Origin of the sequence: Microcoleus sp. F10-B2 (assembly GCF_036704965.1) — a bacterium.
In the GTDB taxonomy this organism is placed as follows: Bacteria; Cyanobacteriota; Cyanobacteriia; order Cyanobacteriales; family Microcoleaceae; genus Microcoleus.
Map to the genome: position 1 here is coordinate 1 of NZ_JAUBTB010000031.1, position 57,671 is coordinate 57,671.

Consider the following 57,671-nt stretch of genomic DNA (forward strand, 5'->3'; position numbering starts at 1 on the left):
TACTCACTATTATCTCGGATGATTCACTTTTACCCTCTCAATCCGCGTATGTGCCAGTTGGGGGTGCGGAATGTGGGTTACGGGCTTGTGGCATGGGATTCTGGAAGGGTTGGGGAAAAGTGCACGTGAGCAAAGCTACCCAAAGGAAATTGATTGAAAAGTACGATCGCACCCTGCATCCGCGTTAATCTGCGTTAATCAGCCCGCATCAGCGGTTCATAAAAAAATAAAAGAATAAAAGAGCGATCGCCCTTTAACCCTCCCTCAAACTCGATCGTCCTGTATGCTAAACATCAGCCACCGGTAAAGGAATCTCATCGCCGCACTCACAAGCAGTCTCTACCCACAATTCCTAGCTTCCTGAATATTATCCATCGCTTCCGACAAAGTTTCCCCCACAGACATACAACCCGGAAGGTCTTTTATTATGGCTGTATAACCTTCAGATTCTGGGTAAAAACTGATAGGATATTTCAGGCTCAAGTAATAATCCAGAGATTTAAAATTGACTTTCATCCGCGTTCATCCGCGTTCATCCGTGTTCATCGGCCCTCATCAGCGGTTCATAAAAAAAATAGGGTGAGCAACGCCCACCCTACTATCTTAGTACAAACGATTAAACCTTAGCTTCTTTCTTCACCAAATCACCCCAACCCAAATCCTTCAGCGAATTATTCCGGCGCAGCGGACGAGTCACCAACTCCAAAATATCCCGCGCATTACCAAAGCCGTGAATCTGAGCAAAAGTAAACTCAACAGACCACTTAGTATTAATTCCGCGCGCTTCCAAAGGATTAGCGTGAGCCATACCAGTAATCACCAAATCAATATTCTGCTCGTAAATCCGCTGCAACTGATTGTAATTGTCTGGTTTCTCCACAATCCGAGGAGTAGGAACTCCCATCTCGTGACAAGTCTTTTCTAACAACGCCAACTCGGCCGCCTGATAGCGTTTGTCCATGTAAGGAATGCCAATTTCCGGGCAAGTCATGCCGCAGCGAATCAAGAAACGTGCTAAAGAAATCTCCAGCAAATTGTCTCCCATAAAGAAGACAGATTTGCCGCGAATTATTTGCAGGTAATCTTCCAAACCAGCCCAAATTTGCGCTTCCCGTTCGTCCAAACCTTTTGGTTCAATTCCCAACACAGAGCAAATTTTCTCAATCCAAGCGCGAGTTCCGTCAGGGCCGATCGGGAATGGCGCACCAATTAGCTTACACTTGCGGCGGCGCATCAAGGTAGAAGCTGTGCGCGACAAGAACGGATTCATACCCGATACATAATAACCTTCTTCCAAGACTGGCAATTCTGTGTAGCGCTTGGAAGGAAGCCAACCGGAAACTTTGATTCCTTGCTTCTTCAATTCTAAGGTTAGCTGAGTGACAACCGGATCGGGCAAAGAACCAAAAAGTACCAGCGGTGTGTGCTTGACATATTCCGATTCATCTGCTGCAACTTCCTCTTTTTTCTTGCCGAAATTCAGCAGTTGAGAGATAGCATTGCGTTCTTGTTTCTGAGATTCCATCACGGGCGCTTTCTCAGGACATTTAGCAGCCATCGCTGCTAAAACGGTATCTTCCCCTTGAGTAAAGGCGTAATCCAAGCCGTTAGCGCGAGCCGTGACGATGGGAATGCCAATTTCGGCTTCGAGTTTCGGCGCTAACCCTTCCAAGTCCATTTTAATGATTTCGGTGGTGCAAGTGCCGATCCAAACAATTACACTGGGGTTACGATCGCGCTTAATTTGCAAGCACAGCCGCTTCAACTCCTCATAATCGTTTAACTGAGCGGAAATATCGCCCTCTTCCAACTCAGCCATCGCATACCGAGGCTCAGCAAAAATCATCACGCCCATGGCATTTTGCAAGAAATAGCCGCAAGTTTTAGTACCGATGACTAAGAAAAAGCTATCTTCAATTTTTTGATAAAGCCAAGCTACGCAGCTAATCGGACAAAAAGTGTGATAATTGCCAGTTTCGCATTCAAAGTTTAAAGCTTCGGGTTCAGTAGTAGTAATAGCAGTCATATCTCAAATCTTCTCCCTTTAAATTGTTTTTCGTCTCGAACGGGACAGGCTCGCTAAGCTAGGAAATACCTGTATTTTGTGATCGCCTCGCTGCTCTCGCGCACGAGAGAAGTAGGTTGTTTTTCCTCTCAAACGCGAACAGGCACAGGAGCGAAAAAAAATTTGTTTTTTGCAATCGCGCTTTCGCAGCCAACAATAATAGAAATACCTGATTTTGGGCTAATTCCTCTGAAAAATAGATGCAACAAACTCAATATTTCCGCAGCCGCAGCATCCAAAATTTGAGCTAAAAAATTCTGCGCGAGGGCGGATAATCCCTCACAGCAGGGATTTAGTTTTCTTCTACTCCGCGAGGGCAAAAAGCCTTTTGGCAGTTGTGAGTTTGAGCTAATTAAAAATTAACAACTCGCAACTCACAACTAACAAATAGAGCGGGAAACTTCATCACTAGGAGAGACTCGGGCGATCGCAACAACCTCACTTAAAATCAGATAAAAAGCCGGAAATTTCTTCATCCTCATCGTCGGAATCCAAATCGCCGAGACCTAGAGCATCTAAATCATCTTCGTCAGGATCTCCGGTAGTTGCTTCCCCCAGATCGTCAAGTCCGAGCTCGTCGAGGTCATCCTCATCCGATACAGAGAAATCGTCAATACCGTCTTCGTCCAAGTCGCCCAGATCCATATCTAGGTCATCTGAGGTCGGGGTCCCAAACGGATCGGGTATTTCTTCGGCGACAAACTCTGCATCTTCTTCCCCAAACGGATCGGATATTCCCGATGCGAGATCCCCAGAGGTCAAAGTCCCAAATTGTGAGGCTTCTTCTTCGTCATCGTCGAGGTCGAGACCCTCCAAAGCCGAGGCTTCTTCTTCCTCGTCATCGTCGAGGTCGAGACCGCCCAAAGCCGAGGCTTCTTCTTCGTCATCGTCGAGGTCGAGACCGCCCAAAGCCAAGGCTTCTTCTTCCTCGTCATCGCCCATATCAAAGTCAGATACGGCGTCTTCCTCGTCGTCGCCCATATCGAAGTCAGATACGGCGTCTTCCTCATCGTCTTCGAGACCGAGACCGTCCAAAGCCGAGGCTTCTTCTTCTTCGTCATCGTCCATGTCGAAGTCGGAGACAACTTCTTCCTCGTCATCGCCCAGGTCGAAGTCGGAGACAACTTCTTCCTCGTCATCGCCCAGGTCGAAGTCGGAGACAACTTCTTCCCCATCATCGCCCAGGTCTAAGTCGGAGTCAGATTCTTCCTCAAACTCATCAAAGGATTCCTCCTCGGAGCTAAGTGCTGAGGCTGCTGCTGCCAGACCTGCGACTCCGGCGACTCCGGCGACTACTCCGGCTGCTGCTAAGGCCGCACCGCCTAATTTATTAGAATTGGCATCAGCGGGTGCAGCTTGCTCGATACCTGCTGCGGGTGCAGCTTGCTCGATACCTGCTGCGGGTGCAGCTTGCTCGATACCTGCTGCGGGTGCAGCAGTTGCGGTTTGAGCTGCTGCAGGTGCAGCAGTTGCGGTTTGAGCCGCTGCGGGTGCAGCAGTTGCGGTTTGAGCTGCTGCGGGTGCAGCAGTTGCGGCCGCTGGCGGTGCTGCGGTTGTGGGAGATTGGCCCGCCGTCTGTGGCGCGATATTTGAGGGCATACCCAGCGCCAGGTCGGGGTCAAAATTTAGCCCCAACACTTCGATCAGGCTGTCTGCATCCGGCTTGAGTTTTGAGAAGGGCAGCATTAATTGCTGGAGTTCCGGCTCCAGGGCAGCCGCAATTCCCAGGATGAGGTAAGAAACAGGCCTTTTCCCGCCGTCGGGTGTGGCGACCGTGTTGTCAGCCGTCATGTGCAGGAGCAGCCAAGCCCGATTTACCTGGTAGTAGTCCAACCACTTCTGTTTGAGAGCAACTGAAAAAGTATCAAAAAAAGCCATAACCTCTTTATCCTCATCCTGATCGCTAGACCTATTAAACCATCATCAGGTCTAGCTCATCTTCCTCCTTCTTGACCACAGGTTGAACTGGATTTAGATAAAAATCTGAAAGCAACGAGAATAATTCGCGATCCGGCAAGTCGTTGGGCACTACTCCTTCGGGTCTTGCCAAAATCTGGTCGGCGATGTTGAGGTAGTAATCGCAGACGTAGTTTAGGGAAGAATCGGTCTCGGCCATTTCAAACAAAGTTTTGCCTTTGACACGAGAAACGCGGATGTCTTCAATCAGGGGCAGCACTTCCAGCACTGGCATGGGTACGGAGTCTACGTACTTGTCGATCAAGTCGTGCTTTGAGGTGCGGTTGCCAATTAAACCGGCGAGCCGCAACGGGTGAGTGCGGGCTTTTTCGCGGACTGAGGCGGCGATGCGGTTGGCAGCAAATAAAGCGTCGAAGCCGTTGTCGGTAACAATCATGCAGTAGTCGGCGTAGTTCAATGGGGCTGCAAAACCGCCACACACTACGTCGCCGAGCACGTCGAACAGGATGATGTCGTATTCCTCGAAGGCATTGAGTTCTTTGAGCAGTTTGACGGTTTCGCCTACTACGTAGCCGCCGCAGCCAGCTCCTGCTGGAGGACCTCCTGCTTCTACGCAGTCAACGCCGCCGTAGCCTTTGTAGATGACATCTTCGGGCCAAACGTCTTCGTAGTGATAGTCCTTTTGCTGAAGGGTGTCAATAATTGTGGGGATTAAGAAGCCAGTGAGGGTAAATGTGCTGTCGTGCTTTGGATCGCAACCGATTTGCAAAACTTTCTTGCCGCGCTTGGCTAGGGCAACGGAGATGTTGCAGCTTGTTGTCGATTTGCCAATTCCACCTTTTCCGTAAACTGCGAGTTTCACTCTTTGTTCTCCTATAGGTTTCTATCAAAACTATCGGGGCTGGGGTTTCACGCTTTTTTTCGATCGCCCAACTGCACCCAACTGCAATAGCCCAATTGCAGTCCCCGACTGCAATGCCATTCCTGTGAATTTGGGAGTCGGCGCAACTTAGCTTGTTGAAAGCATTATTAGCTAACTTGCGAGGAAAAGAAAGGGGGCGATCAAATTAAAATGCTAGTAAATTTGTGTATTTTCCATCTTTGGGGATATTAGCTTTTTTTTTGACTTACCAATCAATTTTTAGAATGTTTTTAGATTTTAAATTTCTTTTATAATACTTTCTTAATATAAAGAGGTACAAAAATAAAACAAAAATTAACTTCTCAAACAATCTCGGCTTTTGGCTTTGGGGCTAGGATGCAGGCAGTTGATGGCTTGTGCGGGTAACTTGAAAGGGTACAAAGGGCCTGCAAACTCCAAGTGAGTTGGGCTGATTTGGGTCTGGGGAGGGCAAAGTTATAGGATTTGAGATTTGAGATTTGAGATTTAAGATGGGGAAAGATTGATTTTGCTGGGGTTTCTGGTGTTTTGTAAAAAATTGTGAATTTTTAGGAATTGGTGGGGAGATGGGGAGATGGGGAGATGGGGAGATGGGGAGATGGGGAGATTATGATTTCTGCCACATGACTAATGACTGCTGACTGCTGACTCATGACAACTGACTATCGGAATCTCGATCGCAAACTCAGTGCCCCGTCCAGTTTCCGAAACGCAGTCGAGCCGCCCCCCGTGCTGTTCCACAACTAAGTGGTAGGAAATAGAGAGTCCCAACCCCGTACCCTTGCCGACGGGTTTGGTAGTAAAAAACGGATCGAATAATTGGCGGCGAATCTCCTCCGGTATGCCCCGCCCGTTGTCGGAAATGCGGATCGCCACAAAATCACCGCCTACAACTTCAGTGCGAATTGTAATAGTGGGAAGAGTCAATGGAGAAGTAGAATTTAACGGCGGTGAATTTTTCGCATTTCTCCTAGCCCATTGCCCGTTCTGGATTTCTTCATCCAAAGCATCAATAGCATTGCCAAGAATATTCATAAACACCTGATTGATCTGACCGCCACAGCACTGGATCTGAGGCAAATTGCCGTATTCTTTAATAATGTTAATAGATGGATGTCCGCCGTGAGCTTTGAGCCGGTGCTGCAAAATCAACAAAGTGCTTTCAAGTCCCTCGTGAATGTCAACGAGCTTGATGTTAGATTGATCCGATCGCGAAAAATTGCGCATCGACAAAACTATTTGGCGTATGCGCTCGGTTCCGACTTGCATAGAAGACAGGATCTTAGATAAGTCTTCCACCAAAAAATCGATTTCCATCTCTGTTGCAGCTTCCCGAATTTCCGAGACTGGTTCGGGATAGTGCTGCTGGTAAAGTTTCACGAGTTGGAGTAATTCTTTGATGTAGTGGCTGGCGTGGGAAAGGTTGCCGTAGATAAAATTAACAGGATTGTTAATTTCGTGAGCGATACCGGCAATCATTTGTCCCAAAGAAGACATTTTTTCAGTTTGCACAAGTTGAGTTTGAGTTTGCTGCAACTTTCGCACAGTTTCCTCTAATTGCTGCGCTTGATTTTTCAAGCAAGTTTGCTTTCGCCGCAGCACTTCTTCGACTCGCTGGCGCTTGATAATATCCCGTCTCAACAATTCATTTGATTCTAAAAGTTGAGCGGTGCGTTCTTCAACTTGTTTTTTTAAGTCGTCATGAGCTTGGCGCAGGGCTTCTTGAGCCCGCTGCCGCTCTAAAATTTCTTGCTGCAAAAGTTCGTTGGCTTTCTGCAATTGGGAGGCTCGATCGTCAACTGCTTGCTGCAAAAGCTCGATCGTCCCGTACATTTCTGATTGGTTAAAAACTTGTGGCAAACTTGTTACAGAGACAACGCCCAAAAGTTCTCCGTGACTGCCAACTACTACCAAACGGCGGACACAGTGCCGCTGCATCGACTGATGGGCGCTCCAGAGGGAATCGGCGGGAGATATGCAAAATAAAGGCGCACTCATGACCATTGCCGCCGGGATTTCCGAGAGGTTTAATTCGAGGGCGTGAAACTGCACAATATCCCGCTCGGTGACAATGCCGATCGGCAGAAGGTAATTTTCTATTGGTGCGATCGCCCGCTGTGGATGCTGAGTTTGCTCTTCGACAATGACGACGCAACTAACTCGATACTTGACCATGAGTTCGGCTAAATCGAGGGCTGAGGCAGTTTTTGGGGCCGAAATGACATCTTTAGCCATGACATCTGCTGCACAGCGCAAATTGGTTAGCAAGTTAACCGGTTGCAGGGCTTCGTGAATGGCTTCGCGGGTGATGAGGCCCAGAAGTCGCGAGTCTTCGTCCACCACGGGCAAATGCCGAATCTGATGCTGGCGCAACGTGAATATAGCTGTGAAAATATCTTGAGACTCGGATTGTTTGAGGGTAATGGGCGATCGAGTCATTACGTCAGCAATTGTCAGTCCTACCGCACAAGCTGCTACGGTAGTTAGCTTGACGATATCTCGTTCTGTAAAAATGCCGATCGGCCGATTATCTTCCACAACTAACACGCAACTGCGCTTGGCCGGACTCGGAAGAGCGTGTGGTTTTTCGCCATAAAGCAGACAGGAGACACGCATCGGGTTCATCAAAGCCAACACTTGGGCGATCGGGGTTTCTGGAGCCACGGTGAGGGGGTGGCGGTCGATCGCCCGATCTAAAGGTGACGAGTAGAGCGGCGGACTGTTGGGCCGCCCGGCGGGTTCTGAGGTTTTAATTGCTGGCGGCTGGGGGGCTGAATCTAGGAACTGCTGTAATTTTTCTTCTTGTAGCATGGTTGATTATTAATTTTACTTAATGAATTGTTACAATTTTGCAGACTGGGGTTGGCAGACTTAGCATTAATTAAGCGGATTACAGATGCTCGATCGCCTGAAATTTCATTGCTAGAAAACCCCTGATTGAATTTTTATTTTTTAAATCCTATGTCGTGGACGCCATTAAGTCATCGAATTCATCATTTGCCGCTCATCCTTGCGGGCCCGATTTTGCGCCGGACTGAAAGTCGGGCCGTGACAGTTTGGCTGGCTCTGAAAGCACCCCGCCAAGTCGAACTCAAGGTTTATTCCACAGAGGGCGGAACCGGCGAAATTGTCGGGGTGCCGTTACTCCAAGGTGCGAACTCTACCGTGCAGCTCGGCAAATACCTGCACGTAGTGGCGGTGACTGCTAAACAGATCGACAGCAATGTCTTGACATCCGGGCAAATTTATGCTTATGACATTGAGTTTACTGGGAGTCGGGAATCGCCGTCGGTTGCAGTCCCAGAAAATGAGAAAGAAAATCTCATTTCTTGTCTGTGGCCGGCATCCCCTGATTCGTCGGCTTTGGGCCCGGAGACCATCGGTTATTTCGCTCACCAGTTGCCGACTTTTGCCCTGCCGCCGAAAGATTTAAACTATTTGCGTATCGTTCACGGTTCTTGTCGCAAGCCCCACGGAGACGGCAGAGATGCCCTGCCAATTTTGGATAATTCGATCGAACAATTTGCAGGAACGGCAAATAGCAGGCCCCACCAACTGTTTTTAACGGGCGACCAAATTTACGGCGACGACGTTGCCGATGCGATGCTGTGGGCCCTGACTGATGCTGGCGATACCCTGTTGGGCTGGGAAGAGAGTCTACCCCTGATGGATGATGCCCAAATTAAAAAGAATTTGTGTATCAGTATACCTAAAAATGCGGAAAACGAAAATGCAGTTGGTCATGAGAGGGAAATTTTTAGAGAGTCACCTATTCAGAAACCCTCTGATGCTAAGTATGAGTCCAAAAAACCAATTGAGTTACAGCCGGGGACTCGCAGCGATATTGCCAGAGATTTTGGCGGCTTTACGGCGATGTTGGTGAATAAACCCAAAAATGCTAAAAGTCACTTGTTTAGCTTGGGCGAATATTGCGCGATGTATTTGTTAGTTTGGTCGCCGGTACTTTGGTGCGATCGTTTTCCGAAGGGTAAGGATATTTGTCCAAATTCTAAGCAGGCAAAAGTCTGGGATAGAGAAGTTGTTGAACTTGACGGTTTTGCTCGCAATTTGTGGAGGGTGAGGAGGGCGCTAGCGAATATTCCTACTTATATGATTTGCGATGACCACGATGTTAGCGACGATTTGTATTTGAATCGAGAGTGGTGTTACCGGGTGCTGGGGAAGCCGCTGGGCCGCCGCGTGGTGCAGAATGCTTTGGTGGCTTACGCTGTGTTTCAGGCTTGGGGGAATACGCCCGCACAGTTCGATCGCGAAAAACCGGGTGATAAATTATTAAAAGCTGCTGAAAAATGGTCGGATTCGGCGGGGAATGATGTTTCTGCTTGGGAGGAGGCGGCTTCGTATTTGGGAATTCCAGGACTCGATCCGAAAACTAACTTACCTAAGTTGAAATTAGACGAAGATGTTTTTATTTTGGATCGGGATGGCGAGGGTGTAAGTGAGGTTTTGAATTGGCATTTTACTGTAAGAAGTTTTAAGCACGAGGTGATTGTGCTGGATACGCGGAATTGGCGGGGTTATCCGGTGAAAAGTGCGATCGATCCGCCGATGCTTTTGACTCACAAAGGTTTTGAAGAGCAAATTCAGAAACCTTTGAAGGAGACTGATTTGCTGAATAAAACTGGGGAGTTTGAGATTGAGGCCACGCTGGTAGTGGTGCCGACTAATTTGGTGGGTTTGTGGATTATTGATGCGGTGCAAAAGCGGGATGTGGAACAGGGGAAGGTTTTTAATAGCGATGCGGGAGATGCTTGGAATTTTCACGAGTTGGCTTTTGTGAAGCTGTTGTCGGAGTTTTTTAAGCAGCGCAATCGGGTGATTGTGTTGACGGGGGATATTCACTATGCTGCTGCTGTGCGGCTGAGTTATTGGTCTGATTGTCATTTTGGCGATTCTAGGCCGAATATTGAGCCTTTGACGAGGGATAATTATCGGTCAAATTGTCAATATTCTGTGCTGGCGCAGTTGACTGCTAGTGCTTTTATCAATGAGGAGTGGAAAACGCATTTAATTCATACTAAGATTAAGTCGCTGCTTCCTGAGCGATCGCACGAATGTTTGGGATGGAATGAGCCGCTGGAATTAATGAAAATTTCGAGGAGTGGCAAAAAGAAAGCTCTGGCGGCTGCTGTCAGGAACAGACAATCTCTGCCTGATTGGGGGTATCGGATTGACTGGATTAAACGGCAAAGAGCTCGGGTGTTTTTGGTGCTAGAAAAGGGAACTGCGTCAGATAGATCGCATAAAAATAAACAATTGTCATTCCTGCGTAGGTTGTGGAATTTTATATCGCTGTTGTGGCGCAATCGCTGGCTGCAAGAGGGTGATGAGATTGTGGGATATGGCAATATTGCGATCGTCAGTTTTCAGTGGCCGGAGGATAGTGATGGGGATAAGGCGGTGATGCAGAATGTTTATTGGCGGCCGCTTTGGGAGCCGGATAGTGTGGTTTACAGTCAGTATTTTGTTCCGCTGGGATTGGATGAGCCAAGGGTTGATTGATCGGGTGTTCTGCATTTAAATTTAACTTTTTGGGCGTTGCTCAAAGCCCACCCGACGGGTTGAAGAGTGGATCGCCGATTTTCCAAAAAGTCGATCGCGCGGAGAAGATACGGCGAAGATACGGCGGTTGAAACCGCGTCTACACGAGATTTTACCCGGATGATGCGCGGGTTGAAGGCCTAATCCTCTAATAATCGATCGATCGAAACTGCAACATCGGGAAATGCTAGCGGATTGATATTACCCTGAGTTAGAGTTTCTCTGAATTGATAGCCGTCATTTGTAGGCGAGCGAAATACTATCAATTCCATTGTTCGCAAATTGATGACCCAATACTCAGAAATGCCCGCTTGGGCGTAAATTTTGGTTTTAATTTCCAAGTCTTTACTGAGAGTAGAGTTTGAGTATTCAATCAGCCAAAAAATGTTTTCTGGATAGGGGTGATGTTCTCGGTAATCTCGTCCCAGACGTTGAACGACAGCGATATCGGGTTGTGGCTCAGAGTTGCTTGACGATAAGGTAATTGGCTTACCTTGGCGGACTTTTGCCCGATCGCCCAGCAAGTAAATTAGGTACTCTCCACCCTCATCGCTGGAGTAAGCATGGGATTCTCCTTCGGGGGCCATTTCGATGATTTCTCCACCTATTAATTCAACGTTTCGCCGTTCCAGAATACCGGCGGCAATCATATGGTGGTAGTCTTCAACTGTCCATTTTACAGTCGTGACGCTCACGGTGATTATTCCTATTATTTTATTCTCATTTTAGACTGCTTTTGCCGTTTGCGATCGCCCGTTTCCCAAAAAGTCGATCGCCCGTTTCCCAAAAAGCCGAGATCCCTTCCCCTTCTCCCGCAGTTGGGTAAAATTGACAAAATTTGATATTTTTGCTATAATTCCCTGAAATTAATCACAATTAAAGCTCAACTATAAATATATGGAAGCTGTAATTGAAAGCATTGTAAGTAAGCTGCGTTATTTAGGTAAACCGCAGCTAGAATTTGTTCTTAATTTTGTAAATTTCCTAACTTGGCAGTCAGCGCCGGGCCTGTTATCAAGAGTAAGTGATTCTGATGCAGAAATCAGCGATCGCGAGTTTGAAATACTTTTAGATGAATTGGCTGATGAGTCCATTAAAAACATGGGAGTAAATGTCCCTATGCTATCGGATTTTGCGGTGAGTCGTGCTGGTATCTATGAGGATCATCCCTAGCGCCGAATGAATCATTTAACTAACAGCGTATTCGGTAAACTTTCTAGTAAAATCAGACTTAAAAGCAAGTACGATATCAGTTTTTGGGACTCCGAATTCGACCAATTCTTCAGCTATTCCTGTATCTGTCCTATCCTGTTGAATCCAGATTTTATCATCTTTAAGCTCAATGTGAACTGAAACGCCGTAGACTCTTAATTGGTCGTTCCAGCCTGCGAGAATAACCAGGTAATTACCGCTTTCGCGATCGCGAATAATTTTAACTTCTGTTCCTTCTCGTACAACCATGTCTGAGAAGTTGTTCAGAATTTTGTCGATCGCTTCAGTATAGTTTAATTTCTCCACAATACAATTTCCTCCGAATCTGGCCGAAAAATAATTAGCTTGATATCGTATTCTTCCACACGTCCTTGAATGAATTTCAATCTAAATAATTCATCGTAGGTTTCTAAAGGAACTGCTAAATACAGAATCAAATCTGGCATAATATCTCTCAATGCCGATCGACAGTTGAGAAATTGACCGAGGGCTGCATGAAACTGGTAGAAATCCGATTGCTCTCGAAAGCTCTTGACTTCCACAGCTATTTTTCGACCTGCTTTTTCTGCACTGATTAACTTTTCTGCGGTCAAATCGATAAACATTGCTAAACCTTCGTCATCGACTTGCACCCGAAAGTTTTCACGAATAACTATCCATCCGTCTTTTTGTAAGGCAGTTTTGACAGTATCGTGAAAAATATCTTTAGCAGGCATTTAGAAACTCCGTTGCTCTCACTCTCTATTTTATACCAATCATTAAAACCCGATCGCCCCAATCAACCCAAAAACCCGATCGCACATTTCTCTCAAATTCGCTCGCCCATCCACAAAAAACCCGATCGCCCATCAACCAAAAACCCGATCGCGGGGCCCCAGAAACCGGGTTTTTTCCGAAATACTTCGGTACAACCCACAGATTCGGGCAAAAACCCGGTTTCTTGGATTATCGCCCGCCGCTAACTCCCTCCAATCTCAGGAAATGCACCCGGCCCGATCGATCGCCCGCTACAACTGTCACTCCATCAGGGGCGATCGCACAGCAAGCAAACCCACCATCTCCGCTGAAACTAGCAACCTCATTGCCACTCAGCAGATCCCAGATTTTCACAGTTTTATCGTCTGAAGCCGAAACCGCTATGAGGCCGTCCGGGGCGATCGCGACGGCATATACCCCCTGAGTATGACCGATGAGAGTTCTCAATTCGCTGCCACTGTCGATGTCCCAGATTTTGAGGGTGTGATCCCTTGAAGCCGAAATTGCTTGCTTGCCGTCGGGTGCGGTCGCTACTGCTGTTACACTGTGAGTATGACCGGTGAGAGTTATCAGTTCCCTACCGCTGTTTATGTCCCAGATTTTGAGGGTGTTATCCCCTGAAGCCAAAAGGTTGTAATCCCCTGAAGCCGAAATCGCTATGAGGCCGTCTGGTGCGATCGCGACTGCAAATACCTCCTGAGTATGACCGGTAAGAGTTCTCAATTTCCTGCCACTGTCAATGTCCCAGACTTTTAGGGTTTTATCCCCTGAAGCGGAAATTGCTGTTTTGCCATCTGGTGCGATCGCTACTCCCCATACCTGTTGCGTATGACTGGTGAGAGTTCTCAATTTCCTGCCACTGTCGATGTCCCAAATTTTCAGGGTTCTATCCCAGGAACCGGAAATTGCTCGCTTGCCGTCTGGTGCGATCGCGACTGCTGATACCATATCAGTGTGACCGGTCAGAGTTCTCAGTTCCCTCCCGCTGTCTGTGTCCCAGATTTTGAGAGTGCGATCCCTTGAAGCCGAAATCGCTGTCTTGCCGTCTGGTGCGATCGCGACTGCATATACCTCCCGAATATTACCAGCAATAGTTCTCAATTCTCTGTCGCTGTCTATGTCCCAGATTTTGAGGTTGCTATCGTTTGAAGCGGAAATTGTCGTCTTGCCGTCGTATGCGATCGCGACTGCTGTTACCGCATAAGTATGACCGGTGAGAGTTCTCAATTCTCTGCCACTGTCGATGTCCCAGATTTTGAGAGTGCGATCCCTTGAAGCGGAAATCACTCGTTTGCCGTCGGGTGCGATCGCGACGGCAAGTACCACACCAGTATGACCGATGAGAGTTCTCAATTCCCTACCGTTGTCGATGTCCCAGATTTTCAGAGTTTTATCGCCTGAAGCTGCCGAAATTGCTCGTTTCCCGTCTGGTGCGATCGCAACTGATAATAGCGACCTAAAATGACCGAGGATAGTTCTCAATTCCCTGCCACTGTCGATGTCCCAGATTTTCAGGGTTTTATCCCCGTACCAGATTTTGTTATCGCCTGAAGCCGAAATCGCTCGTTTGCCGTCTGGTGCGATCGCGACTGCTGTTACCGCATAAGTATGACCGATGAGAGTTCTGAGTTCCGTGCCACTGTCGATGTCCCAGATTTTCAGGGTTTTATCCTCTGAAGCTGAAATTGCTCGTTTGCCGTCTGGTGCGATCGCGACTGCTAATACATAACCAGTATGACCGGTAAGAGTTCTGAGTTCCGTGCCGCTGTCGATGTCCCAGATTTTCAAAGTTTTATCCTCTGAAGCCGAAATTGCTCGTTTGCCGTCTGGTGCGATCGCTACTCCCCATACCTCGCCAGTATGACCGATGAGAGTTCTGAGTTCCGTGCCACTGTCGATGTCCCAGATTTTCAGGGTTTTATCCCCTGAAGCCGAAATCACTCGTTTGCCGTCCGGTGCGATCGCGACTGCTTTTACCCCGTCAGTATGACCGGCAAGCGTCCGCAGCGCACCCTCATTTGCCCTTTCCAGATTAGCCTTCAAAGGCCGCAGCCAAGGAGTATTTTTCGACTGCTTTGCTTGTTCTAGCATGGCTTGAATGTCATCAGGAGACGAGATTTTTTCCGTCACTTTTTTGACAGGTTTACGGGGGGGAAACCTAGAAATTAATGGTAAATACTCCCAAAAATACTTAGATTCATCTATAATCATAGTTATTTCATCAGGTAGCAACCTCCCCAATAAATGCCCTGCCAATTGCGTTTTATCCATTTCCAAAACGTGAGCAGACTTGCGAATTGCTCCTTGAATCAAATTCAGAGTTTCACTTGGCTCCTTCGACAACAAAACATCAGAAACTCTCGCCAAATCGTAATCCTCAATTAACGCTTGTACCCCCAACGCATCCAACTTCGCCTCAAGAAAATCGAAATCCGTCAACAACTGATACAGCCTTTCCCCTTGAACAGTATCCGCCAAATGCCCCGGCAAAGTTTCCAAAGCATAAAGCCGCTTTTTCGGCGACATTTTCCCCAACCGTTCTTTAAACTTACTCATCGCCGTACAAATCCTCCCACAAATTATCAGAAATCGCCGTTTCGATATCCCGCAGCGAAACCCCTGCTCTCTGCACGACATCTTTGCGGTGGATAAATCTTTGGAAACTTGCGTGATAGATACTGTAATCCGGCGGAGTGTCGCTGCTGCGCCGTAAAAACTGTTCCCAATCATCGAGAACTTCCTGCAAATCTAAGGCATCTTCCTCAGCAAAATCCGCCAAAATATCGCAGGAAACAGGCTTGCGAGTTTTGGTCAACAAATAAATCACCTTCAACTTCCGGCGGCGCAATTCTTTATCTTTAACCGCCATTTCCATGCGCGCCCAGTGCTTCTCATAATAACCTTCCAACTCCCTCGGCAAATCTTGCAAATTCACATCGCTGTACTTGCCGCTATCGATATCATTCAGCACATAGCGCAGGTACATAAAATTATTCTGGCTTTTTTCCGCCACCGCCGCCACAAACTGTTCCCGCTGCAAATTTTGACGGCTAATCCAATTCTGAATTGACGCGCTGTTGCTGGTGCGTTTGTCAATATAAACCTTGACATCAGCTAAACTTTCTGCACTGTACTGCATCAAATCAAAAACCTGATGATTTGGCAAACGCAGAGTTTCCGGCCGCTTCGACACAATAAAATAAACATTATCCGGCAAAGCATCAGGCAAATAGAGGACATTGCTGCCACGCCCATGATCGCTCAGATCGACTTCATCGAGGGCATCCACAACACAAACTAACTTTTTTACGCCCAGTTTAGCACTCACTTCCCCCAACAATCGACTGAGAAAATTGCCATCTGTAGTCGCATTTTCTGGCAATTTTGGGTAATCCAGTTTAAAGGCTTGAATTAACTGAGTGCAGGCATTTTCAAGAAATTGCTTTGCCTTAACCGTGCCTTGAGATTGCGAGTTAAAATGGACAACACAGCGCCGCTTCATCAGCAGCACTAACTTCGCCATAATTGAAGTTTTCCCGACACCCGGATCGGCTTCTAAAACAAAATATCCTTTAGGCTTTTTCTGCAGAAATTCGATAATTGCTTCAAACACAAATCGGCGGCCAGTAAAGTCTTGAGTGCGGTCTTGAATAATCGTTTCGCACTCGTAGGGAAGCGGCAATTGAGGCGCGGAAGTATCAACAAATCGTTCCAGTGATGTTTTAATTTGCGCCAAATCGTCCCGAATGCCAATTTCGAGCGCTGACAATTTCACCATCACTTGACAAATCTGCTGCCCAGTTGCCACCGCCTCCAACTTGTGCAGAATTTCCCCATTTTGCAGCCCTAAATCTTTGAGTTCCGCCAAAGCAATTTGGTGCAGATTCAACAGCATCGCCGCAAACTTTTCTCCTCCCTTCGCCGCATCTTGTTTCAGCACTTCGCGGTACGCTTTCGGGAAAGTTGCGTACAGCTTGTCCGCCACAAATTCCACAATTTCCGCATCGAAGGATTTCCCCTGGCTGGCCGCGAATTCGTTGACGAAAGTTGCCCAATCTGCCGTTGTCAATCCGGTAACTCGATCGAACTCCTCGGCATCGGCAGAAAAAATCTTGGTTAACTGGTCTTCGGAAATATTTAAACCCCTTGACAAATCGGCTGTATTCGTGTTAATCTCCAGCCAGTATTCAGGAGTTTTCTCGGCTAATTGACTGAGTGCTGTTTCTGGATAAGGCAAATTTTTGGTTTCGGCGATCGCAATTAATTGATCCGCCTTCGCAAGCTCTCTCAAAATATAGCCGATTGCCTCACCCGCCGCCTTAATCAAATCGTGATTATCGAGAATATTCCGATTTTTTCCCAACCGTTCAGACATCCGATTTCCGAGGTCATTAGCCGCGATATTCCCGGCGATACCGCCAGCAATCGCTGCTAAGATAGAAACTCCCCCAATTGCGATCGTACTGCCCGTTAAACCCGTTGCTAGCACTCCCGGATTGGCGATCGCATTTGAAATAAGTTGCCCGACAGCCATCACAGCACTGCATCCAATAACCCTAGTTTTAAAATTAGCTAAGTTTATTAGCGGCATAAAATAAATATTCCTCTTTTAAATAGTTGGTAGTAATTATATCTTGTCGGCTGCCGTTTAGTCCGTCACTGCGAAATTTTCAAGTGGATTTAGAGATTGTCGATCGCGACTAACCCTAGGATATAAAGTAAAATATAATTAATTATCTCGAAGTTCTTTTTCTTGCAAAATTTGGGTAGCCCAAACCCGCTGTTCTTCCGATAGAGACGGTACGGGTTCTCGATTATAGTCGATCCGATAATCATAGCCAGCGCGATCGTAAACACCTCCAAATATTTCGGGTAAATTAACAATAGGTTCTACATCTTCCTCGCGCAAGGGAAGCGGAAATATAGGTAGAGAATCGCAGAGATTAAAAGCATAAAGTTCGGCAAACGGACGGCGATTACTGGGACTGACTAAAATCCGATAATCGCTTTGAATAGAATTATTAAGAATGGGCATAGATTCCCATTTTCGTAGTAAATCGATTTCGACTAAATTGGTTAAGCTACCTAAAATACTCTGGCGTTTTTTGAGATAAGTAATTCTTCCTTCTCCACTACGTTTGTTGACAGGAGAAAGAATTTCAATTGCGGTGACAACTTGTTTCGTTGCCATTTCTCGCACTTCCAAGTAAGTCTGTTTAATTTTTTCAGGAGCAGGCACTTTAACCGTAGTCGGAAGTGTTATACTTACAGTGGCAACTGAACCTGTAGGAATATTCGGGTTATTAGATTGACGCTTAATCGCGACATCGGGGATACCTACTAAAAGGGACTCGTCGTTACTTTCATTTAAATCGGTAATTTCATAGATGCGTTTGTCAATTGCCACCTCATATTTAGGGCGAATTTGAGGCATGATGGTATCAGCGATCGCGATAATCAATCGATTGTGAGTTTCCTGCCAGAAATCGGGGTTTTCTAAGTAGGGGTCCATTCCAGGAAAGGGTGAAGGCATAGGACTGTTTTCCGATGTATTGACTTTCAACTCATTTTAGCATTTTTAATTTTGTAGGTGCGTCGCTGCGAGAGTTTCGAGTGTCCCTGAAAAGTAGGGACACGGCATTGCCGTTTCCCTACAATAGCGACGCACCCTACGGTATCTACAACAAATATCGCAAATATTGCAACTACAAAACAGCAGCAACAGTAGCCATCAACAACCCTTGAAACAATTTCACCCCATCAGTTTCGCCCAACATCGGATCGGATGCCCGTTCTGGATGCGGCATCATTCCTAATACATTGCCCGCCCGATTACAAATGCCGGCAATATTATTTAACGAACCGTTGGGATTGCCAGCATCGCTAATTTTGCCCGCCTCTGTGCAGTAGCGAAACAGCACTTGCTCGTGGTCTTCTAACTCTGCTAATGTATCCGCATCAGCATAATAGTTGCCTTCACCGTGGGCGATCGGCAAATCGATGATTTCACCCGTAGTATAAGCCGCAGTCCAACGAGTATTACCCCGTACAACTTTCAAAGAAGCGCGATCGCAAATAAAATTCAATCCCGCATTCCGCACCAGAGCACCGGGCAACAAACCAGCTTCAGTCAACACCTGAAAACCGTTGCAGATGCCTAATACAAGCTTTCCTTGTTTCGCGTGTTCCGCAGTAGCCCGCATCGCCGGAGAAAAACGGGCGATCGCGCCGCACCGCAAATAATCTCCGTAACTGAAACCGCCGGGAATTACAATGACATCAATATCCGAAATATCGGTATCTTCGTGCCAAATCATCCGCGTCGGTTGGTGGAGTAACCCTTGAGTCACCCACACCACATCGCGATCGCAATTTGAACCAGGAAAAACAATAACTCCAAATTTCATAAGCTGAAGGAAGAGGGAAGAAGGAAGAGGGAAGAAGGAAGAGGGAAGAAGGAAGAGGGAAGAAGGAAGAGGGAAGAAGGAAGAGGTGTCAACATAAGACTAAAATCTTATGTTTTTCTCGCTTGTCTCTAAGTCTCGATCCCCCTAAATCCCCCTTAAGAAGGGAGACTTTGAGTCGTTCTAGTTCTTGTGTTTTTAACGAAGACTTTGAACGCTCTTGTTCTCGCTTTTTAACAAAGACTTTCAAAACCCTCTTGTCCCCCCCTTATTAAGGGGGGTTAGGGGGGGATCTCCGGGTTTAAAAACACCCTAGGGACGATCGCATTTAGGCCGCCGCTGTCTCCACAGCAACAGGAATTTCAGTCAAATCAAAGCGATAATTTTCAATCACTGGATTGGCCAAAAGTTGGTCGCAAACGCGATCGAGTTGTTCGCGGGCCTCCGACTCACCAGCAGCAGTCAGCGTCAATTCAACGTATTTCCCGATACGCACGCGCTCAACATTGTCGTATCCCATGTGTTGCAAACCAGACTGTACGGCAGTGCCGGCGGGGTCTAAAACCGAAGGGCGGAGGGTAACATAGATTTGGGCAAGATATTTCTGAGTCACGGGAATGTTGCGGTAGGTGATGTGAAAGTTAGCGCCATTTTATTCTACAACCGAGCTGCGCGCCGATCGCCATTTAACTCCCCCAAGTGAGATAGCCTAGAAATAGGGACAAATTTGATTCCAGCAGATTCGAGAAAAAAATTATGAGAACCAACCACACCCGCAGTCAGGAGCGTATTTTAAACTTGCTCAAAGTCCTGAATCGATCGCTCTCAGCGCAAGATATCTACTTAGAACTGCGTAACAGCGACCAAAGCATGGGCTTAGCAACCGTTTACCGCTCCCTCGACGGTTTAAAGCGAGAGGGGTTCGTTCACGTCAGAACCCTCGCTAGTGGCGAGTCTCTCTACGGTGCCGCCCACCAAGACCAACATCACTTAACTTGTCTCGAATGCGGCGCATCAATTACGATCGACGAATGCCCCGTCCACCACTTAGAAAGCCAACTACAACAATCTCATTCTTTCAAAATTTATTATCACACTTTGGAGTTTTTCGGATTGTGCGATCGGTGTACTTTGGCTCAAGAATCTTAAATTTGGTAATAGGTAATAGGTAATGAAAATAGTCAGCAGTTAACAGTTAACTGTCAACTGCCAACTGGCTAATCAGCCTGATTACCTTCCCCAACAATCGATCGCAATCCCTCCATCGTAGCGGGAATGCTGCGCGGGTCCATAAACATCACCTTGCTGCTGTCGCTGCTGCCAATTTTCAAGCCCATATCCAGATAGTTTTGAGCTAACAAAAATTGTAAAGCTTCCCGGGCTGTGGGGTCATTTTGCAGAGTTTTGGCGATTATTTGCAACGCCTCAGAAGTAGCTTGAGCTTTCAAAACCTGACTTTGGCGTTCTGCTTGAGCTTTCAGGACGATCGCCTTTTGTTGAGCTTCCGCCTCCAAAATAGTCGCTTTTTGGCGCGCTTCTGCATCCAAAACTTGCGCTTCTGCTTTACCTTTGGCGCTGTTAACTGCTGACTCGCGTTCGCCCTCGGATGTCAGAATTGCCGCCCGCTTGCGTCGATCGGCTGCCATCTGCAATTCCATCGATTCCTGTACAGTTTTAGAAGGGATAATATCGCGCAGTTCTACCCGCGTTACTTTCACTCCCCAAGGATCGGTAACAATATCTAAATCTCTGAGCAAGATTTCATTAATTTGAGAACGAGCAGTAAAGGTTTGTTCGAGGTCGAGTTGACCCATTTCGGCGCGAATTTGAGTCAGCACCATATTTACCATTGCTGACTGGAGATTTTCTACTTTGTAACAAGCTTTTTCCAAGTCTACAATCCGCCAGTAAACCACAGCATCAACGGTAAAGGAAACGTTGTCCCGGGTAATACAAGCTTGCGGGGGAATATCTAAGACTTTTTCCCGAATTGTTTGCTCGTAAACGACGCGATCGAGAAACGGCTTGACAAAATTCAAACCGGGTTCCAGTTTTTTGCCGCTGTATTTACCTAAAGTTTCCACCAGCGCTTCATTTCCCTGATTGATAATCTTGACGGAACCTGCGAGGGCTGACCCGCCTAGTGCTAAAAATACGAGTAAAAAAAATTGTTCCACGGTGGCCTCCTATAAATGTTGACTGTTGACTGTTAAATGTTGACTGTTGACTGTTAAATGTTGACTGTTGACTGTTGACTGTTTGTGGACTAATGACTAATGACTAATGACTAATAACTACTGACTACTGACTACTGACTAACTACTAATTGTCTCTGATTAATTACGCATTTTGTTTAAGAATGCAATAAATGTTCTGGCAAAACTATCAGAGTAGTGCCTTTCCGTCCGACGACAATTACGTTTTGGTTGGGGGGGATGGTGGCGTTTGTGTCTTCGCAGCGAGCTTGCCAAGAATTCCCCTCATAAATGACTCGGCCGGCTTCTCCGGGGGGAATTTCTGTTAAAGTTTTTGCTTCCTGAGAATCTGCGATCGCCCTTGCCTTGCCTTTTGGTATCAACCGCCGGGACAGCAGCACAAAAACTGTCGAAAATACCATCCACAGAAATATTTGTAAATTAACGTAAGGTAGAACTAGAGAGCATCCAGCTACGGCGAAGGCGCTCAGTCCCATCATAAAAGCGACAAAAGCAGTCGGGAGAAATAGCTCGGCCAAACAGAGCAAAGACCCAGCTAGCAGCCAAAGGAGCGTGGGAGTCCAGATCATAAAAAGAATAGGTGATACTATTTAGATCTTAGATGGGAAATTTAAAATTTAAGAATTGCAAACAACTGACTCTGCAAGGGTTTGCCACTTGCGGGCCGAAGAAGCGATTTTTCGCCCCACGGTATCAGCTTGAGGCTTCCATCGTACTCCAAGTCAGATTTTAGTAACTTAGATTACAATTTTAGCCGGTGCAGACTGGCAGAAACTACAATTTCTAGGGGCCCAAAGGCAGTTAAGAAATTGACAGGGGCTAAAATCAGTTTATTCTCAAGCTCATGAATTTGGGCTTGCGAATCATATATCTTCAGAATGTTTTTACACAAACTATTTCGATATGATCAGCAGTTTCTCCGAACCCATTTATTGCCCGAATCTTAGCTGCGGCGAGCCACGCAATACCTTTGGCCGCCAGCACTGTGCAGCTTGCGAAACCGATTTAATTTATCGATATTTGTGGGTGGTGGGGCAAGCAGCCGAGGAAGTGCCGGCGGGTAAGGTAATAGCCGATCGATATTTTGTCATTGCACCCCAAATCTGGCTCGACAGCCGTCCAGCTTTGCCTCCAAGCGTCCCAGAACAACTGCCGGATAGGATTGTGCCTTACCTGCATTTGTATCCCCAACGGCTTCATACGCCTGAAGTATACGGTTTTTGTTCGCTGGGGGAAGCACCGGAAGCGGCAGAGGTGGTGTTGTTAGAAAATGTGCCCATCAATAATTTCGGTCGCCTGTATCCCTCTATTTTAGAAGCTTGGTCTGGGACAACAGCCGCGCGCCAAGTTTACTGGCTGTGGCAAATGCTCCAACTGTGGACGCCGCTGTCGGAACAGGGAGTCGCTTCGAGTTTGCTGGTACCGGAAAATTTGCGGGTGGAAGGTTGGCGGGTACGCCTGCTGGAACTGCATCGGGGCAATTTTGTACCGACGCTGCGGGATTTGGGAGATGTGTGGTCTGGTTTGGTCGAATCCGCGCAACCCGAGGTGCAGTCGAGACTCGGAGAGATTTGTCAGTTTATGCGCCGCAGCAGCATGAATTTGGAGGCGCTGACCCTGGAACTCAACGATTTACTGTTAGAACAAGCCGCTAAATTGCCCCTGCACTTAGAAGTAGTGGGCATGACTGATACCGGCCCGCAGCGCTCCCAAAATGAAGACAGTTGCTATCCAACTGCTGCGGATTTTCTATCGAGCAAAACTTCAGGAAATGACAAATTAATTCCTTACTTGACAATGGTTTGCGACGGGGTTGGAGGTCACGAAGGAGGAGAAGTTGCCAGTCAATTAGCCGTCCAGTCCATGAAAGCTTTAATCCAAAATTTGCTCGCAGAAATCGCTCAACAAGAAGAGTTGATGACGCCACTAATGGTAATTAAGCAACTAGAAGAAATAGCGAGAGTTGTGAATAATGTGATTTCCGCTCAAAATAACGAGCAGGGAAAAGAGTTGCGGCAGCGGATGGGGACGACTTTGGTGATGGCCCTCCAGTTGCCTCAAAAAGTGAAAATTTCCGAGGAATTGCCGTCGAATAACAGTCACGAACTTTATTTAGTCAATGTTGGAGACAGCCGCGCTTATTGGATTGGCAAAAATTACTGTCACCGCCTGACTGTGGACGACGACGTAGCCTCAAGGGAAGTCCAGCTAGGACACAGTTTATACTGGGAGACTCAACTGCGATCGGATGCAGGAGCCTTAACTCAAGCTTTGGGAACGCGGGACGGTGATTTCCTGCGCCCGACGATTCAGCGATTTATTGTCGAAGAGGAAGGCTTACTGCTGCTGTGCTCCGACGGTTTGAGCGACAACGACTTAGTAGAGCGCTATTGGGAGAATTACGGCCCAGAGGTGCTTGAGGGCAAAATGTCTTTGGAAGCCGCAGTTCAGTCTTGGATTCGCCTCGCCAACGAGAAAAACGGTTATGACAACACCTCTGTGGTGGCGACTCACTGTCGGATGTCGCCGGAGAGATTGGTACTGTTCCATCCAACCGTGGCGTCAGCGCCGGCCGTGGCGCCGGTGTCAGCCTCGGTGTCGCTGCCGCCGTCCCTGCCGCGGTCCCTCCAGAAGTCCGGGAGGATTCCAGAATCTCAGCTTTCTGAATCGTCCAAACAGTTGTTGTACCCCGAAACTCCCCTCGCCCCGGAACCAATTCAAAAACCGAAGTTAAAGCCCGGGCTGACCCTACTGGGGCTGTTGGGGCTGATGTTGGCCTGTGGCGCTTTAGGTTTGTGGGTGCAAAGCCTCCAAAGCCCCCAGCCAGAGCCCGCACAACTTCCGCCACCGCCGGAAACTCCCGCCCCGAGTCCTTCGGAGAGTCCCTCGCCGTCCCCCGAATCGAGTCCTTCGGAGATTCCGTCCCCTGGGGCTGAGAGTCTCTCGCCGTCCCCCGAATCGAGTCCTGCGGAAATTCCCTCGCCCGAAGCGGAAACTTCTTCGCCGTCGCCCGAATCGAGTCCTGCGGAAATTCCCTTGCCCGAGGCGGAAACTCCTCCGCCATCACCGGAGTAAGCGAGATTGAATTAAGCAGAATTTTTTATAAAATGCAGATACTTTCCGGCGGCACGGCAACTCGAACGCTGTCGCCGACTTGGTATCGCTGCAAGTCATCTCTGTGCAAGTTTTGTCGGCGAAGGGCGATCGAACTTTTAGCAGTCAACCGCACCGTATAGCGCGTGTCAGTGCCAATATAAATAGCCTCTTCTACTATTCCCGGCCAGCTATTTTCAGCATCATAATTAGCCGGGAAAATAGCAGCTTTTTCGGGCCGCAGCACCAGGGTGACAACTTTCCCAGCGGGCATATCTTCTGCTGTGGCAACTAACACGGGCAACTGCTGGTCAACCAACACGATTATTTGACCGTTTTCCTTTTCTACTACTCGCCCGGTTAAAAAATTGCTGTCGCCAATAAAATCAGCAACAAACCGCGTTTTAGGATATTCATAAATATCAACAGGCGTCCCGACTTGTTGCAGTTTTCCTCCCTCCATTACTGCAATTCTGTCCGACATTGTTAGCGCTTCTTCTTGGTCGTGAGTCACATAAATAAACGTAATTCCCAATTTTCGCTGCATTTTTTTTAATTCTAATTGCATCTCTTTACGCAATTTTAAATCCAGCGCTCCTAGGGGTTCATCCAACAGCAAAACAGACGGCTGTTTGACTAATGCTCTTGCTAACGCTACTCGCTGCTGCTGTCCCCCTGACAGTTGGCGGGGATAGCGTTTTTCTACCTCGGTTAACTGTACTAATGCTAAGGCTTCAGCAACGCGATCGCGAATTGTTTTCTGAGGCAAATTCTCCATTTCCAACCCAAAAGCGGCATTTTGTGCTACTGTCATGTGCGGAAATAAAGCATAGTTTTGAAATACCGTATTCACTGGGCGGTGAAATGGCGGGCGATTTTGCATCGGTTGGCCGTGAATGTAAATTTCGCCCGCTGTGGGCATTTCAAAACCGGCGATCATTCGCAAAGTTGTAGTTTTGCCGCAGCCGGAAGGGCCGAGTAAAGAAAAGAATTCGCGATCGTAAATTTGCAGGTTGATGTTGTCTACAGCTAAGAAATCTTTACTGCGGGCACTTTTAAATACTTTAGAAACTTCTAAAACCTCGACAGAGTGCATTGTGTTAGTATGTGTGAGTAATAAAAATCTGAGTTTGAGTCCGGTTAAACTGATATCTTGCACCATTCTCAATTACTTGTTTAGGAACGGGCTCTCCGGCCCGTTCCACAAAACTTAATTTTATTGTGGAACGGGCCGGAGAACCCGTTCTTGACGATGGTGCAACTCCAATACAAACCACTCAAAATTTAAGTAAACCAGCCCCGGCAGAAACCTGTTTTATATCTACTTTCCGGCTCCAGCTTTAACTTCCGTCCAAGCTCGATCGTACAATGCGGTTGCTTTCCCGACATCCTCCAATAATTTCATTTTGCCAAACACCTCAGCCGGCGGGTAAATTTGAGGATTATTCAAATCTTTCGGGTCGATTAAACCTCGATCGATTGCTGCTTTGTTGGGCGATCCGAAATGGATAAAATTGGAAATTTGGGCGCCTACTTCTGGCTGCAAAATAAAGTTAATAAATTTCTCTGCTAACTCTTTTTGGGGCGCACCTTTGGGAATTGCCATGTTGTCAGAAAAGATAATTGTTCCTTCTTTGGGAATAGCGTAACGGATATTAGGATTTTCTGTCATCACTTGGAAAATATCACCGCTCCATTCCATTGTCAGATTTACTTCTCCTTGATCGAGCAGATTTTGACCGGTGTCGGGGACAAAAGCGGCAATGATATTTTTACTTTTAATCAGCAAATCGCGCGCTTTGTTAATCTCTTCGGGATTGGTTGTATTTGGGTCAAAGCCTAAATACATTAAAACTCCTGCAAATGTGTATCTGGCATCATCTTGCCACGCCACTTTTCCGGTATATTTAGGGTCGAACATTGCCGCCCAACTGTTGATATCGCCCTGGATTGTTTTCACGTTGTAGCCAATTCCCATCGTTCCCCACTGGTAGGGCAGGGAATATTTATTCCCCGGGTCAAAAGCTTGATTGATAAACTTAGGTTCTAGGTTCTTTTGGTTGGGAATATTGTTTAAGTTCAGCGGCTCAATTATATTTTCTGCGATCATGATTTTCACCATGTAATCTGCGGGAAATATTAAGTCGTAACCGGGGTTTCCCTGTTTGAGTTTGGCATAGAGTGCGTCGCTGTTCTCGAAAGTGTCGTATTGAATTTTAACATTGTTCTCTTTCTCGAATTGGGCGATCGCTTCTGGGGCGATATAACTTGCATAATTGTAAATGCTGAGCACTTGCTGCTGGTTGCCACCTGTGGGGCTACAGCCGAAAGCCACGGTTGCACCGATCGCAAACAAAATTAGAAAAGTCAGCAGGCGTTTCATAAGTTGTGTTAGTTGCAGATGACAATAATTATGACACAGAAAGCAAAGTTTTTAACTTTTCTGAGCTTTTAACGATGATAAAACCAGCAATAAGGAAGCGAACAACATCAAAGTTGAAATGGCATTAATCGCTGGCGTTACTGCAAATTTTATCATGCCGTAAACAAATAGTGGCAGCGTCACCGAACCGACGCCGGTGGTAAAGAATGTCACGACAAAATCGTCCAGCGACAGAGTAAAAGCCAGCAGTGCCGCGCTGAAAATAGCGGGCCCAATTAAAGGGAAAGTGATGCGCCAAAAAGCCCGCCATTCGTTAGCGCCTAAGTCAAAAGCTGCTTGTTCTAATATCGGATCGAGTTCCGCCAAACGCGCCCTGACAGTAATAGTCACAAAGGAAATATTAAAGACAACGTGACCGATAATTACGGTAGGTAAGCCGAGATTGAGGCGAATTCCCGTGAGATTTTCTACGATCCGAAATACTAGGGTAAAGAAAACTAGCAGCGAAATGCCGATCGTAATTTCGGGCATGATAATCGGCAAAAACAGTAAAGCTTCTACTGCTTTGCGCCCGGGGAAATGAAATCGTTCCAATGCTAGCGCGATCGTTGTACCAAAAACGGTTGCCAGCAAAGTCGAAATAGCTGCAATTAGCAAGCTGTTGTTGAGGGCTGTCAAGATTCCGGCGCTACTACTCGTAGCAATCGTCCCGCCTGCATTGCTAAACAAACTGCGGTACCAATCGAGGGTAAAGCCGCGCCAAACGGCATTGAATCGGGAGGCGTTAAAGGAGTAAATAATTAAGATGAGAATTGGCAAGTAAAGAAAGGCAAATGCTAGTGTAGCTTGTACCCAAAGCCACTTTTTGCCGATCGCCCGCACGAGTAAATCTAGTTTAGTCATTAGTCAAAAATAGGTTCGCCTGTAGGGGCAGGTTTTACAGACAATCTGTGCCTAAGACCAATAATCTCATAAACCCGCCCCCACCCAACTGTAAATCTCAATCTACCTGTTTAAGTTTCGTCAGACACGCGGAAGTAAATTAACACAGGAATCAATATGATTACCGTCAACAGCATAGAAAGCGCCGATCCAAAAGGCCAGTCGCGGGCTTTCATAAACTGATTTTGAATCAAATTTCCCACCATAACTGTTTTAGAACCGCCCAATATATCCGGTGTAATAAAAGCGCCGACTGCGGGAACAAAAACCAAAATAGAGCCTGCAACAATGCCGCGAGTTGTTAATGGTAAAAATACGCGCAAAAAAGTGCGGATGTCATTTGCCCCTAAATCGTGAGCCGCTTCTACCAATGAAAAATTGAAGCGTTCTATGCTAGAATATAAAGGCAGAACCATGAAAGGTAAATAGCCGTAAATAAGACCGATCGCCACAGCGAAAGGCGTAAAAAGCAAGTTTAACGGTTCGCTAATAATTTGCAGGCTTTGCAGGGCTGTGTTCACTACTCCTTCGCTGCGTAAGAGTATGATCCAGGCGTAGGTTCTCACTAAAAAATTAGTCCAAAATGGAATAATTACCAGCAAAAGCAAAGCATTTCGCCAGCGAGGAGAACGGGTGGCGATGAAGAATGCTAGGGGATAGCCAACTAACAAGCAAGCGGCTGTTGTCAGAAAAGCCAGCCAGAGCGATCGCCCAATTACTCCTAAGAAAAGCCCGCTGAACAAACGCTGGTAGTTGCTGAGAGTAAATATCCAAGTAACGCCGCCGTAAGTACCGCGTTCTAAGAAACTGTACAAAAGTACAATTAGCACTGGCAAAATGAAGAAAACCATCAGCCATGCCGTAGCGGGAAATAAGAGCAGCAACAGGTTAGTTTGCTGGCGGTTTTTGACACTCATTATTCACTCAAGCCAAATTTAGCACATAATGCAACACATTTTATATCAAATCCGCATTTTATGAATTATGTCATCATTAATAAATTATCAAGAGGTACGCAATGTCAGCAGAATCGTCAACCCCAAAAATAGTCATCGTCGGTGCAGGATGGGCCGGTTTAGGCGCTACCTATCACCTAGCCCAGCAAGGCTATGATGTCACCCTGTTAGAAGCTGGCCCTTATCCGGGTGGCTTAGTTGCAGGGTGGAAAACCGCCGGCGGGCGTTCCGTAGAAGCAGGCATTCATGGCTTCTGGTATCCCTACAAAAACATCTTTTCCTTAGTCAAGCAATTAGGACTCGATCCCTTCACGCCTTGGACTCGTTCTTGTCAGTATTCACCCGCCGGATTGGAAGTAGAATCGCCAATTTTTCAGGACGAACCGCGACTTCCCACACCGTTAGGAACCTTTCTTTACACCAGATTTAAAAGGCTGCCATTAGTCGATCGGCTTTCAGCCTTGCCCTTACTCTACGCCGTCCTAGATTTCGACAATTCCGACGAAGCTTGGCGCAGGTACGATCGCGTCACGGCCCGCGAATTGTTCAAACAGTTTGGCGTTTCTGCAAGGCTGTACCGCGATGCTTTTGAACCGATGTTATTAGTAGGTTTATTTGCACCAGGAGAACAATGTTCTGCCGCCGCAGCTTTGGGAATGCTTTATTATTTCATTTTAGCCCACCAACCGGATTTTGATGTAGTTTGGTGTCGCGGAACTGTCGGAGAAAAAATATTTCGCCCCTGGGTCGATCGCCTGGAAAAACTCGGTGCAAAAGTATTGACAAACCAACGAGTTACTGATTTGATTGTTGACAGCAACAATCAAGCAACTGGCGTTGTTTGCGGCGACAAAACCTTCGAGGCAGATGCAGTTATTTTTGCAGTTGGCGTCACGGGAATGCAAAAAATTATCAGCAGCAGTCCAGCTTTGCAAAGCCGCCAAGAGTTTCGGGACGCGATGAATTTGGGTGCAGTGGACGTGTTAGCTGTTCGCCTGTGGTTTGACCGAAAAATTGACATTCCGCTGCCTTCTAATGCCTGTTTTGGATTTAGTTCAACTACAGGTTGGACGTTTTTTGATTTGAATGCTTTGCACGACGAATTCCGATCCGAACCGGGAACAGTTGTCGAAGCTGACTTTTATCACGCAAATCAATTAATTCCCATGAAAGATGAGGAAATTGTTTCCCTAGTTCAGCGGGATTTAGCGACTTGCATTCCCGCTTTTCGGGAGGCAAAAGTAATTGACAGCAGCGCGATTCGGCTGTCGCGGGCGGTGACGCATTTTGCCCCTGGCAGCTATCAATATTTGTTGCCTGCGGTAACAAGTTATGATAATCTATTCATGAGCGGCGATTGGGTTGTGACCCGTCACGGTTCTTGGTCGCAGGAAAAGGCTTATGTTACTGGTTTGGAGGCGGCAAATTTGGTAATTTCGCGTTTTGGAATCGGAAACAAAGCGGCAATTATTCCCGTGGAAGCTGACGAACAGCACATTCAAATCGGGAGAAAGATTAATCAGTTTACTCGCAGTTTGACTAAAACTTTTATTCCCGATTTTTGGCTGCCATAAGAAGGAAGAAGTTCGGCAACGGATTCTGTAACGGATTTAACGGATGGAAGGAATAAGAAAGAGGGGAGAAAGAAGAGGAAATTTCTTGATTTAAGCGGTCAGGTGCGCATTGCGCACCCTACATATAGACTAATAATCAATGACCGCTGACTAATGATACTATTGTCAAAAAAGAATACAACTGTAGACAAGCTCGAAACCCGAATCTTCATCAGCCATAGCCAATCTAAAATCTAAAATCTAAAATCTAAAATGGCATGACTATCGCCAATAAGGCCGGCCCTTCCAAAAAACTCCCACCGTAATTCCTATTAGTGCAGTTTCTGATAAACTTGCTAAAGAAGCAGGTATGGGTAGGAATGATTTTAAAACCAAACCCAAGAGCAGGCACAAAACTAAAACCCACAAACTAATTCGGTTGAGCAAAAATTGTTGTTGCCAATACTCTAAAAAGTACACTGCTAAAGCTCCCATTCCCACTGCTGCTGCAAAAGGTATCAATATCCCGAGGGAGGAACCGTAAAGAAGCGTCACCCCGTTGCGGATTGGCCGCGATTGCGTGAAACCCCAGGCTAAAAATAGCTCTAGTCCAATCACGATTGAGTTGACGAGGGCGGCAATTTGCAGCATTTCTCGCCAAGGTAAAAGTTTTAAGCGCCGCAGAAAATTGTTCACGATCGGCAGATTAGGTAGGTTGCTTTGATTTTATAACAGTTTTGCGGTGGCGATCGACCTTTGATGACAATTTGTGAAGTAAAATAAAGATATAGAGCAGTCTCTTGACAAATTAACCCAGAGTATCTGCCTATTAGTTGTTGGAACCGTGAAAGGAAAAAGTTATGGTGGAGAACACTGTCGATTGTGCTGTAGCTTGCGTCAATGGCTGCGTTCTGGGCGACAAGTGCCCGAAGCGGGAATACGCAGAAGCAACGTCCAATTTTATTGAAAATACTTCTCTGGATAAAATGCTAGAAATAGCAGAGGAAGCGGTGAGAAGGAAACGGATGGAACCCCCCAAATGGGTAATCCCTGATTTTCCCGAATAGAATTAGCCTCCCCATTAAAAAGCGATCGCCCATTTCCAAAGGGCGATCGCTTTTTGTATTCCCAATGAAATAGCTGAGCCGAATCAATATATTTCCTGAGATAGAAGCTAAAAGCTTAAATAGCAATTAGGATACCACTTAATTATAGCCATCGGCAATTACTAAAAACAATTCAGTTAAAGCCAAATTCGGACATTTTTAATTTAATTGAGTTCAAAAACAAACAGGAGCAAGTATCGTGGCACAGCAAAAAAAAGGCAACGCAAAAAAAACAACAGAACGCGATAATTTGGGCGAATTGCCTCAAGAAATTACCGAATCTTACGGTACCGGCGTCATCGATCGACCGGGATTGAGCCAAGACGACATAACAACCCTGCAGGACAGCAGTTCGGAATACTCTGCCACCAGTTCCCGAATCGGCGGCGAGGATGGCGATCCGGCTGCGGAACAAGAAAGTGCCACTGGCGAGCAATCGGTGGGCGGAACCACGCCTACTCCCGACCTGGATATTGTTGACGAACTCGGAGCCGCTGCGGGCATAGAGATGGCCGATGGGGCTATTTTGCACACAACAAATATGCTTGAACGTCGAGATGAAAGTCGGTGGGAATTAGACCCGAGTTCTGCGGAAGATTATCAGGAACGACCGGATTTATAGGTCTATTTGGTACAAAAAAATAGGTAGTATAATAGGAGCGGGTTCACCAGTATCCATACTTAGGATATTCAATTAAATAATTTCCCTTTTTTCTTGTGGGATGGGCTCTCGTAGCCAGTCTATCGGGGACGGGCGGGACGCCCATCCCACAACAGTCATGAAAAGTGGATTTTATTTAATTCTCATCCCTTAATCTGCCAAGTATTTGTAAATCCTCCCCTCATCACTTTTGCTCTCGCAACACGTATCCAACTCCCCGAACCGTATGCAGCAGGCGTTTTGAGTTGCTTACTTCTAGCTTAATCCGTAACGCCCGAATATACACTTCAATAATGTTTGACTCTCCCATAAAATCGTAACCCCAAACTTTTTCTAAAATTCGGTCGCGGGTAATGACTTGACGGGGATTTTGCAGCATAAATTCTAACAAATCAAACTCTTTGGCAGTGAGTTCAATTAGTTGACTGCCTCGATATACTTCACGGGTTAAACCGTTCAAAATTAGGTCTTCAAATTGTAATTTTTCCGGGTCATTGGGTTGAGTGCGGCGCAGACGTGCTTTTACTCTCGCGAGGAGTTCTTCCATACTGAAAGGCTTAGTAACATAATCATCGGCTCCAGCATTTAATCCCGTCACGCGATCGGGTACTTCATCTTTTGCTGTTAACATAATTATTGGTACTTGAACACCAGTCGATCGCAACCTTAAACAGATGTCTAATCCAGAGATACCGGGAAGCATCCAATCTAAAATTAATAAATCCGGTTGAGCATCACGAGCGATCGTTAATCCATCCAATCCATTTGGGGCGACAGTGACGTGATATCCTTCAAGAATAAGTTCAGATTCGATGAACTTTGCCAGTTTAGGGTCATCTTCAACAAGGAGAATACGATCGCTCATAGCTGCGGATTCCAGACAGGTAAGGTGATAGTAAAAATACTACCTTCTCCCGGTTTAGATCGGAGCGTAATACGTCCTTCCATGCCTTCGATCAGGCTTTTGGCGATCGCCAATCCCAACCCCGTACCGTCTCTAGAGCGCGTCATTGACTCATCCACCCGGTAAAACCGCTCAAAAATCCGGTTTTGATGGGGGAGAGAAATACCAATTCCGCGATCGCCCACATGAATCATCACCTGCTGTTCCCTCTTTTCTAAGACTAACTCAACTGGTTGTTCGGGAGCGGAATACTTGATGGCATTATCGACTAAGTTAATTAACACTTGTTGTAAACGATCCTGATCCGCACAGGCTACAACATCCTCATCATTTGACACCAAAATAATTTTTCGATTGCTAACTTTTTGACTCATCTGGGCTACCTCAGCCACCAGAGTATTCAATATCACCGGATTCAAACGAAAGTGCAAGTTGCCACTATCAGCCCTTGCTAAATCGAGCAAATCTTCTAACATCCGAATCGTGCGTTCAGTTTCCCCAACGGCTGTTTCCAGTGCTTGTTGCTGATAGTCACTTAAGTTAGTGCTGCGTCGCAGCAAACTTTGTAAATAACCAACTACAACCGTCAGAGGAGTGCGTAATTCGTGGGAAACATTACCGACAAATTGGCGTTGCTGCTCCCAGGAACCAGACAATCGAAACAACATCTCATTAAAGGTTTGCGCTAGTCCTAAAATCTCATCAGGAGCCTGATGCAGTTGGAGTTTTGCCGCCTGCAAATTATCAGCAGACAAAGTGCTAGCTACCTGACTCATATGTTCCAAAGGATGGAGAGCATGACGAATGCGACTGGCGATCGCCAACATTAACACTAAGATTACCACAATACTGACAACAATTAGACTGCGAATCCCATCATTTAATTGACGTTGCTCATCAGTGATATCTTGAGAGAAATATACCGTACCCAGTAACTCATTTTTTATCCTCAGAGTTCTACTACAGATCACCAAATAGCGATCGCCCACCTCAACAAAAGTCGGCTCAGCAGGTACTTCCGTCAACGAGATCATCTTCGTAATCTTAGAAGATTGCAGATCCATATCAGGAGAATTTACCAAAAGCATCCCATCATTTCGCTTCACCCACACCATGATTCCTCCTGTGGAAGCTTTATGCACGCTTCGGGTTAAGCCAATTTCTAGTGAACCCATTTCACTATAAAGCTCAACTTGTTCGGGAAAGCGTATTCCAATGTATTCCAGAGTTTTTTTATGAGCGCCGACTAGATTTTGCGACCTTTGCCAGCCGGCCCAAAATGCCACACTGCTCAGTGCTAAAATCGAGAGCACCAGCAATTCCAGCGTCAGGCGAAACTGAAGCGAAGAGGTGGAAATTCGCTTGCCCGCGAGATGGTTGATAGCGGCTCTTACTTGGCGAATTAGCTTCATTATATCGTCAGGTAGTGAGGATAATTAAGCATTAAAATTAGTAAAAATTCTAACTAGATTATTCCTGAACGCACTGTGCGGTCAGAAACCGGGTTTTTTTACGAAAATCCTTCGTTATAGCCCGGAGATTCGCTAAAAAACCCGGTTTCTTTGGTATGAGTGCGTCCAGGACTATAGATCAAAAAAATCATTAGAATGCACCCTTAAAAGTTTTCCGCAGTACCTTTAATCCGATCAAACTCAAATCGTCGATCGTAATCTGTTACACCATAAAGATTAAAACTAATGGTTGGTCGATCTCCCAGTGCTTCCACATGATGAATCGCATCTGGCATTAAGCACAAAACGTCACCAGGAGCAAGCAAAATATCTCCCACTGTTGTAATTTTATCGGGAAAGTTGCGAGTTGGCGATCGCTGCCAAAAAGTATTTTTCTCCTGTCCATCAAGTAGCGCCACCAATCCCCAACTCGCATGATTGTGAATGGGAGAAACTGCACCCGGAGCCCAAGCCACCAACTGCACCGTCAGAGGAAAAAATGGTTCATCATAAAGGGTTTGTACTGCCCAGCCTGTCTCAGAGTCAGGCTCGATGAAAGCAATTTGAAACCAGGAAGAACTATCTAACAACCTGCGAACAAGGGGACAAATTGCCTGGAGTCGTAAATAATCATCACTAATTTGCTCTAATACATCTTCCAAGTCAGTTAAAAAGCGGTAAAGTCGGTAGGGATGGGTCAAATCTTCAATTTGACTTGTAGCCTCAAAAATATTGCACTGTCCATCATCAGTCACTAACCAGTCTTTTCCTGTCATAATTTCTCAACTCGCGGTTAAATTACTGCACTACTAAAAGATAGTCAGGATTAATCTCCACTCTATAAGACATTCGGGGTAACTAGATGATGCGTTCCTAATTTCCAGATGAATTTTTGCTGAAGAAAGTGGTGTATAAAGTATTCAGAGTTTTATCTCCCATCCATCTCTTCCTCATCTAGCACTCATTTTCTTGAGCGTTAATACAAATAACCTCAAGTCTTGAGGACAAAAACAAGCCAGCATAATTCCCAGAAAGCAAGAACTCTCAAGCAAACATCTGGCGTGGAATTACTAACAATTTATCGGGAAATTAGACACATGAAAGTAAAATACATTACCACGATCGCCATTGCCACCATTCTAGGTTTGGTAACAACTAATGTTAGCTACGGCAACTTCAAGGCTTCAACAAACTCAAACTCTACAACAGTTTCATCCAAGGTTGCACAATCCAATCCTTGTGCTGGTAAAGCCAATCCTTGTGCGGGTAAAGCCAATCCTTGCGCTGGTAAAGCCAATCCTTGTGCGGGTAAAGCCAATCCTTGTGCGGGTAAAGCCAATCCTTGTGCGGGTAAAGAAAATCCTTGTGCTGGTAAAGCCAATCCTTGTGCGGGTAAAGCCAATCCTTGCGCGGGTAAAGCCAATCCTTGTGCGGGCAAAACCAGCACAGCAACCGTTCATCCTCAATTCTACACGGAAAAAGGTATGGCTCTTGATGGTCAGGATGTCGTAGCCTATTTCACCCAAAGCAAATTAGTTATGGGAGTTAGCCAATTTAAACATAATTGGGGTGGAACAACTTGGATGTTTGCTAGTGCAGCAAACCGTGATATGTTTGCTAAAAATCCTGAAAAGTATGCTCCTCAATACGGTGGATATTGCGCCCAGGGAACCAGTGAAGGGCATCTTGTTGTCAGCCAGCCTGACGCCTGGAAAATCGTTAATGGGAAGCTTTATCTCAACTACGATAAAACAGTACAAGCACAGTGGATGGGGGATATCCCTGGTCACATTGCTTTAGGAAACAAAAATTGGCCCGCTATTCTGAATAACAAAGAACTGTTCCGCTAAGCTCAAATATAACTTAGGGCGGGCGGGACACCCCACAAGAAACTGTCTGGTGGCACAGGCATCTTGCCTGTAGCTGCTTAGGGCGGGCGGGACACCCCACAACAAATTTGAGCTCTGGTGGCACAGGCATCTTGCCTGTAGCTGCTTAGGGCGGGCGGGACGCCCACCCCACAACAAATTTGAGCTCTGGTGGCACAGGCATCTTGCCTGTGGCGCCAATTTATAGAATTTGCTGAAACAAAATTATGACTTCATGGCTTAATTATTTGGGCTTTCATCATCGAGATAGTATCCCCAGAAACCGAATACCGATCGCCACCATCGTCATGTTAGCTTCAGTTATGTTAGCGGGTGGACTCGTCGCTGCTTGGTTTTCCGGTAACGGCACTCTCGATCGTCTATTTGCCCAACTCCAAGCAATGCAAAATCATCCTCCCATGTGGCTGCAAGTGCCGATGGTAATGGGGGAGTATTTGCTAACACCTACGATCGCTCTGCTGGCGATTTCCCTGCTAATTATGAGGGTTTCGCCCGTACCCCGAACCTGGTCGCGGGTTGTAGTTGTGGGAATTTTGTTGATGTTGGTGATGCGTTATCTGCTGTGGCGATCGCTCACAACCTTAAATGTATCCGCTCCATTAGATGGAGTCTTTAGCATTGGGTTGTTTCTTCTAGAAATTTTCCTCTTGCTTACCAATATCCTTCAGTTATTTTTGATGTTGTGGGTAAAGGATCGCCGGAGTGAAGCCAATCGGTTGGCGATCGATGTGGTCGAGGGTCGATTCACGCCATCGGTTGACATTTTGATTCCCACTTATAATGAGCCTGCCTATATTCTCAAACGCACGGTAATTGGTTGTCAAGCCCTCGAATATGCCAATAAAAAAATATATCTGCTCGATGACACCCGGCGTGAAGAAATCCGGCAACTTGCAGAGGAATTAGGGTGTGAATACATCACTAGACCTAATAATTTTCATGCGAAAGCAGGGAATTTGAATCATGCCTTAGCTTATATTCGAGGAGAGTTGATAGTTGTATTTGATGCCGACTTTATCCCTACTAAAAACTTTCTGATTCGCACCGTTGGTTTCTGCCAAGATCCCACAGTGGCCCTGGTTCAAACGCCTCAAAGTTATTACAATGCTGACCCCATCGCCCGTAACTTAGGCTTAGATAACGTTATCACCCCGGAAGAAGAGGTTTTTTATCGCCAAATTGAACCGCTCAAAGATGGTGCCGGCAGTGTAGTTTGTTCGGGAACCTCCTTTGTTGTGAGACGCAGCGCCTTAGAACACGCCGGAGGATTTGTCACCGAATCTCTTAGTGAGGATTATTTCACCGGCATTCAACTCTCTGCTAAAGGCTATCGCTTGGTATATCTCAATGAAAAACTCAGCGCTGGTTTGGCTGCTGAAAATATTTCTGCTTACGCCACTCAACGCCTGCGCTGGGCCCGGGGAACTTTACAAGCTTTTTTTATTGATTCCAATCCCCTTACTATCCCCGGACTAAACCCCCTTCAGCGACTCGCCCATTTAGAAGGACTCCTGAATTGGTTTAGCAGCATTCCGCGCATAGGCTTTCTATTGATGCCCTTAGCTTATTCCTTCTTGGGAGTGATTCCGATCCGAGCCAGTGTTCCAGAAATGTTGTACTTTTTTCTGCCCTATTATTTAGTGCAGTTAGCGGTTTTCTCCTGGTTGAATCATCGATCGCGATCGGCATTACTGTCTGATATTTACTCACTGGTACTAGCGTTCCCGCTGGTTCTGACCATCATTCAGGTGATGCTGTTTCCCTTCTCCAAAGGATTTAACGTCACAGCCAAAGGCACTGTGAGCGATCGCTTTTCCTTCAACTGGAAGTTAGCGCTACCGTTGCTGCTATTATTTATTCCAAATGCGATCGGTCTGTGGCACGTTTTGGGAACCTGTTTGATTCAAGTTCAGATGAACGCCTCAGAGCCTGAAATCATCCAGCAGCTTAAAGGATTGGGGATTGGTTGGATTTGGAGCGCCTACAACCTTTTAATTATCAGCATCACGCTGTTAATATTGTTAGACGCTCCTAAATCCGATCGGTATGAATGGTTCGATTTGCGTCGATTGGTACGGCTGGCAGTTGATGGAAAAGTTATGTGGGGCGTTACTACTTTCATTTCTGAAGTGGGGATTCATGTAGAGATGACTCAAGCCGGATTCCCTTCACTTACTTCAGGAGAAACGCTCCCAGTCACCCTCAAAATTATGGAAGATAATTTGAGGCTACCAGGACAGATAACTAAGGTTGATTTTAGTAATGAATTTCCCTCGGTACACATCCGTTTTGACAAATTGGCTCTGCCCCAACATCGATGTTTGGTGGAGATGTTGTTTTGTCGTCCGGGTCAATGGAAACGCCCTTGCGCTCCTGGCGAGTTAAAGTCTCTCTTCCTGCTATTTGGGATTTTATTGAAGCCTCGGGTTTTGTTTGACCGCGATCGGGCGATCGATTTCGTGAAAATCTCAAAAGTTTAGTTTTATCAACTTTAAGAACGAAAAGGTGCTGTATGGAATTTAAAGATTTTATGGCTTTAGTTCATCCTATTTTAGCTGTAGCGATTGTTTTTCCTATGCTTGGTATTGTTCTCAATATGGCGTGGCAAACTATGCAGCGTCGCAAGCAAATTGCGATCGACATCAAGAGCAAAATTCCACCTGTAGTCGGTCCAGAACACGTCAAAGCAGGTCGAATTCTGTCAGGTTCTGTGATAGGAGTGACGTTGTTGGGTCTAGCCTACCCGATTTTTGAGCATATTTTGAGCAAGGATGTTTGGAGCAAAAACTCCTTTCAGGTCATTTTCATTGTGCTGATGTTTGTTGCAACTATCGCCTCTTTGGTCATGCTATATCGAGCTACACCCGCTTTATGGCGCGGCATATTTGCGACCCTAACAGGTACTGGTTTGGTGATTCTTGGCACTCAAGAAGGCGTTTATCGGCGAACCAATGAATGGTATTGGTCTCACTACTATATTGGCATCACCGCTGCGCTAATTATGGTTTTCTCCCTTGCCATCATTCAAGACATTTACAAAGACCGCTCAAATCGCTGGCGCACTATCCACGTGATCTTGAACTCGATCGCTGTGCTGCTCTTTCTGGGACAGGGAATGACCGGAACCAGGGATTTATTAGAAATTCCTCTGAACTGGCAGAAACCCTATATTTATAGCTGTGATTTCGCCAATAAGACCTGCCCAAAGCCGTGAGCGATCGCATTACTTCGAGATTCCAGAACTTACCCATTAAGACCAAAGAAACCGGGTTTTTTACCGAATCTGTGGGCGACAATGCAGAATTGTCGTAAAAAAACCCGGTTTCTGACCGTACAGGTTCAGGACTATATTCACGTCAAACCGAGTTTATGAAGCCCCGATTGCGTCAGTCCTAATCAGTAATACATCTTAATCATTGCGAGTCAAACTCTGAAGGCTAACTTGCAAAATCGACAAACCCAAAATTAGCAAAAACAAAACCAGCCCGATCGTACAAGCGTAGCCAATTTCCAAATCATTAAAAGCCCGTTCGTACAGATAATAAACAACAGTCTTAGAACTATTACGAGGCCCGCCCTGAGTCATAATATAAACTTCTTCAAAAACCTTAGTAGCAGAAATCGCCGAAATTACCGCAACTAAAACTAAATAAGGCTTCATCAGCGGCACAGTAATATCCCAGTGCTTTCCCAAACCCTCAGAACCATCAATAGCAGCCGCCTCATAAAGTTCTGCCGGAATAGCTTGCAGCCCAGCCAAATAAATCACCATGTAATAACCCAATCCTTTCCAGATAGTAACTGCCATGACGCTAAAGATTGCTAACTTCGGATTAGCCAGCCAAGAAACAGGAGGTAAACCCAACAATTCCCCCAACTGATTCAGCAGTCCAGTCTCAGCAAACAGCCACTTCCAAGCAATCCCGGCGACAACCATGGAAATCACCGCCGGCGTGTAGTATGCGGCTCGAAACCAGTTCATCCCCTTAAGTTTTTGGTTGCACAAAATCGCCATTCCCAACGGCACAACAACCAATACAGGCACAACGCAGGTGAGATACAGCAGCGTATTCGTCAAAGTTTGCCAAAATGTGCGATCGCCCCACAACCTGTAAAAATTCTTCAACCCCACCCACTGCGGCATTTGAGTTAAATCATATTCGTAATTGGTAAAACTCAAATAAAAAGCTTGCACCGCCGGCCACAAAACAGTCAAACTCAAAATAAATAAAGCCGGAAGTAAAAACAAATAAGGCGTCAAATAGCGTCGGGAAAAAGTCACAGACATAGTAATTGGTAATTGGTAATTTTACTCGTTTACTCGTTAACAGGCTCTGCCTGGTAACGCATATCCGGAGGCTCTGCCTCCAATTTTCCTACTAACAAGCGAGGCAGAGCCTCTGGACATTGATTCCCAGGCCTAGCCTGGGAACCAGTTATAAATCACCAAGCGTACCCCATTTTACTAAGAAGTGCTATATGTTATTTAACTCCAGAAAACAAACCCTGCCAGTCTCCGGGAGAAGTGGCATTTTCCCCCTCTTTCACCTCAAAAGTAACGTTGCAAGCTTGCGGTTGTTCCAAAGCCTCCACGCACAATTCTGCAATATCTTCCCGACTGACTTTACCCCTAATATTGTCTCCTTGCTCAAATATTAAAGCTTTGCCTCCGGGTTCTTCAGTCAAAGCGCAAGGTCTGACAACAGTATAAGGTATGCCGCTCGATCGCACGCAATCTTCCCCTTTCAACTTCCAAGTCAAAATTCCCCCCAACATATCATTCATCCTGACAGCAGGCGGTTCTTCTTCCAAGTTAATTCCCGGGCGGCCCGGGCGGGTAACTCCTGCCGAACTCACCATCACAAATCGCGGCAAATTCTGTCCCCCATCAGCTTTAACAGATTCTAACTCCAGTTGAAAAAGACCCGGTGTAAATTTCGGGTTTAACGCGCCGTCATATTCAAATTTGCTCAACATTAACTGAAAAGAAAAAATACTGCTGGCATCAAATTTAGAGCCATCCTTAACAGTTTTGGCGCGGAATACTGGAATTAACTTATCAAAGGGAACGGTGACAGTAATCCAGATATTGTAAACAGTATCAAACGAATAGCAATAGCCAATTCCATCCCATTTAGCTTCGCTGCGAACAATCAATTTGTAGCGCTTGCCGTCTCCTTTGACGCGCAGTTGGAGGCCGCTAAATCCTGCGAGATTAAGCGGAGGATCGAAGTTGCGGGTACGCACCGAAGCAAAGCCGCCCGAGTTTGCAGTAGAAACATTCCCTGTGAAGATAGCTGTATTGTCTGTAAGTACGATCGAACTTTCGCTCGTGCCGCCCATCACGATGTCGTCGAGGGCCCCCCAAGTTTCTTTTAAATCTTGGCTGGGTTTTGTGAAGTCAAAAATTGTTTTTTCGCCTGCTTGAATTAGCTGGCGGCGAACAGCTTGCACTAAATTATTGATGCCTTTGTATTCGACTATTTCGGGAACATCCACAACTTCAGGCATATAAAATTTGATGCCTTGATAGTATTTTTCCCGCGTTGGGGTGTCTCCTTCTATCGGTTGAACTTTAGTACCTGTACAGCAGATAACCGCTTCTACGCCCTCGGTTACTAGCGGTGTTAGGGTTTCTGGCAGAGTGATATCTCCTTCGACTAACTCGACATTTTTGCCGAGAATTTCTGTTGCTCTTTTAGCATCTCTGACGAGGCAGCGTACTCTATATCCCCGCTGTTGCAGCCGCTTGACAACTCGCTTCCCGACGCCGCCGGTGGCACCGGCTACCAGTATCAGTTTGGGTTGGTCTTTTTTAGTTTTGCTGCTGCTTCCAAAGAGTTGTTGCAGCCAGCTAATGCTGCCAATGAAGGGAATGACGCCGAAATAAGCCAAGGTTTTGAGAAACCGGCCGGCATCCCATTGGGCGGTTTTTTTTTCAGTCATACTAGCTTCCTCTGAATTGGCTCAAATCTACTTAGCTGCTTTTGTATTTTAATCGAATTTTCGATTTTTGAATTTGGTCGATTCCCTACTTTCGGGATAGCTTCGTTCGCGCGGACTTTTTTTCACTTGACAGTGGGTTTAGGATGAGTTTGGTTCAAGGGAATCTCAATAATAAACTCGGTTCCCTCTCCGGGGGCTGAAATGCAAGTCAATTTGCCGCCGTGTTGTTCCACCACAATTTCGTGGCTAATCGTCAAACCTATCCCCGCACCTTTGCCCACAGGTTTTGTGGTAAAAAACGGCTCAAATATTTTCTGGCGAACTGTTTGGGTCATGCCCCAACCGTTGTCCTCGATCCGAACTGCTACGGCTTTTTCTCCCGGACAAATTTCAGTCACGATCCGAATTTGTCCGCACTTGACTGCCTCTTCTTTGTCCCCGCAGTGCGACGATAAATTATTGTTGACAAACGCATCTTCGAGAGCATCAATTGCATTTGTCAGTACATTCATAAATACTTGGTTGATTTGAACTGGGTAACACTCAACCAAAGGCAGAGAGCCATATTTTTTGATGAGATGAATTGCTGGGCGATCGGGCTTCGGTTTGAGTCGGTTGCTCAAAATCAACAAAGCGCTGTCCAATCCGTCGTGAATGTCAACTGGTTTAATGTCTGCTTCGTCAATTCTAGAGAAGTTTCGCAGCGACTGAACTATCTCGCGGATGCGGTTAGCTCCTACTTTCATTGAACCCAGCAACTTCGGTAAGTCTTCAACTATAAACTCTAATTCTACTGCTTCTATTTGTGCTTGAATTTCTGGCGAAGGCGAGGGATAGTGCTGGTCGTAAAGCTGCAATAAATCGATCATTTTTTGACTGTATTCATTAGCATAGCTAAGATTTCCGTAGATGAAGTTAATCGGGTTAGTGACTTCATAAGCAACCGCCGACACTAACTGTCCCAAACTTGACATTCTTTCGCTTTGCACCAATTGAGTTTGCGCCCGCTTAAGCTCGGACATCGCTGTTTTTAAATGAGCAGTTTTTTCGCGTTCTCTGGCGACTGATTCTTCTAGTGCTCTATTTAATTTTTCTAGTTTGGCTACTTGGCGTAGCACGATATTAATCATTGCTGTTTTCAGTTCCAATGCAGCGTCTATTTCGCATTTTTTCCAAGGCAACGATTTGTACCTTACATTTTCTTTCCACAGCTCGAAGGATTTCCGAGGAGACAGTCGATGGCTGCCATCTTCCTCTATTTGAACTGGTTTGTTGGGGTTGCCCGCCCAATTTACTGTCTTAATTACTTCCGGGCGAAACCACAAAACGTATATTTGCTGAGTCGGCGATATTGCTATGGCCAAACACCCGCTGGCCGTGTCTTTAAATTCCTCAGCTTCTGGATAGCATTTTGTCAGCGAGTCTGTATAAAATATTTCTTTATTTAAATGCTCTTGCACCCAATTAGTTAAGTATTTGAGCGCTTCTCCTTGAGGTGTTTGCCCTACTTGATAGCAATTGTCTCCAAATACTATTGCTGCTCCCTGGGCGTTGACTGCTTCTAGCAAATTATGCTGACATTTAATTAACACTTCTGACAAGTTTTCGGACGTGGATATGTCTTCAAAAATCTTGGTTTGAATGGATTTTAAGTGTAGTTTGTAGTCGTAGTCTTCGTTTCCTTCTTTGGATTGCAGTTCTAAGGACATTACTTGCCCGATAAATTCGCAGGCGGCGCGCAATTCATAGTTGAGGTATTTTGGTGTATAGTTGTGACAAGCAATCAATCCCCACAGTTTTTTATCTTTGATTAATGAGATTGACATCGAAGCTGCAACGCCCATATTTTGCAGGTATTCTATGTGAATGTGAGAAACGCTTCTCAACACGCTGAAACTGAGGTCGGTGGGCTGGGTGGTGACATGATTGTTTGCTGAAACAAGGGGGACGGGTTGATAATTAATATCTGGGATTAACCTCAGCCAATTTAACGTATACAGTTGTCTGGCTTGTTTGGGGATATCTGAACTTGGGTAGTTTAATCCTAAGAAAGGACTCAGCATTTCTGCTTTGTCTTCAGCGATCACAGCGCCGTTGCCTTCGCGGTCAAATTGATAGACCATCACTCTATCAAAACCAGATATTTTTCTGACTTGTTCTACAGTTATTTGAGATAATTCCTTGAGATTTTGGGCGCTTTGAATTTTGCTGATAGTGGCTCTCACTGAATGATAAAAACTAAAAACAGAAAGATTTTCTGGGTTTGTGGCTAATTCCAACTCGACCATCAATACTTCTTCTACTCGGTGGAGGATGCAGTCAAATTCTAAATATTTACCTTTGTTTATGACAGAGAGTTTAATGGGATTAACGGTTTTTAAGTTTTCATTACACAAACAAAGCTTGAGTTTTTTTAGTTGAACTCGATTGAAGAATAAGCTCAAATTTCGACCGATCGCACTTGCCGCCTCGACTCCTAACAAATCTTGCGTATTTTCGCTGGCTTGCAGTATTTCTAGTTCAGGTTCTCGTACAACAAGTAGCACCCCGTGCGGCTGAATGTGCCCCGATATGTGAATGGGTTCTCTGTCGCAGTTTGTCAAGTCAACTTCTTCGAGTGCGGGAATTGTGATTTGTAGATCCATTTTCTTTGTCTTCCGCTGTAAAATGTCGAGAGGGTTCTAATGATTTGAGATTTGAGAGCAAATTAGCTTTTCCATAATAATCTCATATTGTTCGATCGCATAACTGATCGATCCCTGGACGGACACTGAGAATCAATCATCCGAGAATCAGCGCATCAAAAATGATTAAGTCGAAAATCAGCCTGCCCTATGTGTTGCTGTTCAAGCCGCCTCAGCCTTCTAGAAATTTTACCGACTAGGCTCTTATATACTATCGCTTCCCGATGTTAATTATCATAGCAATTGTTGCCATTCTTCAAGTATGTTTAAGAATTTCCCAAAAGTTTAATATTTGTGGTAAGATTTTGCCAGCAGGAAAAGGGGAAGAGAAATGCGTCTCCAGAGCGGCCTACTGACGAAAATATTAAGTTAAGGTAAGGGTGACAAGATCTGAAAGTCAAGTCACGCTAAGCTCTTTAAGTATATCCAACAGGCCCGACAATTAGACTGATGATCGACTTCAATACAGTTACAGAATTTTCTCATACCTACTGCATAGCTATCTGTGCCTTCTTAGTTCCGGCAAACTTGCTGACTACTTTGCAGACAGCAATTTTGACAGGACTAAACCGACCTCGAATGCAAGTTTGGGCCTCTGTGGTGGTGGCCAGCCTTTGGGCTACAGCAATGATATTTCACGTTTTTACCTGGTTCGCGATCGGGGTAGTAATGCCTCCGACATACATCTTGCTAGTTATGGCAATCACTTGTCTGACAATCAATGTCTGGGCGATCGCTCATCCTGCAAGCATGATGCAATTAATTCGAGTTGCGGTATCAGTTTTTAGGGGAGGTTTCAGAAGGAAGAAGGATTTAGTTATGTAGGAACGCAAAAATAATTTGGCAGGGGTTAATGTCAAAGGTTTGAGGGAAAATATTGGTTTGAGAAGAAAGTTGTTCTGGTGCCAAATCGTACTTCCCAAGTCTGAGTTTTCAGCGGTTATTCCGGTTCGCGATCGCGACAGTCTTCTTCTTTTTCTGGGCCGCGGGGATGGATGGTGCAGTTGAGCCGATAGCCGCCGTCGCTTCTGCCGTAATAGTAGCGGCATCCGGCGCAAATTGCGGGACGTTCGATCGCACTTTGGTAAACCGGATAATCTCCACTCGGCAGTAGCGAAAAATCGCGGTGCGTCTGAACAGTCCCGATCGCAGCGCCTGAAAGTTCGACAGCTTGGCGGATGTTTTCAATCCTGCTATAAGGCGGCAAGTAAATGTCAATACAAAGGCGTATGCCCTCGCCTTCGTGTTCGTGGCGGGTAATAGTGCCTCCCAGCAAACCGACGCGCGAAGCAATCGCGGAGGAAAATTCCTCCGAGGAGGTGCAGTAACCGGAGAAAACGTGAATGTGTTCATCGGTGTTAGCCCTGACACTCAGGCGAGTGGGAATGAGCACTCTCAGGTAAGCGTCGAGTTCCTCAAAAATCGGTTCGGCGACGGAGAGCATTTGGTTTGCGTCTTCGTTGTTGAGCCCAAAACCCTTAGAAACCTTGGAAACGAGGGCTGCTAAAATATCAAAAACTTGGGTTAATAGCGATTGCAGCCTGCTATCAATGGCGATCGGACATTCTCTGAGCAGTTTTAAATAATCCTCCAACCGATGGGCAATTCGCTGAATGCTGCTAAATCCGAGCATAGCGGCTCCCCCTTTAATCGAGTGCGAGGCTCGAATGAGCTGGTGCATCCTGTGGGAAGCCGGCACAGTGTTTTGCAGGCCCTGCAAGCCTTGTTCGATGATTTGGATGTGTTCTGCGGCTTCTTCGAGAAAGTACCCGATGATGCGCTGTAGTTGTTCTGGCAGCATAATTTTATTCTCCGAAAGGCACCCGAGTATCATTAGTCATTAGTCATTAGTCAGACATTTGATACAGCAGATTGCAAGTTTATGAAGTACACCTGGGATCGGTAGATCCCCCTAGGGACAAGGCATTGCCGCGTCCCTACAAGGGCTTTCTATATACCTTACAAACAAGCGCAAAAGTGCTGTAGTTTGGAACCGATATTTAACTGACGAGTTATTTGGGTTTTTAAGCCCTAATCTGTTTTATTCTGACTCACGGCAACTGTAGTGGCAATGCTGAAAAAAGTTAAATATTAACTGTTGACTGTGATTTTTTTGGCTCCTACGGTAGCGGTTGCTACCCCCAACAGCAGCACCGCAGCACCTGCGAGTACCGCCGAGGCCGGCACTTCCCCAAACAGCAAATAACCCAAACAACTCGCCCCAACCGGTTCAAACAAGATGGCAAGAGTTACCAGAGTTGGGGAAATCTGCACTACAGCCCAGTTCAAAATGGTGTGACCGACTAACTGAGGCAAGGCGGCCGTTAGCAAAATATAAAAATATACAATGTCGGGGTAATTAGTATAAGTAGTGCCGAAGGCGAAGGGGAGAGGCAGCAGGACGATCGCAGCAACAGTATAGGCGATCGCGACATAGCCACCAATTCCCAGTCCCCGCCGCTGAGCTTCCCTGCCCAGCAGCAAATACAAGCTGACAGCCCAGGAACCAGCCATAGCCAGGAAATCGCCCAGCAGTTGGCTGCTGCCAGCATTGGCTGCGCCCGCGCTTCCAAGGGCGATCGCCATTCCCCCAGCCAGGGCTATAGTAATGCCAGCGATCGACATTTTGCTGAGTTTTTCCCCGAACCAGAAGCGCGACAACAGCGCTACCCAGACAGGATTAGTGGTGACGAGGGCTGTCGAGGCGGCGATCGAAGTATAAGAAAGTGAGGTAATCCAAAGGGCAAAGTGCAGGGCGAGACACAAACCCGCAGCAGCAGCATAGCGCCGAGCTCCCGGTTGCAGGGCGTTCCACTGAATTTTCCGCCAAGCCGGAAGCACAATTAAAGCAGATAAAGTCAGGCGAGAGGCCGCGAGTACCAGACTGAAACCCAAACCGCCCGCCCCTGCTGAAAAGTTAGCCAGCCGAATTAAGATTGAGGAAGTTGAGACGGCTAAAACGCCGATAATTAACACTAGGGCGATCGACCAATTAGGTGCTTGTTTCGGAAGATTCATTTTTTAGGCATTGGGCATTGGCCAAACAGGGCATTGGGAAAATTTACAAAGCAATTTTCGCACAAATTATGAATATTTTCTATTCTCTTCTTCTCCTCTCTTCCTTCGTGTTCTTCGCGCCTTCGCGGTTCGTAAAAAAAAAGCCCATTCCCGAAGTACAAATAATTCCTATCCTCAATAATTATTAATCTAGATCGCCCCTAAAATTACCTGACCGAAAGCATCCAGGATACAAGCCCCCGGATTCATCCGTGGAGAAATAAAAAACCTGTATCCGATAAAGGAACCCCCGAATTTATCCGTAGGGTCAATGCTTCAATTATTTAATCTCAAATCTCAAATCTCAAATCTCAAATCGATTGACCTCTGTTATAGTTTGAATATCGCAAAAAACCAATTACCCACTTAAAATTTATAACTATCTATGGCTCCTACAGTTTTGATTACAGGCGCTTCTCAAGGAAGCGGCAAAGCAACAGCAATTTTATTTGCCAGTAAAGGTTACGATGTAATTATGGTAGCTCGCCAGCCAGAGAGATTGGCAGCAGCAGCGGCTCAAGTGCAGCGAGAAGGCACTTCCGCTGTTGCTATTGCGGGGGATGTTGGCGACATTCAACAAGTGCGCGCGATCGTCCAAAAAGCCCTAGATGCCTGCGGCAGCATCAATGTTTTGGTTAACAATGCCGGCATTTGTCTCGCGGGGGCGATCGATCGCACTACCTCCGAAGACTGGCAGCAATTAATGAATACCAACTTTTGGGGATGCGTTAACACAATTCAAGAAATTTTGCCACATTTTTTGGAACGAAAAACAGGGACAATAGTCAATGTTGGTTCCATTGGCGGCAAAATGCCTTTGCCTCAAATGACTGCTTATTGCGCCAGCAAATATGCAGTAACGGGTTTAACAGAAACTTTGCGATTGGAATTAGCGCCTCAAGGTATTCACGTTTGCGCCGTGCATCCGGGCTTGATTAACAGCGATTTTTTAGAAAGAGCTCAATTTCGCGATCGAGACGAACCCGCAGTCGAATTGCGCCGTCAGCAAATGAGCAAAATGGTGAAATCTGAGTGGGCAACTAAACCAGAAGATATTGCTCAAGCTATCTGGGATGCTGTGAAAAATCAGCGTGCAGAAGTTACCGTCGGCCCTGCTTTTTTTGCCTCGGAAGCTTATCGGTTGTTCCCCGGTTTGATGCAGTGGGCAATGGCAAAGGGCAAGTTATAATTAGTCATCAGTCATTAATCATTAGTCAAAATAAAAATTAAGTCAATCGCACTTTAAACCAGCCGAAGTGGCTGTGGGATATTTGACAGGAACAAAGGCCAGACCGAATTGCTGTTTCGGACACTTGACAATATGCACTAATTCGATCGGGGGATTTTGCCGCTCGCCATCTTTTCCAAACTTAATAACTCCCGTTCCTCCTTCTACTTTAAAATTCGGATATGCAAGAGTTTTCTGCATTCCTTCGCGGCTGGGCTGCTGCTGCATTTCCATTGCTTTAATCAGTGCCGCAGCCGCATCGTAAGCTAAGGCGGTATCGGTATTTATGATTCCCCTCCACAACTTTTGAGCTTGTTGGGGAAATTCTTGGTTGGGGCTGCTTGAGGGATGCCAAGGAACAGATAGGACTAATTTTTCCGAAGATTTTAGCTGGCTTGCTGCTTCTAATGTTTGCGGTTTGTACATTACCCAGCGCCCCACGATCGAACTGCGATTTTGATTTGCTTTAACAAGTTCGATCGAGTTGCTTAATGAATTAGTAACTTGACCGTCGGGAGCCAGAACGATCGCAGTTTTTCCTGTTTGCTGGATTTCCTTTAAGGCTTTTTGGGGGTTGAAATTGCTATTAGATAAATTGAACTCGCGGATTTTGACAATTTTACCTTGTTTTTCTTGAAAATACTTGTTAAAAGCCCGCGTCAAATAAGAACTTGACGAACTGCCTGGATTGTATAACACTGCTGCTTTTTTGAAACCTGTATTTAGCAAATAATCTGCTAAAAGTTTAGAGGAAAACTTGGTAGAATAGGAGATGCGAAAAAAAACTTTTCTGTGGTTTTCTGTCAGTTCGTCAGTCGTGCTTCCCGGAGAAACCAGCACCAAGTTATTTCGATCGTAAATATCTACGGACGCTACCGTCATCTCGCTGGCATAGTGACCGACTAATCCTAAAATATCCGGCTGTTTCACCAGAGTATTTGCTGTTTTAATTGCCTCGGTTTCGAGATTTGAATCGTCAGCAATGACAACTGTCAGACCTTTGCCCTTAATCGCTTTGCCTGCTAGAAAATCTTGACCGGGAAAATCGTTACTGCTGCCATTTTTACGGATAAGTTCCAAATTTACTTGAGTTTGGGCTTGGGCGATGCCGCGCAACAGTTCTTTGGCAGAATCTGCATTCATTACAGAACCATCCCGATTTTTCAATATGGGAACGGCAATAGCAATTGTGTAACTCTCGGCATTGTTCGCTTTCAACCAAGCATTGTTCATGTAAATCAAAGTTTCGAGATCGATGCTGTCTTCTTCCTTCCAGGATTTTTTGAATAAATTAAAAGCAGCTTGATAATTTGATTTGCCAAATTCCTCAACTCCTTTTTGCTTTAAGCGAGGTGCAGCAGTTTTGACTAGGATTTCTTCGCCGCAACTTAAAGCATCTCCTTGAATTAAAGGACAAGTTGGAGGTTTAATCGCGCGTAACAAACTAGGGGCTAGCAGTCCCGCTGCAATTCCTGCAACTGCTAAGGGTGGCAAGTAAAAGATCGATCGCTCAAACCACCTGCGTTTCGGCGGCTGCGGGGATTCTGTTAGCGATCGCAAGTCCCCCAATACCTCAGCAGCAGATTGATAGCGATCGTTGAAGTGGTAGCGCACCATTTTATTCAAGACTTTTTTCAGGCTGTCGCTAATTTGCAGCATCGGGCAATCGTCACTTGAGTAGTGCCAGACAAGTTCGCCAGTTTTTTTATGATTAAAAAAATCCTCAATATCTAAACCGGCGATCGCTTGAATGCCGATGATTCCTGCAGCATAGATATCGCTGTTGAATCTTGGCTGATTTTTCCACTGTTCGGCAGGCATATAACCCTCTGTACCAACTGCGCGAGTTTGAGTTATGTTACCAGACTCGATCGCCAAACTGCCGATCGCTTTTACTGCTCCAAAATCTATTACCGCAATTTTGCCGTCAAGCTTGCGCCGGATTAAGTTTGATGGTTTAATATCGCGGTGAATAATACCTTGAGAGTGGACACAATCTAAAATTTCTAAAATCTCCAGCAATAAATCAATGACTTGCTTTTCCCCTAACTTTTTGCCGCCAGCGAGTTCTTTGTTCAGCGGATCTCCTTCAATGTATTCTTGAATTAAGTAAAATTTTCCATTTTCTTGAAAGCGATCGATTAACTTGGGAATCCGCAGACACTTATCGACATACTTCAGGGTTTTAGCTTCTTTTTCAAATTGCTGTTGTGCTTCCTCCAACAGTCGCCGATCGCTCGATTGAGGCGGCGGAATTTCCTTGACGACGCACAGGGGATTTCCGGGGCTGCCTATAAAGTCGTTAGCCGTATAAGTTCTAGCAAAACCTCCCTGACCTAATTGAGCGATAATTTGATAGCGATCGCGCAGAACTTGCCCTAAATTGAGACACATAAATTTTTCGCAATTTTTCGACTGTCTTCACTCCTTGATGTTGATTTTACCATAGATTAATTTAGTAAGGTGCGCAGTGCGCACCTACGAATTAAGCACAGTGAGCACCCTAAAAATTAAAACAAAGAACTAGCATTAATCAAACGACCGTTTAAATCGGCTGGGGTCACGTTCAACACAGTACCCAACAAAGCATTAGTAAAACCGAATCTAATATTAGTAGCTTCTACGCGGCCGTTGCCATCGGGATCGAGACTTTGCCGCGAGATCCCCCCCTTGGCTAACAAACTCGTTCCCCCCGCTATAGTTCCAGGATCGATCAGCAGCAGTCTCGGATCGTTCAAGCTATAACTAACCTCTTCCAAGGAGATATTGCTGCTGGTAAATGCCACACTAATTCCAATCGAATCGCTAGACTTATCAAAATCCACAATTACCGCGTCAGGAACTTCTATTCCAGCTACTCTGCTTCCCGCTTGATCGACTCTCAAAACAAATACATCGCTCCCCCCACCACCTTTGTAAATATCCACCTCTCTGTCGCCAATTAAAGTATCGTTGCCTTCACCGCCAACTAACAAATCAACACCTTGTCCACCGCGCAGCAAATCATTTCCCGCACCCCCATCAAGGAAATCGCTATTTCTATCTCCTGTCAACAAATCCTCGCCAGTTTCTCCTAACACATCGTCATCATCTTTGCCACCGTAAATAGAATCACTGCCGACACCGCCTAACAGGCTGTCTTTACCATCGTTGCCGAAAATCCGTTCTGCATCTGACGAACCCCTGACAGTATCATTGCCGCCCAGCATCCAAAGTCCCCCAGGAAAACTAGCAAGTTGTCCTGGTGCAAGTGTAATATTTTCAGAAGAATTGTCTCCTACCAAACGAGAGATGTCTGAATTATCTGGGGTGAGTACCATAGTTGTATACTTGTAAAGTTTGTGCGATGCGATCGTGGATATTTTGCAATATTCTACAGCTTAGTAGGGTGTGCCAGAACACAGTTACTTTATCACTCGCGATCGAGCAATCGCTGGCGCACCCTACTAGACAGGTCTATCGATTCATTTTGGCACAAGCCTGAGGGAAATACCCTAAATTAAAATAAAAGTTAAAATTTGAGCCGATGCCAATTATCTTAGTTGAAGACTTGAGCAAAGTTTATCCGGTAGCCGTTAAAGAACCGGGACTTAAAGGAACAGTGCGGCACTTTTTTAACCGCACTTACCGCAATGTCAAAGCAGTTGAGGGCGTTTCTTTCAGTATTGAACCGGGGGAAGTGGTGGGGTTTCTAGGTGCTAACGGTGCGGGCAAAACTACTACGCTGAAAATGCTGACTGGTTTGATTTATCCGTCTGTTGGTACTGTGAGAGTGTGCGATCGTACTCCTTTCCGTCGCCAAGCAGATTTTCTGCAAAGAATCACGTTAGTGATGGGACAGAAACAGCAGTTAATTTGGGATTTACCAGTGCTTGACTCTCTGCGAATCAATGCCGCTGTCTACGGCATTCCCGATACAGATTATCGGCGGCGAGTCGGAGAATTGACAGAGATGCTGTCGCTAGAAGGCAAGTTAAATCAGGCGGTGCGCAAGCTGTCTTTGGGCGAACGCATGAAAGCTGAATTGATGGCCGCACTAATGCACCAGCCGGAGGTATTATTTTTAGATGAACCGACTTTAGGTTTGGATATAAACGCACAGTTTAGCGTCAGGCAATTTCTGCGAGAATATAACGAGCGCTATCAAGCAACGGTGCTGTTGACGAGCCACTACATGGCTGACATTACTGCTTTGTGCAAGCGCGTTTTGTTAATCCATGAAGGTCAATTAGTTTATGATGGCAGTTTGGACGGATTGCTCGACAGGTTTGCACCTTATCGGGAAGTTCAGGTAAAATTAGCTAATCCGCTGGCAAAAGATAGCGCTTTTGCTTACGGGGAGGTAGAATCAATCGAGGGACAATCAGTGCGGTTTTTGGTCAAAAGGGAAGAGCTTACGGTGAGCGTGGCGAAAATTTTGGCGGAGTTAGAAGTGATAGATTTGACTGTTACCGATCCGCCAATTGAAGAGGTAATTGGACGAGTTTTTCGCACGGGAAAAGTGTAACAGAATTCACGCATAAATTATACTTGTAGGGTGCGCAATGCGCACCTTAATATTGAACAATTAAACAAATCAAATTGACATGAAACGATTCATCAAAATTGCTCAAACTTTGCTAGTTACCTACTACGCTTATATGCTCGAATACCGGGCGGAATTGTTGTTGTGGGCGCTGTCGGGAGCTTTACCGTTTATCTTGATGGGCGTGTGGATGCAAGCAGCCGAAACAGGTCAATTCGGGCTGAATTCGCTCGACTTTACCCGTTATTTTTTAGCCACTTTCATTGTCAGGCAAATAAATGTAGTTTGGGTGATTTGGGAGTTTGAAAAAGAAGTAGTGCAAGGCAGGCTATCTAATAGATTGTTGCAGCCTCTAGATCCCGTATGGCACCACTTCTTATCTCACGTTTCCGAAAGGTTTGCGAGGCTGCCTTTTGTATTCGGATTGGTGCTGCTGTTTTTTGCACTTTACCCGCAGTCTTTTTGGCTGCCGAGTTTGGGCAGGTTTTTGCTATTTTTGTTGGTTATCGTCTTGACTTTTTGTTTGCGGTTTCTGATACAGTATACTTTTGCGCTGTTTGCTTTTTGGCTGGAAAGGGCAAGTGCGATCGAACAATTCTGGTCTTTAATTTACCTGTTTTTATCGGGAATTACCGCGCCGCTAGAAGTGTTTCCCGCACCCGTGCGCGAAGTAGTTTTGTGGACCCCTTTTCCTTATTTGATTCATTTTCCCGCTTCAATCTTGATCGGATTGCCCGTAGATGTAGGCCGCAGTTTGCTGGTAATGTTGGGTTGGGGTGCGGTGTTTTTTGTGTGGAATCGCTGGCTTTGGCGGCAGGGCTTGAAGCAGTATTCGGGGATGGGAGCTTAAATAATAATTAAAAATTAGAAAACTGTAAGGTGCGTCACAGTAAGATGTTAATCGTTTTATCAAAAAGACTTCGGTGACGCACCTACTTAACACGAGTTTAAAGAAACAATGCAACTTTAGGCAAGCTGCAAACTCTTATGCGATCGGTAATTCCAAATCTAAAATCTAAAATTTAAAATGTTATAACTCGATCGCAGACATCATGCAAAAATGCAATCGAGAGTATTCGACAATTGCATAAACATCCATTTTTTGTATCTATAAGTACAAAAAATTACAATAAAGTCTTATATTAATAAACCCAACGACTGATAAACGGGATAAAAGAGATTCTAATGACAGCCAAAAAAAACCTCATTGTAATCGGCAATGGCATGGTAGGTCACAAGTTCCTAGAGTTAATGGTCAGCTCGGATGCTGCCAAAAACTGGAATTTAATTACTTTTTGTGAAGAACCGCGCGTTGCTTACGATCGCGTAAACCTCAGCGGATTTTTCTCTGGCAAAACAGCGGGAGATTTGTCTCTAGTTGCACCTGGATTTTATCACGAAAACGGCATCCAAATTCACATCGGCGACAAAGCAATAGCCATCAATCGCGAACAAAAAACAGTCTCTTCAGCCAATGGTTTAGAAGTTCACTACGACAAAATTGTTCTGGCCACCGGTTCCTATCCATTTGTGCCATCAATTACAGGCAAAGACGCTACAGGGACTTTTGTTTACCGGACAATTGACGACCTGGAGGCGATGTCAGATTACGCTAAAAATTGCAAAATAGGTGTAGTAATTGGCGGCGGTTTGTTAGGTCTAGAATGTGCTAACGCTCTGCAAAATATGGGCTTAAAAACTCACGTTGTTGAGTTTGCATCGCGGCTGATGCCCGTGCAAGTTGACGAAATTGGCGGGGCAATTCTCCGCAGCAAAATAGAAGAGTTGGGGGTTTCGGTTCACACCAGCAAATCTACAACAGAAATTGTTAGCGAAGATGGCAAAGTTACTAAAATGCTGTTTGCTGACGGTTCGGAATTGGCAACAGATATGATTGTCTTTTCTGCTGGCATTCGCCCCCGCGACGAAATTGCCAGAAGTTGCGGTATAGAAGTAGGAGAACGCGGTGGCATTGTGATTAATGATAGCTGCCAAACCTCAGATCCTGACATTTATGCGATCGGAGAATGCGCGCTGTATCAAAATCGCATCTACGGCTTAGTTGCGCCTGGGTATACAATGGCAAGCGTAGCGGCAGATATTTTGAGCCGTGCAGCGGATGACGGGCAAGATGCCCGTCCCACAAGCACTTTTACAGGTGCGGATATGTCTACAAAACTCAAACTATTGGGGGTGGATGTCGCTAGTTTTGGAGATGCTTTTGCCAAGTCTGCCGATGCTAAAGAAATTGTTGTCGCTGACACCTTCCAAGGCATTTACAAAAAATTAGTTTTAAATCAAGACGGCAGCCGGATTTTAGGCGGAATTCTCGTGGGAGATGCTTCGGCTTACGGCACTTTGCTGCAATTCATGCAAAATGAAATTGCTCTGCCACCGCATCCAGAAGATTTGTTAATGCCACCGCGAGAAGGGAGATCACCGGCCGGCTTTGGAGTAGATAGTTTGCCGGATTCTGCTCAAATTTGTTCGTGCAATAATGTTACCAAAGGGCAGATTTGTGAAGCGATTCGCGATCGCAATTTAACCGATGTTGCCAGCGTCAAGAAATGCACCCAAGCTGGTACGGGCTGCGGTGGCTGCGTGCCTTTGGTGACGGATATCTTCAAGTCTGAGATGAAAAAAGCTGGGTTCGCCGTCAAAAATCATCTCTGCGAACATTTTGAATATTCCCGTCAAGAATTGTACCATTTGGTGCGCTCTCAAGAAATAAAAACCTTTGAGGAATTGATTGAAAGACACGGCAAAGGTAAGGGTTGCGAAATTTGCAAGCCTGCTGTTGGTTCGATGCTGGCTTCTACTTGGAATGACCATATTTTAGAGAAGCCTCACGTCGCTTTGCAAGATACTAACGATTACTTTTTGGCAAACATTCAGCGCGACGGTACTTATTCAGTTGTGCCGCGAATACCGGGGGGAGAAATCACTCCCGATAAGTTGATTGTTTTGGGGGAAGTTGCCAAAGATTTTGGACTTTATACTAAGATTACTGGAGGGCAACGGATTGATTTGTTTGGGGCTCGGGTGGATCAATTGCCCCATATTTGGCGTCGGTTGATTGATGCGGGATTTGAGTCTGGACACGCTTACGGTAAGGCTCTGCGTACTGTAAAATCTTGTGTTGGCAGCACTTGGTGCCGCTTTGGGGTGCAGGATTCAACGAGTTTGGCGATCGAAGTTGAATTGCGGTATCGCGGTTTGCGATCGCCCCACAAGCTCAAATCTGCTGTCTCTGGTTGCACTCGCGAATGCGCGGAAGCTCAAAGCAAGGATTTTGGGATAATTGCGACGGAGAATGGTTGGAATTTGTACGTGTGCGGCAACGGTGGCATTAAGCCGCAGCACGCGGTTTTGCTGGCGACGGATATCGATAAGGAAACTTTGATTAAGTATATCGATCGGTTCTTGGTTTTCTACATCCGCACGGCAGACAGATTGGAACGCACTGCTACTTGGTTGAACAAGCTTGAGGGCGGAATTGAATACTTAAAGCAGGTAATTGTTGAAGATTCTCTCGGCATTTGTGCAGAATTAGAAGCGCAGATGGAACATTTGGTAAATACTTATCAATGCGAGTGGAAAACGACGATTGAAAACCCGCAAAAGGTGCAGCGATTCCAGCATTTTGTGAATTCTGATTTGCCAGATCCGAGTATTGTTCGCGTTGCGGAACGGGGACAAACGCGGCCTCCTTACGAATACGAAAAGGCTCTGGCTGGAGTTTCGGAATAACCCCTCCCCAGCCCTCCCCTTGGTAAAGGGAGGGAGCAAGATAACCCCTCCCCAGCCCTCCCCTTGAATCTGGGGAGGGAGCAAGAATCTCATTCCCAGGCTCTGCCTGGGAATGAATTCCGGGAGGTTATGCCTCCTTCCACGAGGCGAGGCAGAGCCTCGAAACCTACGTTCCCAGCCGGAGACTGGGAACGAGATTGAAGTAAACTAACAGGAAAAGAAGATGGTTCAATCATTACAAGTTTCAGATACTGTTACTACTTGGGTAGATGTGTGTTCTCTAGATGCGATCGCCCCTTATACGGGAGTTTGCGCTTTAGTTAAAGGCGAACAAGTGGCGATTTTCCGAGTGGGAAACGGGGATGAAGTTTATGCGCTTAGCAATTACGATCCATTTAGCAAAGCTTTTGTGTTGTCGCGGGGACTTGTGGGGGATCGCAACGGCACTCTCAAAGTTGCTTCTCCCATTTACAAGCAAAACTTTAGTCTGACTACCGGGCAATGTCTGGA

The 57,671-nt window shown here is 46.0% G+C and carries 48 protein-coding genes (1 of these 48 running past the window's edge); 18 read left to right on the forward strand and 30 right to left on the reverse strand.

What is annotated here, in order from left to right; translation table 11 throughout:
* Positions 1–188 (forward strand): hypothetical protein (locus QUA99_RS13955; RefSeq protein WP_333237431.1); only part of this gene is annotated, 188 nt, incomplete at its 5' end.
* Positions 189–339: 151 nt separating this feature from the next.
* On the opposite strand, the gene QUA99_RS13960 is transcribed toward QUA99_RS13955, so the two are convergent.
* From QUA99_RS13960 to QUA99_RS13980, 5 genes are all read right to left on the reverse strand, one after another.
* Positions 340–516: a type II toxin-antitoxin system HicB family antitoxin gene (locus QUA99_RS13960; RefSeq protein ID WP_333237433.1), complete on the reverse strand. Its 177-nt coding sequence runs from the start codon at positions 514–516 to the stop codon at positions 340–342.
* Positions 517–616: 100 nt separating this feature from the next.
* A complete protein-coding gene (locus QUA99_RS13965; protein WP_333237435.1) occupies positions 617–2,026 on the reverse strand; it encodes a ferredoxin:protochlorophyllide reductase (ATP-dependent) subunit N in 1,410 nt (469 codons plus the stop codon).
* Positions 2,027–2,503: 477 nt separating this feature from the next.
* A complete protein-coding gene (locus tag QUA99_RS13970; protein ID WP_333237437.1) occupies positions 2,504–3,943 on the reverse strand; it encodes a DUF5331 domain-containing protein in 1,440 nt (479 codons plus the stop codon).
* A gap of 34 nt (positions 3,944–3,977) precedes the next feature.
* Complete coding sequence (gene bchL / locus QUA99_RS13975) at positions 3,978–4,844, reverse strand: ferredoxin:protochlorophyllide reductase (ATP-dependent) iron-sulfur ATP-binding protein (RefSeq protein ID WP_333237439.1); 867 nt, start codon at positions 4,842–4,844, stop codon at positions 3,978–3,980.
* A 666-nt stretch (positions 4,845–5,510) separates the two neighbouring features.
* A complete protein-coding gene (locus QUA99_RS13980) occupies positions 5,511–7,694 on the reverse strand; it encodes a CBS domain-containing protein (protein ID WP_333237441.1) in 2,184 nt (727 codons plus the stop codon).
* A gap of 186 nt (positions 7,695–7,880) precedes the next feature.
* On the opposite strand from QUA99_RS13980, the gene QUA99_RS13985 reads away from it, so the two are divergent.
* The gene (locus QUA99_RS13985; protein WP_333237443.1) at positions 7,881–10,406 is read left to right on the forward strand and encodes a PhoD-like phosphatase; all 2,526 of its coding nucleotides are present in this window, start codon (positions 7,881–7,883) and stop codon (positions 10,404–10,406) included.
* Between the two features lie 179 nt (positions 10,407–10,585).
* Here the strand turns inward: QUA99_RS13985 and QUA99_RS13990 are convergent, their stop codons facing one another.
* Complete coding sequence (locus QUA99_RS13990; RefSeq protein ID WP_333237445.1) at positions 10,586–11,140, reverse strand: Uma2 family endonuclease; 555 nt, start codon at positions 11,138–11,140, stop codon at positions 10,586–10,588.
* A gap of 202 nt (positions 11,141–11,342) precedes the next feature.
* Between QUA99_RS13990 and QUA99_RS13995 the strand changes: the two genes are divergently transcribed.
* Positions 11,343–11,618: a hypothetical protein gene (locus QUA99_RS13995; protein ID WP_333237447.1), complete on the forward strand. Its 276-nt coding sequence runs from the start codon at positions 11,343–11,345 to the stop codon at positions 11,616–11,618.
* A gap of 15 nt (positions 11,619–11,633) precedes the next feature.
* Here the strand turns inward: QUA99_RS13995 and QUA99_RS14000 are convergent, their stop codons facing one another.
* Together QUA99_RS14000 and QUA99_RS14005 are read right to left on the reverse strand one after the other, a co-directional pair.
* Positions 11,634–11,963 carry a XisI protein gene (locus QUA99_RS14000; RefSeq protein ID WP_333237449.1) on the reverse strand — a complete coding sequence of 110 codons (330 nt, stop codon included), beginning with the start codon at positions 11,961–11,963 and terminating at the stop codon, positions 11,634–11,636.
* Positions 11,951–12,373: an element excision factor XisH family protein gene (locus QUA99_RS14005; protein ID WP_333237451.1), complete on the reverse strand. Its 423-nt coding sequence runs from the start codon at positions 12,371–12,373 to the stop codon at positions 11,951–11,953. Before QUA99_RS14005 ends, QUA99_RS14000 begins: the two co-directional genes overlap by 13 nt.
* 12 nt (positions 12,374–12,385) lie before the next feature.
* Here QUA99_RS14005 and QUA99_RS14010 point away from each other — a divergent pair, with 12 nt between their 5' ends.
* On the forward strand, positions 12,386–12,619 hold the full coding sequence (locus QUA99_RS14010) for a hypothetical protein (RefSeq protein ID WP_333237453.1): 234 nt from the start codon (positions 12,386–12,388) through the stop codon (positions 12,617–12,619).
* On the opposite strand, the gene QUA99_RS14015 is transcribed toward QUA99_RS14010, so the two are convergent.
* From QUA99_RS14015 to purS, 5 genes are all read right to left on the reverse strand, one after another.
* On the reverse strand, positions 12,603–14,969 hold the full coding sequence (locus tag QUA99_RS14015; protein ID WP_333237455.1) for a hypothetical protein: 2,367 nt from the start codon (positions 14,967–14,969) through the stop codon (positions 12,603–12,605). The genes QUA99_RS14010 and QUA99_RS14015 overlap by 17 nt on opposite strands.
* Positions 14,962–17,004: an ATP-binding protein gene (locus QUA99_RS14020; protein WP_333237458.1), complete on the reverse strand. Its 2,043-nt coding sequence runs from the start codon at positions 17,002–17,004 to the stop codon at positions 14,962–14,964. The genes QUA99_RS14015 and QUA99_RS14020 overlap by 8 nt, the downstream gene beginning before the upstream one ends.
* Before the next feature lie 138 nt (positions 17,005–17,142).
* A complete protein-coding gene (locus QUA99_RS14025) occupies positions 17,143–17,946 on the reverse strand; it encodes a DUF4058 family protein (protein ID WP_333237460.1) in 804 nt (267 codons plus the stop codon).
* A 172-nt stretch (positions 17,947–18,118) separates the two neighbouring features.
* Positions 18,119–18,820, reverse strand: a complete 702-nt coding sequence (purQ, locus tag QUA99_RS14030) for a phosphoribosylformylglycinamidine synthase subunit PurQ (RefSeq protein ID WP_333237462.1) — start codon at positions 18,818–18,820, stop codon at positions 18,119–18,121.
* A gap of 325 nt (positions 18,821–19,145) precedes the next feature.
* Positions 19,146–19,430 carry a phosphoribosylformylglycinamidine synthase subunit PurS gene (purS, locus tag QUA99_RS14035; protein WP_333042010.1) on the reverse strand — a complete coding sequence of 95 codons (285 nt, stop codon included), beginning with the start codon at positions 19,428–19,430 and terminating at the stop codon, positions 19,146–19,148.
* 143 nt (positions 19,431–19,573) lie between these two features.
* On the opposite strand from purS, the gene QUA99_RS14040 reads away from it, so the two are divergent.
* A complete protein-coding gene (locus QUA99_RS14040; RefSeq protein WP_172184862.1) occupies positions 19,574–19,966 on the forward strand; it encodes a Fur family transcriptional regulator in 393 nt (130 codons plus the stop codon).
* 68 nt (positions 19,967–20,034) lie between these two features.
* Here QUA99_RS14040 and QUA99_RS14045 read toward each other — a convergent pair whose 3' ends face one another.
* Both QUA99_RS14045 and QUA99_RS14050 read right to left on the reverse strand, forming a co-directional pair.
* Positions 20,035–20,994, reverse strand: a complete 960-nt coding sequence (locus tag QUA99_RS14045; protein ID WP_333237464.1) for an SPFH domain-containing protein — start codon at positions 20,992–20,994, stop codon at positions 20,035–20,037.
* Between the two features lie 176 nt (positions 20,995–21,170).
* Positions 21,171–21,602 carry an NfeD family protein gene (locus tag QUA99_RS14050; RefSeq protein WP_333237466.1) on the reverse strand — a complete coding sequence of 144 codons (432 nt, stop codon included), beginning with the start codon at positions 21,600–21,602 and terminating at the stop codon, positions 21,171–21,173.
* A 334-nt stretch (positions 21,603–21,936) separates the two neighbouring features.
* Between QUA99_RS14050 and QUA99_RS14055 the strand changes: the two genes are divergently transcribed.
* Positions 21,937–24,108, forward strand: a complete 2,172-nt coding sequence (locus QUA99_RS14055; protein ID WP_333237468.1) for a protein phosphatase 2C domain-containing protein — start codon at positions 21,937–21,939, stop codon at positions 24,106–24,108.
* A 25-nt stretch (positions 24,109–24,133) separates the two neighbouring features.
* Here QUA99_RS14055 and QUA99_RS14060 read toward each other — a convergent pair whose 3' ends face one another.
* From QUA99_RS14060 to QUA99_RS14075, 4 genes are all read right to left on the reverse strand, one after another.
* Entirely contained in the window at positions 24,134–25,222 is a 1,089-nt protein-coding gene (locus QUA99_RS14060) for an ABC transporter ATP-binding protein (RefSeq protein WP_333237469.1), read from the reverse strand.
* 225 nt (positions 25,223–25,447) lie between these two features.
* Positions 25,448–26,509: a spermidine/putrescine ABC transporter substrate-binding protein gene (locus QUA99_RS14065; RefSeq protein ID WP_333237471.1), complete on the reverse strand. Its 1,062-nt coding sequence runs from the start codon at positions 26,507–26,509 to the stop codon at positions 25,448–25,450.
* Between the two features lie 51 nt (positions 26,510–26,560).
* On the reverse strand, positions 26,561–27,412 hold the full coding sequence (locus QUA99_RS14070; RefSeq protein ID WP_333237473.1) for an ABC transporter permease: 852 nt from the start codon (positions 27,410–27,412) through the stop codon (positions 26,561–26,563).
* Between the two features lie 110 nt (positions 27,413–27,522).
* Positions 27,523–28,368 carry an ABC transporter permease gene (locus QUA99_RS14075; protein ID WP_333237475.1) on the reverse strand — a complete coding sequence of 282 codons (846 nt, stop codon included), beginning with the start codon at positions 28,366–28,368 and terminating at the stop codon, positions 27,523–27,525.
* A 101-nt stretch (positions 28,369–28,469) separates the two neighbouring features.
* Here QUA99_RS14075 and QUA99_RS14080 point away from each other — a divergent pair, with 101 nt between their 5' ends.
* Positions 28,470–29,981 (forward strand): FAD-dependent oxidoreductase, encoded by a 1,512-nt coding sequence (locus tag QUA99_RS14080; RefSeq protein WP_333237477.1) that lies wholly within the window; start codon positions 28,470–28,472, stop codon positions 29,979–29,981.
* Positions 29,982–30,242: 261 nt separating this feature from the next.
* Here the strand turns inward: QUA99_RS14080 and QUA99_RS14085 are convergent, their stop codons facing one another.
* On the reverse strand, positions 30,243–30,656 hold the full coding sequence (locus QUA99_RS14085) for a peptide chain release factor 1 (protein WP_333237479.1): 414 nt from the start codon (positions 30,654–30,656) through the stop codon (positions 30,243–30,245).
* Between the two features lie 164 nt (positions 30,657–30,820).
* Between QUA99_RS14085 and QUA99_RS14090 the strand changes: the two genes are divergently transcribed.
* Together QUA99_RS14090 and QUA99_RS14095 are read left to right on the forward strand one after the other, a co-directional pair.
* Entirely contained in the window at positions 30,821–31,027 is a 207-nt protein-coding gene (locus tag QUA99_RS14090) for a hypothetical protein (protein ID WP_190734170.1), read from the forward strand.
* 238 nt (positions 31,028–31,265) lie between these two features.
* Entirely contained in the window at positions 31,266–31,688 is a 423-nt protein-coding gene (locus tag QUA99_RS14095; protein WP_333237481.1) for a DUF6335 family protein, read from the forward strand.
* Between the two features lie 223 nt (positions 31,689–31,911).
* On the opposite strand, the gene QUA99_RS14100 is transcribed toward QUA99_RS14095, so the two are convergent.
* The 3 genes from QUA99_RS14100 to QUA99_RS14110 form a co-directional block, all read right to left on the reverse strand.
* A complete protein-coding gene (locus tag QUA99_RS14100; protein ID WP_333237483.1) occupies positions 31,912–32,592 on the reverse strand; it encodes a response regulator transcription factor in 681 nt (226 codons plus the stop codon).
* A complete protein-coding gene (locus QUA99_RS14105) occupies positions 32,589–34,043 on the reverse strand; it encodes a HAMP domain-containing sensor histidine kinase (protein ID WP_333237484.1) in 1,455 nt (484 codons plus the stop codon). Before QUA99_RS14105 ends, QUA99_RS14100 begins: the two co-directional genes overlap by 4 nt.
* Positions 34,044–34,246: 203 nt before the next feature.
* Complete coding sequence (locus QUA99_RS14110; protein ID WP_333237486.1) at positions 34,247–34,858, reverse strand: cupin; 612 nt, start codon at positions 34,856–34,858, stop codon at positions 34,247–34,249.
* A 321-nt stretch (positions 34,859–35,179) separates the two neighbouring features.
* On the opposite strand from QUA99_RS14110, the gene QUA99_RS14115 reads away from it, so the two are divergent.
* From QUA99_RS14115 to QUA99_RS14125, 3 genes are all read left to right on the forward strand, one after another.
* On the forward strand, positions 35,180–35,932 hold the full coding sequence (locus QUA99_RS14115; protein ID WP_333237489.1) for a YHS domain-containing (seleno)protein: 753 nt from the start codon (positions 35,180–35,182) through the stop codon (positions 35,930–35,932).
* 245 nt (positions 35,933–36,177) lie between these two features.
* Positions 36,178–38,451, forward strand: coding sequence for a glycosyltransferase (locus QUA99_RS14120; protein WP_333237491.1), 2,274 nt, complete (start codon positions 36,178–36,180; stop codon positions 38,449–38,451).
* Positions 38,452–38,483: 32 nt separating this feature from the next.
* The gene (locus QUA99_RS14125; protein WP_333237493.1) at positions 38,484–39,185 is read left to right on the forward strand and encodes a DUF4079 domain-containing protein; all 702 of its coding nucleotides are present in this window, start codon (positions 38,484–38,486) and stop codon (positions 39,183–39,185) included.
* Between the two features lie 195 nt (positions 39,186–39,380).
* On the opposite strand, the gene QUA99_RS14130 is transcribed toward QUA99_RS14125, so the two are convergent.
* From QUA99_RS14130 to QUA99_RS14140, 3 genes are all read right to left on the reverse strand, one after another.
* On the reverse strand, positions 39,381–40,259 hold the full coding sequence (locus QUA99_RS14130; RefSeq protein ID WP_333237495.1) for a sugar ABC transporter permease: 879 nt from the start codon (positions 40,257–40,259) through the stop codon (positions 39,381–39,383).
* 194 nt (positions 40,260–40,453) lie between these two features.
* Positions 40,454–41,917: a CIA30 family protein gene (locus QUA99_RS14135; protein WP_333237498.1), complete on the reverse strand. Its 1,464-nt coding sequence runs from the start codon at positions 41,915–41,917 to the stop codon at positions 40,454–40,456.
* Positions 41,918–42,039: 122 nt separating this feature from the next.
* Positions 42,040–44,562 carry an ATP-binding protein gene (locus tag QUA99_RS14140; RefSeq protein ID WP_333237500.1) on the reverse strand — a complete coding sequence of 841 codons (2,523 nt, stop codon included), beginning with the start codon at positions 44,560–44,562 and terminating at the stop codon, positions 42,040–42,042.
* 489 nt (positions 44,563–45,051) lie between these two features.
* Here QUA99_RS14140 and QUA99_RS14145 point away from each other — a divergent pair, with 489 nt between their 5' ends.
* Positions 45,052–45,426 (forward strand): hypothetical protein, encoded by a 375-nt coding sequence (locus QUA99_RS14145; RefSeq protein ID WP_333237503.1) that lies wholly within the window; start codon positions 45,052–45,054, stop codon positions 45,424–45,426.
* 115 nt (positions 45,427–45,541) lie between these two features.
* On the opposite strand, the gene QUA99_RS14150 is transcribed toward QUA99_RS14145, so the two are convergent.
* Both QUA99_RS14150 and QUA99_RS14155 read right to left on the reverse strand, forming a co-directional pair.
* The gene (locus QUA99_RS14150) at positions 45,542–46,402 is read right to left on the reverse strand and encodes an Hpt domain-containing protein (protein WP_333237505.1); all 861 of its coding nucleotides are present in this window, start codon (positions 46,400–46,402) and stop codon (positions 45,542–45,544) included.
* A 290-nt stretch (positions 46,403–46,692) separates the two neighbouring features.
* Positions 46,693–47,619: a DMT family transporter gene (locus QUA99_RS14155; RefSeq protein WP_333237507.1), complete on the reverse strand. Its 927-nt coding sequence runs from the start codon at positions 47,617–47,619 to the stop codon at positions 46,693–46,695.
* A 424-nt stretch (positions 47,620–48,043) separates the two neighbouring features.
* Here QUA99_RS14155 and QUA99_RS14160 point away from each other — a divergent pair, with 424 nt between their 5' ends.
* A complete protein-coding gene (locus tag QUA99_RS14160; RefSeq protein WP_333237511.1) occupies positions 48,044–48,847 on the forward strand; it encodes an SDR family oxidoreductase in 804 nt (267 codons plus the stop codon).
* A gap of 42 nt (positions 48,848–48,889) precedes the next feature.
* On the opposite strand, the gene QUA99_RS14165 is transcribed toward QUA99_RS14160, so the two are convergent.
* Together QUA99_RS14165 and QUA99_RS14170 are read right to left on the reverse strand one after the other, a co-directional pair.
* Positions 48,890–51,280, reverse strand: coding sequence for a bifunctional serine/threonine-protein kinase/ABC transporter substrate-binding protein (locus QUA99_RS14165; protein WP_333237514.1), 2,391 nt, complete (start codon positions 51,278–51,280; stop codon positions 48,890–48,892).
* A gap of 116 nt (positions 51,281–51,396) precedes the next feature.
* Positions 51,397–52,206, reverse strand: coding sequence for a calcium-binding protein (locus QUA99_RS14170; RefSeq protein ID WP_333237517.1), 810 nt, complete (start codon positions 52,204–52,206; stop codon positions 51,397–51,399).
* A gap of 206 nt (positions 52,207–52,412) precedes the next feature.
* Between QUA99_RS14170 and QUA99_RS14175 the strand changes: the two genes are divergently transcribed.
* The 4 genes from QUA99_RS14175 to nirD form a co-directional block, all read left to right on the forward strand.
* Entirely contained in the window at positions 52,413–53,393 is a 981-nt protein-coding gene (locus QUA99_RS14175; RefSeq protein WP_333237520.1) for an ATP-binding cassette domain-containing protein, read from the forward strand.
* Between the two features lie 79 nt (positions 53,394–53,472).
* Positions 53,473–54,261, forward strand: a complete 789-nt coding sequence (locus QUA99_RS14180; RefSeq protein ID WP_333237523.1) for an ABC-2 family transporter protein — start codon at positions 53,473–53,475, stop codon at positions 54,259–54,261.
* Positions 54,262–54,596: 335 nt separating this feature from the next.
* On the forward strand, positions 54,597–57,161 hold the full coding sequence (gene nirB, locus QUA99_RS14185; RefSeq protein ID WP_333237526.1) for a nitrite reductase large subunit NirB: 2,565 nt from the start codon (positions 54,597–54,599) through the stop codon (positions 57,159–57,161).
* Between the two features lie 223 nt (positions 57,162–57,384).
* Positions 57,385–57,671 carry the 5' portion of a nitrite reductase small subunit NirD gene (gene nirD, locus QUA99_RS14190; protein ID WP_333237529.1) on the forward strand. It continues 73 nt past the right edge of the window, so the window shows 287 of its 360 coding nt (coding positions 1–287); it begins with the start codon at positions 57,385–57,387; the stop codon falls past the right edge of the window.

Excerpts from the sequence above, each read along its gene's own strand:
- QUA99_RS13960 (WP_333237433.1), bottom strand. The coding sequence starts at position 516 with ATGAAAGTCAATTTTAAATCTCTGGATTATTACTTGAGCCTGAAATAT.
- QUA99_RS13965 (WP_333237435.1), bottom strand. The coding sequence starts at position 2,026 with ATGACTGCTATTACTACTACTGAACCCGAAGCTTTAAACTTTGAATGC.
- QUA99_RS13970 (WP_333237437.1), bottom strand. The coding sequence starts at position 3,943 with ATGGCTTTTTTTGATACTTTTTCAGTTGCTCTCAAACAGAAGTGGTTG.
- QUA99_RS13980 (WP_333237441.1), bottom strand. The coding sequence starts at position 7,694 with ATGCTACAAGAAGAAAAATTACAGCAGTTCCTAGATTCAGCCCCCCAG.
- QUA99_RS13995 (WP_333237447.1), top strand. The coding sequence starts at position 11,343 with ATGGAAGCTGTAATTGAAAGCATTGTAAGTAAGCTGCGTTATTTAGGT.
- QUA99_RS14005 (WP_333237451.1), bottom strand. The coding sequence starts at position 12,373 with ATGCCTGCTAAAGATATTTTTCACGATACTGTCAAAACTGCCTTACAA.
- QUA99_RS14015 (WP_333237455.1), bottom strand. The coding sequence starts at position 14,969 with ATGAGTAAGTTTAAAGAACGGTTGGGGAAAATGTCGCCGAAAAAGCGG.
- QUA99_RS14020 (WP_333237458.1), bottom strand. The coding sequence starts at position 17,004 with ATGCCGCTAATAAACTTAGCTAATTTTAAAACTAGGGTTATTGGATGC.
- QUA99_RS14025 (WP_333237460.1), bottom strand. The coding sequence starts at position 17,946 with ATGCCTTCACCCTTTCCTGGAATGGACCCCTACTTAGAAAACCCCGAT.
- purQ (WP_333237462.1), bottom strand. The coding sequence starts at position 18,820 with ATGAAATTTGGAGTTATTGTTTTTCCTGGTTCAAATTGCGATCGCGAT.
- QUA99_RS14040 (WP_172184862.1), top strand. The coding sequence starts at position 19,574 with ATGAGAACCAACCACACCCGCAGTCAGGAGCGTATTTTAAACTTGCTC.
- QUA99_RS14050 (WP_333237466.1), bottom strand. The coding sequence starts at position 21,602 with ATGATCTGGACTCCCACGCTCCTTTGGCTGCTAGCTGGGTCTTTGCTC.
- QUA99_RS14055 (WP_333237468.1), top strand. The coding sequence starts at position 21,937 with ATGATCAGCAGTTTCTCCGAACCCATTTATTGCCCGAATCTTAGCTGC.
- QUA99_RS14060 (WP_333237469.1), bottom strand. The coding sequence starts at position 25,222 with ATGCACTCTGTCGAGGTTTTAGAAGTTTCTAAAGTATTTAAAAGTGCC.
- QUA99_RS14065 (WP_333237471.1), bottom strand. The coding sequence starts at position 26,509 with ATGAAACGCCTGCTGACTTTTCTAATTTTGTTTGCGATCGGTGCAACC.
- QUA99_RS14070 (WP_333237473.1), bottom strand. The coding sequence starts at position 27,412 with ATGACTAAACTAGATTTACTCGTGCGGGCGATCGGCAAAAAGTGGCTT.
- QUA99_RS14075 (WP_333237475.1), bottom strand. The coding sequence starts at position 28,368 with ATGAGTGTCAAAAACCGCCAGCAAACTAACCTGTTGCTGCTCTTATTT.
- QUA99_RS14080 (WP_333237477.1), top strand. The coding sequence starts at position 28,470 with ATGTCAGCAGAATCGTCAACCCCAAAAATAGTCATCGTCGGTGCAGGA.
- QUA99_RS14090 (WP_190734170.1), top strand. The coding sequence starts at position 30,821 with ATGGTGGAGAACACTGTCGATTGTGCTGTAGCTTGCGTCAATGGCTGC.
- QUA99_RS14100 (WP_333237483.1), bottom strand. The coding sequence starts at position 32,592 with ATGAGCGATCGTATTCTCCTTGTTGAAGATGACCCTAAACTGGCAAAG.
- QUA99_RS14105 (WP_333237484.1), bottom strand. The coding sequence starts at position 34,043 with ATGAAGCTAATTCGCCAAGTAAGAGCCGCTATCAACCATCTCGCGGGC.
- QUA99_RS14110 (WP_333237486.1), bottom strand. The coding sequence starts at position 34,858 with ATGACAGGAAAAGACTGGTTAGTGACTGATGATGGACAGTGCAATATT.
- QUA99_RS14115 (WP_333237489.1), top strand. The coding sequence starts at position 35,180 with ATGAAAGTAAAATACATTACCACGATCGCCATTGCCACCATTCTAGGT.
- QUA99_RS14120 (WP_333237491.1), top strand. The coding sequence starts at position 36,178 with ATGACTTCATGGCTTAATTATTTGGGCTTTCATCATCGAGATAGTATC.
- QUA99_RS14125 (WP_333237493.1), top strand. The coding sequence starts at position 38,484 with ATGGAATTTAAAGATTTTATGGCTTTAGTTCATCCTATTTTAGCTGTA.
- QUA99_RS14130 (WP_333237495.1), bottom strand. The coding sequence starts at position 40,259 with ATGTCTGTGACTTTTTCCCGACGCTATTTGACGCCTTATTTGTTTTTA.
- QUA99_RS14135 (WP_333237498.1), bottom strand. The coding sequence starts at position 41,917 with ATGACTGAAAAAAAAACCGCCCAATGGGATGCCGGCCGGTTTCTCAAA.
- QUA99_RS14140 (WP_333237500.1), bottom strand. The coding sequence starts at position 44,562 with ATGGATCTACAAATCACAATTCCCGCACTCGAAGAAGTTGACTTGACA.
- QUA99_RS14145 (WP_333237503.1), top strand. The coding sequence starts at position 45,052 with ATGATCGACTTCAATACAGTTACAGAATTTTCTCATACCTACTGCATA.
- QUA99_RS14150 (WP_333237505.1), bottom strand. The coding sequence starts at position 46,402 with ATGCTGCCAGAACAACTACAGCGCATCATCGGGTACTTTCTCGAAGAA.
- QUA99_RS14155 (WP_333237507.1), bottom strand. The coding sequence starts at position 47,619 with ATGAATCTTCCGAAACAAGCACCTAATTGGTCGATCGCCCTAGTGTTA.
- QUA99_RS14160 (WP_333237511.1), top strand. The coding sequence starts at position 48,044 with ATGGCTCCTACAGTTTTGATTACAGGCGCTTCTCAAGGAAGCGGCAAA.
- QUA99_RS14165 (WP_333237514.1), bottom strand. The coding sequence starts at position 51,280 with ATGTGTCTCAATTTAGGGCAAGTTCTGCGCGATCGCTATCAAATTATC.
- QUA99_RS14170 (WP_333237517.1), bottom strand. The coding sequence starts at position 52,206 with ATGGTACTCACCCCAGATAATTCAGACATCTCTCGTTTGGTAGGAGAC.
- QUA99_RS14175 (WP_333237520.1), top strand. The coding sequence starts at position 52,413 with ATGCCAATTATCTTAGTTGAAGACTTGAGCAAAGTTTATCCGGTAGCC.
- QUA99_RS14180 (WP_333237523.1), top strand. The coding sequence starts at position 53,473 with ATGAAACGATTCATCAAAATTGCTCAAACTTTGCTAGTTACCTACTAC.
- nirB (WP_333237526.1), top strand. The coding sequence starts at position 54,597 with ATGACAGCCAAAAAAAACCTCATTGTAATCGGCAATGGCATGGTAGGT.